Raw genomic sequence first — 49,567 nt, 5'->3', positions numbered from 1 at the left:
CACCTACGCGGAAGTCACCAACAACGCGACCGGTAAGGCGTTGATGATCGAGAAGCGCGGAAAGGTCACCCTCAGTGAGGTCGGTGAACTCAACCACCGGATTCTGCCCGGTACGCGCATCGGCGATCTGAGTATCACGGAGAAGGTTTTCGAGCAGATGGCCCAGGTCGAGACAGGCACGGCTGCGGCGCCCGACTTTCTCGCCCTGGTCGAGGACTTGGTGCGCCACGACCTCGAGAAGATGACGGCCAATGCCGCGGCCCTGCCAGCGGAGCTGACCGCCCGCATGCTCGAAGCCGGGATCATGCGGGTGCCGGTCGAGAACATCACCTTGCCGCCGGCTCTGCATTTCACCCATGGCGACGCCGTGGTCACCACCGCGAAGCGCGTCTTCTGCGGGCACAGGTTCACCGATGCGGAGGTGGCCGCACTCCTTGCTGGTCAGATCATCGAGATCACGGCGATCAGCCCGAAGTCGGGGAAGCCGTTCACCTGCAAGGGCACGCTTGAAGCCGGGGTGACGGAAAAGGGTTACCCGTTCGTCGGTTTCAAGCCTCAGTTCGAGGAACGTCCGCCACGAACGGACCTGGTCAGCGGCGTGTGGAAGGGCAAGAAGGTCGAGTTCAAGGGTCGGGGCTGGGGTGCCAACGAGCACTGGGCCGGCAAGGACTTCACCGAGCATGAGCTGGCAAAGCTGTTGGCCGGGGAGACCATCGAATTCGAGGCCATCGGTAAGAGCGGCAAGAAGTACACCGCCAAGGGTGCGCTGGGGGTGAGCACTCACAACGGGTACAAGAATTTCGGCTTCAAACCTCAGTTCGACGCCCGGCCACCCAAGGGCAGGACTCGAAAGATCAGCAGGTAGCGATACAGCGCCAGTTAAGTCTTGACCTGGCAGTTGGCGTGAGTGCCGGCCCTCGGCGTCTTGTCGGCGTCTTGTCCTATGCTGCAGGCGCGACGAGCGAGAGGTCGCCACATCTGCCTCGGAGGATGAGAACTTCTTCATCCTCCCTGGTCCGAGAGGTTTCTCGGACCGGGCAGTATGCGGCGGCCTTTTCTCTGTGTGCGGTCTCCCGTGATCCTGGCGAGCTGATGTCGGTCATTTGGCGACATCAGGTCCGGTGGAGGGGCCTGCTGCGCTACTGGATTCTTGGTGTGTGAAACCCGCGCGGACTGTCCCGCAGAGTCAGTTGTAGCGCTTAGTGTTACCTAATGTTGTTGAGTGGTTGGCAGCAGGCGTTGACCGTCCTGCTCGCAGTGGTTCCGGGGTTTGTATATCAGGGTGCACGAGCACACTTTCGGGGTCCGACGCCTGATGAGCGGGACATCGGCGTTCGCATTCTGCGGGCACTCGCGCTGTCCGGGATCTTCGCGCTCCTGTACGTAGGGGTGCTCGGTGAGCGTTTGACCGCCAAAATTTCCGACCCGGTCAAGTATCTCGACAACCCGCATCTGTCCGCGCTGTGGGCGTTCCTGATGGTCTTCGCCATTCCGTTTGGTACTGCGGCGGTCGTGCATGTGTGGAATGCGCGGAAGCAGAACCCGGAGCATCGTTGGCGTGACCTTTTTCGTATCTACAACCCCACGCCGACTGCTTGGGACTTTGCGAGCCAGAAGCTCGATTGGGGTTTCGTGCGGGTCCTGACGAAGGATGGGGCATGGGTTGGTGGTTTCGCTGGAGATCAGTCCTTCTTCACGGGCTATCCAGAGGAACGAGAGATTTTCCTCGAAGTTCCATGGACGCTGGATAGCGACGGCGTCTTCGGTGCACCAGTTCCCGCGGCGGTTGGCATGTGGATTCGATGCGATGATGCGCAGTTGGTTCAGTTCATTGGCTATGAGCCTCAGCCTCCCGATCCCTCCTAGGTAGATGCGGAGCTGAGGTTTTCAGTGGATACTCGGATTCAGGCCGGAAGCCGACGGCCTCTAGGAGGAACACGATGAGTGATACGAAGAAGCCTGCAGGCTGGCTGCCGCCACGAACTGGCGGGTACGTGCCGAAGCGCCGAGCTGGTACCGAATCATCGCGCGAGGCCGGGATAAGGGCCACGGCACCGAAGGGCGGCGGCGGCGTGGGAAACCTTCCTAAAAGAGACAGGAAGACGGCATGAACCACAATGTCGGACGCTTTTCTCCGAGTGGGATGGTCGGCAAGCAGCAAATCATGAAGATGGTTGATCGAGGCACCGAGCCCGGCGGCGCCGAGAAAAAGGGCGGGACCATCCCGGGTCGTGGCCGCACGCGTCCTCCGCCTCCACCACCGCCGACTACACCTCCCCCCGGCGGCGGTGGTGTGAGCCAGAAGCCGAAATAGTCAGACCTTTCAAAACACTGAGGTTCTGTCGTGACCGACTCGTCGAGGTCATCAGCTGCCGTACAAGTCAGTGACGCGCAAATCAACGCAGCACGGACCAAACTGATCATCGACGAGAAGCTGAAGAGGACGTCGAAGCCCGAGATCGAGAAGCTCGCAGCGCTCAAAACCACGCGCGAGCGCCACCCGAACGCCAGCTGACCGCCTCATTGCTCTGGCGGCCGTGTTCGGCCGCATCCTGAAAAGAGCCAACGCCGCCCCGGTTCAGGGACGGCGTTGGTGTTGCCTGTGTCTGTCATCGCGGTTCCGGCCGCGTACACGTCTCAGCAGTGCTCGAACTGCGGACACACCTGCCCGGAGAATCGCGATAGCCAAGCGGTTTTCCGTTGCCCGGGATGTGGTTTCGAGCATCATGCGGACACCAATCGCGATCAACATTCGTGATCGCGCCTTCAACATCGATCAACAACCCGCGGGCAGCTTGGGGGATCGGGTGCATCAGTCACGGAAACGTGCCGCACCAACCACCTCGGTAGCCTGAGCTACCTGGGAATCTCCGTCAGTGAGGGCGGAGAGGATGTCAACTCGTCGACAACCGAATACAGAGAGTCACGGCAACCAGTCGCCCCCGCGCCGACGGCTCCCGGCCCTAAGACTGTCTAACCGACATGCGCAGGCGAGGGCGTTTGTCGTTCGGATCTATCCGCCACATCGCTGCAACGATCACGGGTAGCGCTACCCAGATGCCGAGCGCCGCCGAACCAGACACCAGCGTCGATAGAGTCGCGATACCGAGGGTCGCCGCAGCCACGAACACGACAAACGCAGTAATCGGCCGCCCGAGAGCTATCAGCAGCCCCGACACCGAGCCCAAAGCGACTGCCGCGCAGAGGGCGACGACCGGAAGGAGGTTGGTCACGGGTGCTCGCTTTCGGTGGGTCCGGCGTGCGGGGAGGGTTCGACGAATCGCGTGATACTCGCTTCGGTGCCGAGCTCGTCTCGAAGTTCTGGGTGCAACCAATACGTGCGCAACGCGTTCAGGGTCGTGACCGGATCAGTGGGAATGTTGCTCCCGAGCCACCGAGCTTCCATCGGCCGAGGGGGGAGCCGGCCTTCGCGGTAGGCGAAGCGGATGTTGTAGCTGGGAATGAAGGAAATTTTCGGTTCGGGGACCGGCTCGATCGCCGTGATCTGCTCCCATCGAATTCGTTGCAGGCGTTTCTGCTCGATAGTCACGCCTTCGGCGTTCACTCGCACCCTCGCACCACGTTTGTCAGGACTCCTGTACATGCGGACGAGAAAGATCAGCAATAGACCCCCGAAGAAGCCGATAGCCGCGCAACCCATCAGAGCAACGAATGTTGGAGAAACCGGCCGCACCCCGAACGCGAAGTCCATACCGTTACCCACACCCCACACCATCACCCCGCCCATACCCACGAAGGTCAGGGAGGTCGCGGCCAAAGCGACCGACGATGTCACCGAGCTCAGGATCACGGTCTCCCCAGGCCTGGCCCGGATAGGAGCCCGATCGGCGGGTAGCAATTGTGCGAGGTAACGATGGTGAATCATCGCCCATATCGCCCCTGCCATGAGAAGAACGGGTACCGCCAAGATAGTTCCACTGTCTCCCAACATCACCAGAATCAGGCTTGTCGGTACGAAGAGGACAGCACCCGCCCATCGCGCAAACAGTGAGCGGCGCGAGAGAGCCGAGGCCCAGGCCTGTGGGAGAGTCGCCCTCGCCGAGGATCCCGACATTTTCACTTGTTTCCGCCCCACAAAGCTCGTGCGCCGCGGCCCAATAGATGACCCAGCCCACTCCCAGACAGAGCACCTCCGAAACCGCCGACACCAGCGCCGACAACGATGCTGATCGGTCCCCCTCCGAATGCTTGGGCCGCTCGGGCGCCGCCCATGGCACCAAAAATGCCTCCGGCGATACCTCCGGTAACCGCACTGGCTGTCTCGGGGATGGCGCCTCCTCCCTTGATCGTCAGCGCACCATCGATGACGCTCACGGCGACACCGATGGCGGGAAGTCGACTTGCGAGCCGTACGAGCGACCGCGAGGCTGCGATGGCTTCGGCGGCACGGGCCGAGTGCCGTCCCGGACTTCCGATACCGGCAGCGGCCCTCTCGGCGGCCTCTTCAGCGGCCGACAACATTCCTGCAGTTACAGCACCGTCTGTGTCCGGCGAAAAGCCCGGAACGTCGTGGCCCTGGGCGCTCTGCGTGGGACTGATCATCCCGTTGTTGGGATCCGAGTCGAAGAGCCCGAATGGTAGTTCCATTGGAGGATCTGGCTGGGTCGGGGTGTCCATGTCGAGGTTGTCGAGTGGGTTCCACGGAGGCTCGCTCGCTGCAGCTGCGGTTGTATCGGTGCCCGAGTCGGTTGGCGATCCGATATCGAACGGCAGAGGTGTGGTCGGTGCCGGCTGGGTCGGGGTGTCCATGTCGAGATTGCCCAGTGGGTCGATCCCGCCGACGTCGTTGTAGGGGGAGTCTGTCGGGACGTTGACCATGACTGGTCCGCCGGACTGGTTGACGACCTCACCGCCGCCTTGAAGGGGTGTAGCGGTGATGTCTCGTCCGGTGACCGGGTCGCTGCCGCCGTAGGGGCCGTCAGCGGTGACCGGGTAGATGACGCCCGGGGTGGGGACCACGATTTGGTAGAGCTTGCCGTCACGGATCTCGTAGTAGGTGGGAACCGGATCGCCGTTGACGTCGTACGCCCACGCAGCGGCAACGGTGCCCTGCACGTCTCCGTTCGCGTCGTAGACACCGACGGACCCGTCGTCGTTGATGCTCATGTGTCCGCCGGGTGGTAGGTCGACCACCATTTGAGCTTCATGCGAGGAGGTTTCGTCGTGAATGAGGAAGATGGTGCGTTGTCCGCCACCTGGGTCGGGGATGACCACGACGTCCTGACCGCCGACGAAATACGGCATGAACGGTTTCGCGACCGTACCGACTACCTGGGAGAGAACCGACTCCCACGGACGCGCGCTCACACGCGCACTGAACGGTCCCGGCCGCCCCCTCACTCCCATACCCGCAGCGGTGAACGCCGCGGCCCCGACGAGGACCAGTTCGAGATACCGGTCACGGCCGTCGTCTTCGTCGAACCCGGAAGTCGCGACAGCGGGGGCTGATTCCGACTGAGTCGGAGCATTACTCGGCGTCGACGCGGGCACTGGTCCGGGACCACGATCAGTGGTCGATGCGGGTGCGGTCGATCCAGCGGGTTGCGGGGTGGTCGGTGCAGGTCCGCTGGTGGTCGTCGGAACCGGGACTCCCGCAGGGTTCTCGATACCAGATGGTGTCGGCGTATTCGGCTGTCCAGACAGCGCGGCGCCGGGGACGGGGACGATGGGGGTGCCGTTGTAGGTGGGAAAGTTCGTCGGAGCATTCGCGCCGACGTTCGGGCCGCCGCCTGGAGCCTGCACACCGGGGAGCCCGACCGTGGTCGTCGGCGCAGCTGTCGACGTCGTGGACGGCGCACTCAGGCACGGGTTGATGTACTCGGGCGGGATGGGCGCGCCAGGTGGCAGCGACGCAATGAGATTCAGGTAGATCTGATGATCACGTGCCCGCACCGCCGCGCAGTCTTCTTCCGGCGTCGCGTTCGCCGGAGCGGCGGAGAGTGCGATTCCCGCACCGATCACTCCGGCCGCTCCGGTCAACAGCGCCCCGGCGGCAAGCACTCCCGCGAGAGTCCGGCGAAGTCGTCTACCGGACTTCACCGGTGCGCACCACGATTGTCACTCTTCTTCGTTCGGAGTAGCGCGACGAGTTTGTCTGCGCCCCAACAGAACAGGCGTCCGGAGATCGACATCCACAAGAAGAATGCCAGGTAAACCAGGATCGTCCCGTAGTCGTTCGCCCAGCCGGCGAGCTTCCCGATCACCGCGAATGCCGCGATCGACAGACCTGCGCCAAAAACAGTCACGCCAACGACTTTCGTAACCGTTCCTTTCAAGCTCGGATCATCATCAAAGCTCTGTGCCCCGCACCGGTTAGGAGCGCCCCTGGTCGTTGCCAGACCCGCCGTCGCCCCTTCGCCCCTGTAGTAATTGCGAGGGGTCGGTGTGGGTGTGGTGGTCATCAAAAAATCTCCAAACAGCATATAAATGGGGAAGCACTCAGGCCAGGTACCCTGGGACGCCGGCAACCGGACCTGATGTGTAACGTGCCACGCTCCGCGTTACGTTAGAGCCAGGTGGGGTCGGAATACACGAACAACGTGTTGTCGGACGTCGCCGTCGACACCGAGAGTTGTGCGTAGGAGCGGATCGTCGCCGGCCCCATGCACGCATCAACCTTGATGTGCACGTTCTCCGCCGTGATCGACGCCTTCGACGACTCGAGATCCTTCTTCCCCAACGGAATCGTCGTGATCGTGCCCGGCGCAATCGTCGACTGGATGCTCGGATTCACCGACGCGTTCACGCCGATGTTCGCCGACGGGACACCTGAAATACTCACACCGACAGACGGGCCGAGCGAAAAGCCAAGCCCCACGCCAAGTCCGGAGGAAACATCGATCTGGCAGCCGATCTGCAATCCTTGCTCGACATAACCGGTCTTCACTGCCGAATCCCCCGCACCACCGATCGTGCCGGTCACCTTCGCCGACACGAACCCCTCACGGGTGAACGCCGTCGTCGCCAGATTCGGCACCGGGTTCGTCGACAGTTTCGTGGCGGCAAGATCCAACGACCAACCGTCATCGGTGACCGTGCTCGCGAATTTGTCCGCCAACGCCGTCGGCGTTGCCGATGCGCTCCCTGCGAAGACAACACCCGATGACAGAGCGAGTGCGGCACAGACACCTACACCTTTGTTCTGCAGTCGACGAAAAAACGGTCGACCTTGCCCGCCATCCGGACCAACCAACACGAATCCACCTTCCACAACACACCACCGTTACGGTAACTAGGCACTAACCGACAAGTAAGTCACCGGACAGTACCAATGACGGCACTCGTGCAAACAATCCGCCACACCAACACGCATCGAATGCACCGATACAGCACAAATGCTGTCAAATCCACACCAAAAGGTCGATTTTCAGAAAGATTAACATCGGCATAAGCATCAATTGTTGGGTGTTTGCTTTGGTATAGCCTCAAGTAATATTCGGGATACGGCCGGTACCTCGCATTGTGGTATCGGTCTTTTCTGTGAGTCGGTGAAACATGTGGGGCCACACCGCCTTCTACTGAGCGGGATTCCAGGACCTGTTACTGGCGCGATCCGCTCCCCATCGTGCGCCCAGCCCCCCCACAGCTGGGCGCGCTGGACCCACCCGGCGGTACTGACGACCCGCCGGGTGGGTCACCTGGCTTCGTGGACCAGCCAGTTTCGGCTTCTTCGACGCCGAAACCAGTCAGTAACACGGCTCAGAAGATAACAGCGGTGCCAGCGGTTTTCATTGCACTGACAATCGTGGGCGGCGGATTCGTCGGTGACTTTTCCCGGTACGGGCCGCTCCCCGACGCGCGTAGTGCGACGTGAACGCGTAGTGCGACGTGAACGCGTAGTGCGACGTGAAGCGGGCATGCCGCCGCACGGGTCTGGCGGTGTTCAGAGCCCGGTGTCGCGTCCGGTGTCGGACTGTTGTCCGGGGTTGGGGGTGTTGCGGTGTTGGCGTTGGTATTCGCGGGTGGCTGCGGGGTTGGTGTGGTCGATGGGTGCGCAGCGTTGGCGGGGTTTGTTGTTTTTCCGGTCGGTGATGGTGGTTCGGAGTCGTTGTTCTTGGTTGCGTCTGGCGGGGGTGAGTTGTTTGCGGCGGTCGAGTTCTTCTTCTGCTGCTGCGGCGGCGTCGAGTCGTGTGCGGTGTGTGTCGAGGGCTTGTTGGTGTCGGGTTGTTGCTTTGTCTGCGTCGCGGCGGGCGTCGGCGAGGTCGTGGTGTGCTCGTTCGATGTCGGGGGCTGCGACCAGTGAGCGTGGTCCTTGGGGTGCGAGTTCGGTGAGTTGTTGTTCTGCGTCGGTTCGTTGTTCGGCGATGGTGGCGCGTTGGGTCTCGAGGGTGGCGAGTAGGGCGGTGAGTTCTTTGCGTCGGCTCCGGTCCAGGATGCCGAGGTTGGAGATTTCGCTTGCGGCGCCGGCCGCGCGGTAGCGGATGCCGCGGTCTGCCTCGTCGAGTTCGGCGATTTTCGCGAGCAGTGCGCGGGCGGGTTCTTGCTGCTGGTAGCGGGCTTTCATGTCGTCGAGGCGAGTGGCCGCTTCTTCTGCGGCGACGATGGCAGCGGGCGGGGTCGGGGCGGGGGTGCCGGTGTAGCCGGCGGCGCGTTCGAGGTCTCGGCGGGTGGTGAGTCGTGCGGGGTCTTCGCGTAGTTCGGCGGCTGCCGCGTTGTCAGGGGGGAGGTCTGCGGTGAGCGCCCGGTAGGTGTCTGCTTCTGCTTGGGCGGCGCTGCGCAAGGCCGGGGAGAGGCCGTCGGCGGGAGGTAGGGGTTCGAGGGTTGGCCATTGCTCGGGGTTGGCGCGTTCAGGCTTCGCCGGCGTCGGGAGTGCTGCGGTGAGCCATGCTGCGGTGTCACCGGCGGTGGTCAGGTCGTTGTCGGCGAGTGCATTGTTGAGGAGTTCGCCGATGCCGTAGCCGCTGTTGTGCAGCCTTTCGAGTCGTCGGCGCAAGCGTTGCGCGGTGGCCGGGTGAGCTGTGGTCATGGTGGTGTATTCGGCTGCGGGCAGGGTGGCAGCGAGGGTGCGGTCGACCCAGGCATCGACGATCTGGTGGTGCAGCTGCCGGTACCGTGCGGCGGCGGCGTGGGGGTCGAGGCGATCGCGGGTGGAGTCCTCGAGGTTGGCGAGGTGGTCGATCTGGTCTGCGAGACGGTCGTGTGTTCGGCGGCGGTCGCGGTAGGCGGCGTCGGGGCGCTGCCCGAGTGCGGTGGTGATGTCGGTGATGTGGTGACTGCGGCGGTGGAGGTCGATGTCGGCGGCGAGATCGGCCCAGGTCGCGGCGTGTGCGGGTAGTTCGGGGCGTGCGCCGAGGTGGTCGGTCCAGTCGGGGAGTTGGTCGGCGGTGGCGGTGAGGTAGTGCTCGCGCAGCGCCGCTGTGTGCTCACGGAGAGCGTTGTAGTCGTCGGCGAGTGCGCCGGCGTCTTCGGCGTCGAGGTTTCGGGGCGGCGACGGGAGTGCGGCGGGTGCGCCTGGGGTGCGGAGGTCGCCGCGAGTGTGGGCGGCAGCGAGGCTGATCTCTCGCGCGGAGGGCAGCGGCCCTAGTTGAGTGCGCAGGTCCGAGAGCAGTTCGTCGGTTGTGGTGTCGGTTGCGAGGGCTGCGACGGCGAGGCGGCGGGCGGCGTCTCGGTAGGCGGGGTCTGCGTCGACGTCTGGTCCGTAGGTGGCGCGGAGGAGGTCGTATGCGGCGTCGGTGGGTGCTTCGACGCCTGCGGTGAGGGGCGCGTTGGGGTTGTCGAGCGTCGCGAGTAGGTGCTCTCGGCGGGTGAGGTATCTGGTCAGGACGGCGTCGATGTCGTCGCTGTTGGGGTTGTTTCGGTGGCGGCGGCGATTGCGTCGGCGATACGTCGGGCGTAGTCGTCGAGTTCGATGTCGGTGTCGCGGTGGCGTCGGGGGAGCGGCGGCAGTGTGTCGGTGGGGACTTGTGCGTCGGGTCCGTCGTTGTCGACGTCCGCACCCTGCGGGCCGGGTCGCGGCGGCGTGGGTAGCCGCGCGAGGAGTAGTGATGCGAGGTTGTCGATGCCGGTGAAGTCGCCCTCGCCGATGGCGGTGTTCAGGGCTGTTCCGGTGTCGATGCCGGCGGTGTGGAGGGCGGCGAGGTGGGCGCGTAGGCGGGCGTGGGAGTCGGGATCTCCGGTGGAGATTGCGTGGTGGTCGGCGGCGGGCAGTGACGTGTCGAGCAGGTGATCTACCCAGGCGCCGGTGAGGGCCGTGTGCGCGGTTTCGTAGGCTTCGCGCAGTCTGGCGGGGTCGTGGCTCTCGCGTGAGGCGGCTGCTATTTCTGCGTGTGCGGATCGTTGGCGTTGATCGTTTGCGAGGATCTGTAGGAGAAGTGTGCGGGAGTCGGGTTGTTCCAGTCCGCCTAGGTGTGCGCCTTCTGTTTGTTGGGTGACGACGGTGTCGGTGGGGGTGTAGATGTGGTTCGATTCTCGGCCGCGGGTCAGGCCGACGTAGAGGTTCGAGCGTGTCATCGACGAGGACGCGAGGGTTCGGGCGACGTCGACGGTCGCGCCTTGCGCTCGGTGGACGGTGCCGGAGTAGCCGAGTTCGCAGTGTTGGTGGACGTAGTCGGCGGGGAGTGTGAGGGTTCCGTGGTGCTTTTGGTGGCGCACGGTCAGTGAGCCGTCTGGGTTGACGGCGCGCACTGTCCACAGGTCGCCGTTGTCGACGCGGCGGTGTCGGCCGCGAGAGAGCGTGGCGGTGAGTTCGTTGTTGTTGCGGCGGGTGATGATGGTGTCGCCGCGTCCGGCTTCGTGGTCGTCGGAGAGTGTCGCGGTGATGCTGTGGTCGACGGTGCCGGTGGCGCGGTGGTGGCGTTGGATGCGTTCGTTGAGCTGGGCGGTGAGTTCGCGGGTGGGGACCATGATCATGGACGTTTTGCCGGCGGCGCGGTCGTCGAGGTGGTCGGCGACGATTTTGTCGATCAGTCCTCCGGTGGTGCCATCGTGCACCCATCCTCGGTCGTAGTACAGCTCAAGTGCGTCGGGGTCTCCTGCACGGAGTAGGAGTGTGTTCTCGGCTTGGTCGGTGTCGCGGCGCATGCGTTGGACGACGGTCAGTTCGGGTGCGCGGGTGACCTCGGCGATCAGTTCGAGTGCACCGCCGGTTTCGACGGCGTCGATCTGCCGGGGGTCGCCGAGGAGCCGGACGATCGCTCCGCGTTCGTGGGCGATCTCGACGATCGCGGCGAGGTCTTGTGTGGGAGCGAGGGATGCTTCGTCGACGAGCAGCATGGTTCCCGGACCGATGTCGACGCGCGCGTCGATGGTTCCCGCCGGTATTCCGGCCGCGTCGAGCTTTCCGCGCCATGCATAGGTCAGGGACTGCAAGGTTCGTCCTTGGGCCCCGATTTCTTCGCCGAGGACCGCTGCTGCGGCGGCGGAGGGTGCGAGGGCTATGACGTTGCGTCCGGCTTTCGTCCAGTCTGCTGCGACTGCTTTCATCGAGCTGGTCTTGCCTGTGCCGGCGGGGCCGACAGCGGCGGCGAGCACGGTGCCGGTGCCGGTGAAATGTTCTGCGAGGAGGCGCTGTCCGTCGTTGAGTTCGAAGCCTTCCTTTCGCTCTTGGTCGGCGATGGTGGCGTGGAGGTCGGCGCGGTATGTCAGGTACGGGGACGGTTCGAATGCGGCGTCGAGCAAGGTCCGTTCGGCGGCGAGTACCGCATCGGAGGTATAGGAGGCAGTACCGACGCGGCTGAGAACGGAGGTTCCGTCGCTGCGGCGCAATGCTGTCGGGACACCGCCGGTGGGGGAGGACTCGCTGTGGCGTTCTTCGAGTGGGATGCAGGTGTTTCTGACGGTGGCGGTGAGGACACTGACGGCGTTTTCGCGGTCTTGTGGGGTGTCGAAGAGGCAGGTTTGGAGGGTGCCTCGGACGGCGCGTTGCAGTTGTGTGTCGCTCCAGATGGCGCGCTTGTTTTCCAACGCGTCGAGGACGGCGGGAACTTCGTCGTCCACGCCGTTCCAGCGCCGCATGTGGGCTGGTTTTTCTGGTGAGAGATCGGGCGCTGTGGGTTCACTGGCCGGCTCCGGTCCGCCCGCGAGGGTGGTGTCGCGGGTCTGATTGGCGGCCCAGGTGTGTTGGTAATGCTGGTGGATTCGGGCGGCTTCCTCGGGGCCAACGCCTTCTCGGTTCATGATTTCGGCGCGGACGCGGGCCGTCCACTGCGTGTTCTGTTCTGCGAGGGACGGGGCCTGCTCGGCTTTCGCTGCGCGAGTGTCGGTGGTGGCTTGCTGGTAGAGGCGGTACTGCGTTTTCTCGTCGGGTGAGCGGCCGTGTTCGTCGCGGAAGGTGGCGGCGAGTTCGTCGTAGCGGGCTTCGATGTCGGTGCGGCGGGAGGAGAAGAGTGTGCACATCCAGTCCGGGACATCGGCGAGTTCGATGACGGGTTGTTTGCCTTCTCCCATGCCTCGAACTCTGAGGTCGAAGCCGTGTTCGTGGCGCAGGGTGTCCATGATGGTGGCGTTGTAGAGCTCGGCTGCTGTGGCTGCGTGGCGGTGCAGTGTGCTGCTGTCGAGGGAGAGCCACTTGCCACCTTCGGGCTGGGTGGCGTCGGGCATGAACACTTTGTTGGAGACGGTGACGTGGGTGTGCAGGTTCGGGTCTCCTGCGCGGGAATCGTAGTGGTCGAACGTCGCGGCGATCAGTCCTGTCACCTCTCGCGTTTCCTGTCCTTCGCTGCCGGTGCGGGTGTAGGCGGCGTTCTCCTCGAGCCATGTCATGGACGTTCGCACGGCCTGGTGATGTGCGCTTTCAATAGCCTGGCGGGTGTCGTCGTTACCGATACCCCAGGCTGTGGCCACGGATTTCGATGGCGTGAAAACGAGGTCGTATCCGGCGACGGGCTGGCGTTGGCGTTTGCGTTGGCGCCCGATCCAGGCGTCGAGTTCCGCGGTGTCTTCGGCCTTTCTGCCGTGGTCTGCGGTGAAGATGCGCTCGGCATGTTCACGCAGCATGGCGGCGGATTCCTTGGTGGTCGCCGGCCGCTGGTGCTCTTTTTCGAACGCGCTGACTGCGTCGCGGTGGTCGCTGAGCAGCGGAATCTTGTTGACGTATTTCGGGAAGGGGCGGCCCAGTCGTGTCGCTGCGGTGGCGGCGCGGGAGTCCGACAGCGGCGTGTGTTTGACGCGGGACGGTGAGAGGCCGTCCGCCAATCGTGCGCGTTCCTTCGCCTCGCGGGCGCTTACGCCGGTGGCGAGAGCCAGGGGGGAGAGTTCGTCTGCTTCGGGGTGGAGTCCTTCGCCGAAGAGGGCTTTCATGTGGGCTTCTGTGACAGCGTTTCCGTCGGCAACGGCGCTCGGTCCGGCCCCCTCGACAGCGTCTCTGATCTGTTCGAGGGCAGTCAGTCCGCTGCCGAGCCAGCGTCCTGGAGGTGTGCCGTGGGCGGTGTAGTAGTCGGTCAGTGACTGCCCTTGCGCGCGTTCCCGGTCGGCGGTGGCGACCTGTTTCGTGAGGTACTCGTAGCCGTCGCCGGCGTGCAGGACGTGCACCGTCATCATCGGCGACCACCGCCGGAATCGAATGCCAGATCGGCCGGGAAACCGCCCCACCGCCCGCCAAGCATCCGCTTGGCTGTGGGCGATTCGGGACGAGGCACCCGCCAACGATATATCGCCCGGTCATGGCAGAGGCGGCGAGACACCCCCAAAAGTCTGAAACTCTGCCTATGGTGTGGTGGGTTTTGATCTTTTTGGGAGGTGAGGGACGAACTGGAGCTGAGGGAACGAAGTGCGCGTGAGCGAGTGGACGCGGTGGACGCGGTGGACGCGGTGGACGCGGTGGACGCGGTGGACGCGGTGGACGCGGTGGACGCGGTGGACGCGGTGGACGCGGCTGGGGTTCGGAGCGCAGAGTTGCAGCGAGGTGCTGTGGTCGGTGTGGCGGAAGGTGCGATTGAGGGGGCCTGAGGGCTTAGGATGCTGGTATGACGACGACAGCGAACAAGGTCAGCGCGAGGGAACGTGCGCGTTCCGCCACTGCGGCTCGGCTCGCTGAAGAGCAAGCCCGGATCAAGATGAACGAGGATGATCTCGCCGCGTTCTTCAAGGCGGACGAAACTTCCGACAAGGCGCGCAGCGATGCGGATGCTCGGATTTCCCGAATTCGTGAGGAGACAAACAAAAAGCTGCTCGCCTCTGACGCCGCGCGGGCGGCATCGGTGGTTGCCCTCAAGGGCCGCGGGGAATCGGTGGCGTCGATCGCAACGATGACTGGTTTGACGAGTGGCGAAGTCAACAAGCTACTGAAGGCTGCGCAGACGGGAAAGCCGAAGCCGACCGAGCAGGTGTCGGGCGAGAAGGCTCCGGCCGACTCTGCGCCTGCGGAATCCGATCCGTCTCCTACTGTCTCCGCCTCCTAGCCGGGCGTTCCTGCGATGTCGACCGCGATGTGGGTTGTCCCCGGTTGGGTGTCAGCGACCGATTGTGTGTTGCCTGAGATCGAGCGGAGCGGGAACAGAAATCTCGGGCATCCACATGAGGGAATTCGCTGTCCCCGGTTGGGGGCAACCCGCGCCGATTTTTCGGCAGATCTCGGAAGCGTTAGGTGTGCGCGGTGGACCTAACGCTCCCCGGTGTTGATGGTCCACCGGCTCCGAGTCGGCAGCGCGATGTGTTGGCGTTGCCGGCGGCTGGTGATCCGGAACGTGATCGGTTTGATCGGTACATCGTTCGTGGTCCGGGTGAGCGGGATTGCCATTTTTGGACTGGGTCGATTTCAGATGACGGGTACGGCAGGTTCTGGATCAAGCGTGGTGGCCGACAACGGGTCGTGCGCCCGCATCGGTACGCGTTGATGCTCGAACTCGTTCGGCCGCTGTTGGATTCCGAGTTCGCGATTCACGAGGTGTGCGACAACCCGATCTGTGTTCGGGTCTCGGAATCGTCAGGTCGTCCGCATGTGGTGCTCGGGACGCAGTCGCAGAATTTGGCGGGGATGAGCGCGAAGGGACGCGGCGGCGGACGCGGGCAGAGCTGGCAGTGGTATGGGCCGGATCGAGCGGCGCGGGTTGCACGGTCACGTGCATTACGTGAGGCGTTGCGCAACGGTTGGGATGCGGATGCGGTTCAGGCGGTGCTCAGGCATTCGAGTACCGCGACACTTTTTTGACGAGCGAGGGGTAAGTACATCAGCGAGGATTTCGTTCCGCGTCAGCGGTCGGCAGTGGAAGCTGCCCTGTATCAGGCAACGAAGCATGTGAATGTGATTACCGATGCGGATCTCGCGGCCGTTTTCGAGGGATTGACGGGCGAGCCTGTTTCGCGCGCTCGGATCGATTTCGCTTTTCCCGAGCCAGCAGAGTGCCACGGCGAGGGCACCCGATCCGAACCGCACCGCACCCCGTGGATGGGACGCACAGAAATAGATCAGCGCCGCGTAGGTGATCCAGGTGAGCAGCAGCCCCCTGACCGGACGCGATTTGCGTGACTGCTGACACCACGGCCAGAAGCAAGGCCGCAGTCGGAAAATGGGTGCGAAAGGCTGCGGCGACCGCAGCGACCAGTCCGGCGGCCACGCCGACGGGTCCAGTGCTGTTAAGCAGGGCCGCGGTCACGCACACTGCGGCTAAGGCGAGATCGGTGCATGCAGTTCGCCGCGAGGCACTCGGTAGGTGGAGAGGGTCGCGGATCATCTGTTCACTGTTACACCAGGTGGCGCGATCGGTCGATGCTCCACGCGCAAGATCGGTCGCATGGATGATCCGTCCGACCCTCCTGTACGACTCGAGGATGATCCGTACCGCACTTCCGCCGCCCTGGGTATGAGGTACGCATAGCGCGGCAGACCGATCCCAAATCGATTCTGCTGCAATAACATCAATCTCCGACAGTAAAAAATCCCCTAATTCGAGGATCGCCGCCATGCTTGCGCACTTGCCCACGACACTTCTCGCCGCCGCCGAGACCCCCGACACCGACAGAGCTTGGGCGCTCGGTGTCGTCATCGTCATGATCGCTCTCGCCGCCGCGGCCGCGGTCCTCTGGATTGCTGCGGTCGCGAGCATCCTGCGCTCGTCCCTCTACACTTCAGCGGGGAAGGCCTTGTGGATTCTCGTCATCATCGCCGTTCCGATCCTCGGCGCCCTGAGCTGGTTCTTCTGGGGCCGCCACTCACAGCCGACCATGTTAAGCCCTGCCGCCGCCAACCGTGGTGACCAGTGGTGATGGGCACACGTACCGCGATGGCCGCAACCGCCATCTCGGTCGTCGCGGTGACGGCTTCGGCCTGCACGGTCATCGACACCGACACCGCCATCACGACAGTCGCCCCAACCGCGCTGACATGGGGCGACTGCGAATCCGCGTTCGCAACGACACTGCCCGGCGTCGAGGCGATCGATCGGCTCGAATGCTCGACTGTCTCGGTGCCCCTGGACTACAACGCTGACGGTGGCCCGAACATCGACATCGCGATCAGCCGACTGCCCGCCTCGTCGGACCGCAGCCGCGGACCACTGATCGTCAACCCCGGAGGCCCGGGACTGGAAGGCCGGTCAATGCCCGCCATGATCGGCGACATCGACCGACTGAGCGACTGGGACATCGTCGGCGTCGATGTGCGCGGCACCGGAGCCAGTACCCGGCCCTCCTGCACCGACCTCGACCAACTATCCCCACCGGAAGAGGACACAGCCGATCAGCAGACGTCGGAGAAAGCGCTCGCCTCTGATGCCCAGACCTACATCGATATGATCGCCGCCTCCAACCAGGCATGCGCCGACACCGACGGCCCTCTACTCGCCACCCTCACCGCCGCCACCGCAGCAGCCGACCTCGACCAGATCAGGACTGCCCTCGGCGCGCCGACCATCAGCTACTTCGGCGCCTCCTGGGGCACCGAACTCGGGCTGGCCTACCGGACACTGTTCCCGGAACACCTACAGACGATGGTCCTCGACAGCGCCGTCTACCTCGGCATATCGGCCACGGAGCAAAACCATGACCTCTCGGCCGCCCTCGCAGCCGAACGTGCCGCAGATCTTGTCGCAGACGACGGCGCGCGGTCACCCCACGACAGCGACACAGCACCCGCTCCGGCAGCAGACCCGGACCCGTCAAACCTGCCAGACCTGCCGGACCTGGCGGATTTCTTGAACGTCCTCACCTCGGCCACCCGTACCGCCTACATCTGCAACTCGCTCGACGCCGTCCTATCTGCCGACATGCAGTGGTCCGAGCACCTCGCGACCGCGCGCGAGACCGGCTACCCATTCGGCGAAAGAGTGCCCAACCCTGCAAACTCCGAGCTTCCTGGAGCCAGTTTCTGCTCTGGATGGGCAACCCCCGGACAAACGCGGGCGGTGGACGACACCGGTACGCCGCTACTACTGATAGGCCACCGCGACGAGACAGTCACCCCCTATCGATGGACCACGGCCGCCGCCGAGCGTGCCGGTGGCACAGTTATGACCGTCGAGGACGGGAATCACGGCTCCGCGTTGTTCGGCGCATGTTCGGCCGATCTCGTCGCCTTCCTCGCCAACACCCGCACACCGCCCGCAGCCTGTAGCGGGGAGCGGTGATTCCAGAGGGGACTGCACTCTCGGCAAGATGCTCGGTCGTCCCAGGTTCGGTCGGGTGACCGGTTCGCAGTGGCATGAGCGTCCCCGCGGCGACGCCCTCTGCGCAAGAAACAACGAGCACAGGTACACAACTGGGCCTACGCCCAACTTCGGGACTTCCTCACCTACAAGGCGGAAATGGTGGGTGTTCCAGTGCAGGTGATCAACCCGCGTAACACCTCCCGCACATGCTCGCAGTGCGGGTTCTGTGATGCACAGAATCGCCGCAGTCAAGCTCGGTTCGAGTGTTGTGAATGTGGGTGGGCCGCGCATGCGGACCACAATGCTTCCCGCAACATCGCTGCACTCGGACACGAAAAGTATTGGGCCGCTCAATCAACCGTGCCTAAAGCAGCCACCGCTCTAGCATCCAGCTAGGTCGGTGAGCAGCAAACCTGGTCCTTCAGGACCAGGTAGTTGATGTGGTCGCCGACCTTCGCACCTGCACGTCGACGAACGGCTGCTGATGTGGTGCAGACCTGATCCGGCTACCGTCCGCATGATCGAAGGAGCATCACTATGACCAGCCCCATCGAGTCGGCGAACACGCCGGAAGACACTGCCGCGAGAACCCGCCCCCGGATCGGCCGTTCCCCCGGCAGCAAGAACGCGGCACCCCAGGCTCGTGCAGTGCGAACACGGGAAGCGATCATCGCCGTGGCGGCCCGTCACTTCGACACCGACGGGTACGGCCACACCAGTATTAACGCCATCGCTCACGCTGGAAAATTCGCCAAAGGCGCGATGTACTACCACTTTCCATCTAAAGACGCGATCGGTAACCAACTCCTCTCGGACTGGAAGCGCACCGTCGACGAAACCGTCACTGACGCAACGGCCGGTTCGAGCAGTACAGCAGCAGAGCAACTGACAGCGATCTTCACGTCCCTCGCACGACAGATCGCCGAGGACATCAACCTACGTGCTGGCATGAAGCTCACTCTCGAACCCTCCATCGACAACATCGACGGTTTTGCGCACTGGGTGGACACCATCAGCGAGCTCGTCGACAACGCCATCAGCACAGGCGAAATCCCTGACACTCCCACAACACATCGACTCGCCTGGAACTTGTGCGCCGGCACCGTCGGAGCGGCCCACGCCTCCGCCTCCTTGGGCGAAGACATCGACCTCGTCACCCGTATCGGTGACACCGTCGCAGCCCATATCAAGTCCGTGAGCGCATGAGATGATCGACGCCATCAGGACCACCAGCTAGCTCGGCGGCACATTCATCAGGTATACCGGCGGAAACCTGGTGAGTTCTGCAACACTGTGCCCTTGTGAGCGACTTTTTGGGCTACGAACGCCAATCGAGCTGCCGCTCGGGGCATCAATCTCGAAGCGAATATCACTCGCCTCATCGAACAGAAGTTCCCCGCCGCACAGGTACAGCTCAATGGTGCCGTCGATCTCATGATGACGCTGCCGAATAGCAAAAAGATCGGGATCGAGATCAAGGGCCGGAAAGTGACGCGGGATGGCGAGGCGCGCCTGCTGCTAGCGGCCGAACTTCGAAACCTGGAGACGGTGGTGGTGGTGGTGGTGGAAGCGGTGGCCAAACCTCATGCTCCGTGGGTTCGCAAATCTGACCAGAAGATCGTCATCGTTCAGGGTACCGGTGACGATACTGGCGAAACCGCCGCAGACTTCGCCAATTTGATCCTGACCACCATCGAGGATCTGAGCCAGCGATAAGTCCGCTATCTGCGCTGTTCAGACCTACGACTCGGTTTCCTTCGGGTGTGCTGTTTCGCACCGCTCGAGAAAGACTCGCCCGGCCGTCTTCGCCCTTGTACCTTTCGGCGCCGGCTCGACGTAGAACCAAATGCGCGCGCCGTCGGTGACCTTGTATTGATAGCGGGCGTACGTCCGTCCATTGCGAGTTAGGTACGCGAAGTCAGCCTTGAGTTGGTACAGACGCGCTGTTTCCGTCAGCGGGTCACACGTCAGCGTGTTCCACGCTTCGGTCGTGGCATTGCGTGCGGTCGCGAGTAGGTCAGTCCACCCCTTCTGCGCCTCACGTGTATCGAAGAAGATTTCCCATTCGGTTCGCTTGAGTGGCCGCGGAACAGGCGACTCACGCTTGCTCACGCGTCGAGGTCCGGTGCCGGAACCGCCTCGGGCTCATCGAGATACTCGAGATCCGTGCCGTCCGCACTGAGAGACGGATCAGCGTATGCCTCCGCTGTTGCTTCCCAAGCATTGAGGAGTACAGACAGACGGCCGAAACGGTTGACGGCGATGCAGGCGCGGGCTGTGTCGTGGAACTCCGAAATGAACTCCGCGTGCACGTTCTTCGGCAGCAGCCCGATCCACGGCAGAGTCACCGCCATGTTCTTGGCGATACGTTCCAGCGCTACTTCGTCGAGGGAGGCCGCGAAGAGTTGGCCGACAATTCCGAGCGTGGACAGCTCCTGCTGACTGTCCGATTCCTGAGTCAACCGAAGAGATGGCGCCTGCCGACGGGTCAACACAACCTCGCCGGCATCTGCGAGAACACTGAGGACATCCTTCGGAGATCGGAGCAGTTCGGAAAACGTGGCGGTTGCTGCTGTCTTACTCATGAGACCATTAGATCAGAACTAGTTCAGAACTACCATGGTAAAGTGATGGACGGAACTACCGACGGGCAGCACAAGCGACCCGCGTCCCAGCAATTACCAGGACACTTGTTCCTTCGATCTAGGGTGAGCGGTGGCTGCTTTAGGCACGGTTGATTGAGCGGCCCAATACTTTTCGTGTCCGAGTGCAGCGATGTTGCGGGAAGCATTGTGGTCCGCATGCGCGGCCCACCCACATTCACAACACTCGAATCGAGCTTGACTGCGGCGATTCTGTGCATCACAGAACCCGCACTGCGAGCAGGTGCGGGAGGTGTTACGCGGGTTGATCACCTGCACTGGAACACCCACCATTTCCGCCTTGTAGGTGAGGAAGTCCCGAAGTTGGGCGTAGGCCCAGTTGTGTACCTGTGCTCGTTGTTTCTTGGTCAGCCGTACCCGATCGCGGATACTCGACAGATCTTCTATCGCGATACCACGGTCGGTGCGTTGCGCCGCAGCGACAATATGTTTCGACAATTGGTGGTTGATGTCGGTGGCGAACCGTTGTTCCTTCCGTCGCCGTGTCTTCAACTTCCGCTTCGCGGACTTCGTGCCGACTTTCTGCAGCGCCGTCCGCATGACCTGGTTCTTTTTCCTGCGAGCGGTGACAGCTCCATTGGACCACCGGACATCGAGAGCCTTCGGATCGTCGTCGGTGGTGACCGCGAGGTTCACGATCCCCAGATCCACGCCCAGCCAACCGTCGACCGGATCCTTCACCGGCACAACCGGCGAGGGTGCTGGTTGATCGACGGTGGCATACAGGTAGAAGCTGCCGTCGCGGTAGACGAGGTCTGTTTCACCCTGGCGGTCTGCGAGGAGTTTGTGTTGCCACGGTGCGCACACGAATCGCACACTCCTCATTCGGCCCGACACCGTCCAGATCGAGACGGTCGACGAATCGAGTTGCCAGGACAAGCACCGATCGTCGAACGGTTGCGCCGCCAGCGGCCGGAAACGAACTGCTGTATCTGCCACGGCCGCATATTTTTTGGATCCGTGTCGGCCATAGTTCCCGGCTTTCAGGTTCGCTGCCCGGGTGGTGTACGCGTCGGACACTTTCTTGATCACCCGGATCGCGGGCTGCGCCGACAACCCGAGTGCCTTGACCTGGGTGTACACCGTTTTCTGCAACGCGAACGCACGCCGATCAGAAGCGTGTTGGGCCGTGCCGGAGACGAAGTCGGCTGCGGCGTTGCAAGTGAGTAGCGTCTGCTTCAACTTTGACCATCACGATCCGTTTCACTGCCGTCACCGCCTTCCGGAATAGGTTTCACGCCTTCACTTGCCCGGGCATTGCGCTAGGAACAGATCCTTGCAGAGGGGCACGACACGAATTCGAATCCTGCCGGGTCCACGTCCCACCGTCGTATGCGAACCTGCGGTCTACTGCGCAATTCAGAGCGGCTTCCTCCTCCCGGCCCTGAAGGGCCAGGCTTCCGCCGATTGGTCAGGTGAAGCCGTTCCGGTTCGCTGAGTAGAACCGACAGGGGTGAGAGGTTGCGCATCTCGCGGGCAGTCTCGGTGTCGGAAGCTTCGATCTCTCGGACGGCGTCGATGTCGTTGTTACGCACGATGCATTCCCACTGGTCGAGGCATCGGGTCAGTGAGGCGCCGGTGACGTGCTGGCGCAGTCGGTGCAGGCTGTGGTGGACCTGATCGGTGTCGAGGTCGAGGTGTTCGCGTTCGATTTTGTCGAGGACAGCGGTGTGCAGGAGCTTCTTGCGGACGACTTTGCGTGGGACCACGGACATCGTCAGCTCCTTTCACAATGCTGCGGCGATCGCCTACGACCTGGTAAAACCGCGTTCAATGTAGCGGATGCCCGCCACCGTCGACTTCTACACTTGATTGGGGTTCTTCGTAGAATACGATGGTGTGATGTTGATTGGTTACGCACGGTGCGCATCGTCTGGTGACGATGAGCAGGTTGAGCGTGACCAACTCGTGAAACTCGGGGTCAAGCCGGGGCAGATTCACGTCGATCATGGTCTGCGCGGTATCGATCGGCCGCGGCCGGCACTTGCAGCGGCGCTCGGCGCGGTGTCTGCACGGGACACGTTGGTTGTCACCTCACTCGACCGATTGGCGCGGTCGGTGCCGGATCTTTCGGATATCACTTCTGATCTGTCGCGGCGGGACGTGCTGTTGATGTTCGACGGTGTCGTACACGATCCGAAGGACCCGATCGGGGAGACCGTGTTTTCGATGCTGTCGACGACGTTCGCGCAGTTCGAGTCCGGTCTACTGCGGTTGCGGCTGCACGAGAGTGTTGCCCAGCGGAAAGCATCGGGTGCGTTCAAGGGACGTAAGCCGAAAACTCACACCGGAGCAGCAAGCGGAGATGTTCGACCTGTACGAACGGCATGAATCGTCCGTCCCCGAGCTGATGAAACGCTTTTCTCTCTCTCAACCTGCGGTCTACCAGTACCTCACACGCGAGAGAACCCTTCGATCCTCACCTGAGCCACCTCCCGACCACTGACTGACGCAACCCGAATCCCCCTAGAGGGCAAGGCATCACGAAGTGGTGTCGCGGCAGACCGTTTGTGCGCTGTCCGCTTTGTCGTGCGTTCAGAGTTTGCGGTGTGGACCGATGAGACTGTCGAGGTAAGCGACTTGCGCGTCGAAACCGGCTCGGACGTCGTCGATGTCCTGCCGCATGGCATTGGTATGTCCGGCGGCGTAGTCGGATCCGATGATCTGCCCGAAGATCCGGTCCACGTCCGCGGCTCCGGCTGCCAGCTCGGTCACCGACTGCAGATTGTTCAGAGCGCCCCCGATCGGAGTGAGGGCTCGTTCGTAGGCGCGTAGCGCAGCGACCCGCTCCACGAGTGCGTCTTCGACGTGTGCGGCGACGACGTGACGGCGGTCCCACTCGGCCCTCGCTTTGGCGAGTTGGTCGGTGCCGTCGTCTACCGGCAGCGTTGGTGTCGTGGACCGCAGGCGCAGGAGTTCGTGCGCGGCGGCCGCGATCATGTGCAGTTCGATGGCGAAACCGGGGGCATGGAACATACGGCCATCGCTCGTGGCGATCGAGTTCGCGACACCACGGTCGATGCCCACCACCGCTGCCGTGTCCGGCACCGTGCGTGCTGCTGGTGGTGTCGTCAGGCTTACTGTCCACCGGCCGTTCGCCAGCGCGATCCGCGCCGATGTCGCGGCTGAGATGTCGGCCCAGGCGCGGGAGATACGGAACCGCACCCACCCGGCCTTCGGGACCAGAATTTCGCCCCACTTCCGGTTGATGCGCCGCACCACCAGATCACGGACAACGAAACCTTGCCGGGCAGCGAACCGTTTCTTGAACTTCGGATACCCGGCCCGGCGGGCGAAGAAATTGGTGAACGCTCGATCGAGATCCCGCAGCGCGCCCTGTTGTACGACCGTGGAACCGGCTCGGAGCCAGTCGAATTCACACCGCGCTTCGGTCAGGTCTCGCATCTGCGACGCGACCGTGACCTTCTGCCGGAAATGGCGGCGCGAGGGGGTCCACCACGAACGCTGCTCCAACCCGAGGTTGTAGACGAAACGAGCATGATCGCAGTGCATCGTCAGCATCTCGAGCTGCGCTCCCACATTGGGGTACACGCGCTGAACGATGCTCATGCCGACATACTGGCACCCCTCACCGACAACAAACCAACATGCACTCGCTAACCCCGCCCTCACGGACGGGGCTTGCGCTCAACATTTCGGTCAAGTCATCGGTGGTCCGGGCACAGGAGGGTGGGCGTCAAATTCCACCCACTGGCAGTCAGCCACTGTTGAACAGGAACCGGGAGACCTTCTACTGTCGCGGCGTGTGCGAAAGTGTCGGCAAGAATTGGACCGTCACCGCATACGGTGCACGCGACGTCGAAAGCGGGTGGCTCAGGTTCGCAATGGCGACAGTGCGAACGGATGACGACCGCATTCGGATCGTCGACATTCGGATGGAGCCATGCAACGGCCAGGTCGCCGCGTTGATGAGCAGCTTCCGCTCGCGTACTCGGCTCGTAACCACACGTCGGGCAGGTGCGTGGCACTCGCATGGGCACAACAGAATTCACAGGAACGTCCCCGGGATGATGCGCTGTGGAGGTCGAAGCTGACTTGTTCTTGTTGAGATGGCCATACACAGTCGTGCGAGGCACGTTCAACATCGCCGCAATCTGCGCGACCGTATTCTCTCCGGCGTCGTACAGCCTCTGAGCAAGTGCGATTTGATCGTCGGTGAGCTTCGGCGGACGCCCGCCCTTTCTGCCGCACGCCCGCGCAGCGGCCAAGCCGTCCCGAGTGTTCGCCACAATCAGCTCACGCTGAAGTTCCGCGAGTACCGACAGCATCCCGAACATCGCCCGACCTTCGGCGGTGGCGGTATCGATTCCCTGCTCGAGGACTTTCAACCCGATCCCCCGCCCACGCAGATCGGCACCGAGCGTAATCAGATGCAAAACCGACCGACCCAACCTGTCGAGGCGGGTGATCACCAGCGTGTCACCGCCCCGCAGTCGCTGCAGAACAGCATCCAACTGTGGCCGTGACGCCTTCGCGCCGCCAGCGTGATCGACATGAATGTTCTCGACCTCGACGCCCGCCCGCGCCAACGTGTCGACTTGGTGGGCTGGATTCTGATCTGCGCTGGAGACTCGTGCGTAACCGAACAACATCTGTCGACAATACCCAGACTCAGGGTTATTCGACATGATTTTACGACACGAGTTTCAGACAAGTATGAGCTGGGCGTTCGTTAACTTCAGAAAGGTGTCGAAAAACAATCCATTCTCGACAGAAGGACTCGTCTCAGCTCACGTAAATGCCCGATAGCTGTTCGAGATCTCCTGAGTCTGAGCGCTCCAACCGGTTCCCCAGACGGTCCTGCTGCATTGCGTATCTCCTACGTGAACTAGACGAAAACTTTCCGATCACAGCCCGATTTCTTCGAGCGCACGCATTAAGGCCACACGCAATCCCCATTTCAGATGTCATCAAAGTCGAGGGCAGCTTCGTCGGATATCGGATAGGCGCAGCAAGCTAACGTATATCCATCGATCAGATCTTGGTCGTCTAACACGTGCTGGACTTTTATGAGCGAAAAGCTTCCGGACACTATCCGAGTACGACAGGCGCCACATAGTCCGCGTCCGCACGAGTACGGAGTGTCCGGCCTAACCCGTAAAAGTGCATCGAGTACCGTCTTGTCTCTGGGTTCCATTAAGACCGTCGCCGTACGCCCCGTCAATAGCATTGAAATCTTTCTGTTTCCGTCTGCAATTTTAGGTGCTGAGAATTCTGATTGATCCAGCTCAGTAGGGATCTCGAAAAATAGTTGATCTTGAGCGGCACCTAAATCCCTCAAAGATTCGACAATATTTTCAGTTAGATTTTTGGGTGCATAAATATAAAAGAATGTCTCCGCATCCGGGGTTGAATCTAACAATTCTAGAAGCATCGACAAATCGCGGTAAATTATTGTTTCACTAAAATCTACACTTCCCCAAAAGGGAAGATGAAGAACACTACATCGATCAATGTAGGCGTCTTTCAGGTCACAAACCTCGTCTCCCAATAATGTGTCGGAAACATTCCTATCGAAATAGATTAATGAAACATGAGACTTGGGATCCCCCCGGAGGGCTGACCAAGCCATGGAAAGAGAAGGAGCAATTCCAATGTTTGTGGTCAAAAAGAAATGGTGCGCCCCTGGTTTTTCTATCAATCCAAAATCACCGACAGGCGGGGACATTTCCACTGTATCGCCATCCCTGAGTTCTCTCATTGAATATTTCGATGACTCTCCGTTGCCAATGTGCCGAATTATCAATCTAAATTCCGCACTGGATAACGGTGGTGGGCATACATAATAACTGCTCCGGAGCTCTCGATGTGGGGCACGGTCAATTTCTTGACAAGTTTCGGCAGAAATGTTGCGGTGCCGAATAATGACGTGTTGACCAGGGCGGTACGAAAAGATTTCCTTGAGTCGATCCGGGATAGTGAAAGTGATCGACACGGCATCGAAAGTGAGGCGAGCCTGACTATTGATAGCTATTTTATAGAAGTCGGAGGTCATTGCGATTGTTACACTGTTCTTACTTGAGAGAAAGACTCACGGCAGGACATACATTTCAAGATCGTTTGACAGCGTGCGGCGCCAAAAAGTCCTTGTGGGCAGGTATCTTCCGAACCGCAATATGGGCAACAGGTGCCAATTTCCAACTCAACAGGGACAGGGGATCGACGTTTTCTCGGGGGAACAATTTTATGTTGAGAAAGGCACCTCCTGCCTTCCTCAGTGATCCAGTCTGTGGTCCACGGAGGCGAGAGCTGTTGACGTATTGTCCCGTCTGGGTGCCCGCATTCATCTAGAACGTCTAGGAGTGCAGTCTTCATAGCGGTTATAGCTGGACAGCCCAGAAAGGTTGGTGTGATTGTAACCTCAATCGAACCACCTGGCGACTCAGTAACTGACCGAATAACTCCCAAATCCGCTAGAGTGATCATCGGGAGTTCAGGATCCGTCACCGTTGCTAACTTTATGTTTACCTCGTCGACAGTAAGTCTCCGTAGAAAATTCACCAAGCACCTCCTGGGTATTGGCGGTGGACTGACTGTAGTTCGGATATAAGGAGGCCGAATGACTCTGTATGGTTCCCATCTCTTCCTCCCTTAGCCTGCCATGACGCGGTGGGTAGGGTTAAATTGGCATCCGTTATAACTTGGACAATTTCTTGCTCCCACTTTGTGCGTAGCAGAGCAGGGTCGACTCCATGCCGTGCAGTTGCGAGACGGTCTACTAGATTATCGGATGCAAACAACTCGGCGGTATAAGGCCAGATGACATTCAGGCCATTCTGCATACGATCACTGCTGATATCGGTACCACGACCGAGGCGAATCGTCCATTGAATTGCGTGCATTCTGTGATATTGGACGTCATTGACAGCCTTTACGGCAAATGCCGATAAGCTAGGATTGACAGTCTTCGTTAATTCCATGTATACCAGGGAGATGTAGAGGCTATATGCGAGCTGTCTGGCAATTGTTGTTGCAAAGTCACCATTTTCCTGTTCGAAGAGTAATGCATTTCGGAAATCGCATTCATTTCGATTGAACGCAAAATCGTCTTCATCTCGTTCAGTGCCGTCAAATTTTCCACTGAATGTTAGCAAGGTTCTTGCGTGTCCAAGCAAATCTAAAGAAATATTGGAGAACGCTAAGTCTTCTTCGATTGAGTGTGTGTGAGTAATCCAGGCACAGAGCCGTTGACTTAATACTAGTGCATCATCGCCGAGCCTCAACGCATATTCTGCTAAATCTCTTCCGTCGACTTTCATGGGTTGACCTCCTCATTTAGGTCGATATAGAAATTTGAATATCTAAATGGTTTATCGACTGCGCCACTGAATAGAGCCTCCTTTTCACTAGGGTTGGATGCGCGAATGCTGTCGGAGCGCATGACCCATATTGATGCTGCGTCTAGACGTCGAATATAGAGATTTCGAGCGTTGCTCAAGGCCATCTCAGCATCTTCGGCTCGAACTGAACCGATATGTTGATGCGAGAGGCCGCGACGAGGTCTCACAAAGACTTCCCATGACGGATACACAAACAGTTACTTTCTTTCATTGTTGAGCAACGACGACTTCACCACGTATGCATCTACTGCGTCGCGAACCCATTTTCCGTTTTCGTGGGAATCGACGATGCGATTCAACCGCCTCTTGGCGCAGTCCGAATTCTCAGACATTAGTTCGCGAAACTGCTTCCAGCCAATAGGGCTAAAATCGAAACGCGAATGTTGTTCGTTCCATCGTAGATTTGCGTCTGGTATCGTTAAACCCAATCTTTGGGCTTGTGGAACAATATTGTCGACGAACTTTTGACGCAACTCGTCGTTGCTATTCAGTTTGATTCTCCACGCAATTGAACGTTTAGTAATAGAAGAACCAATAGCGGAGACACGATCCGTTCCGGATTCGTCGATTGTGTCAGGTGGGCCTAGCATGAGAGCCAATGCCGGCAACCACCAGCGGTCGACGGCATCTTGCACCATTGCCTTCTGTTCTGGTGTACCTTGGCACATCGTCCACAACATGTCGTAGCCCTGTCGCACATGAAATGCTTCTTCTTGGCATACTCGGCGCATTGCCCTTGCATAAGGTCCATACGACGTACGGCATAGCGGCACCTGATTTATAACTGCCGCACCGTCAACCATCCATGAAATCACCCCAGTGTCAGCCCACGTAAGCGCCGGGTGGTTGAATGTCGTTGAATATCGTTGATGACCGTTACGTAGGGATTCGAGTAGATCATTGCGATCGACGCCGAGAGTCTCTACCGCTGAATATAGATAGAGACCATGCCCGGCCTCGTCCTGCACTTTGGCAAGTAGGACCGCTTTGCGATGCAACGAGGGAGCCCTCGTAAGCCATGCTCCTTCCGGTTGCATCCCGATGATCTCAGAGTGCGCATGCTGCGCAATCTGACGTATCAGCATTCTTCGATACCCTTCAGGCATCCAATCTTCAGGCTCGATAGATTCCTTGGATTTCAGCAAATGCTCGAAAACTGGGATGAGACAGTCTTCGTCTTCCTGAGATTGTGTCATAAACTTCACCTCAACTTGAGATTTCGATTTACCCTGTCCAAATTATGGAGTGGCGAAGCATCCCCTACAATCCATACTTCCACGCTTCGTGAAGTGACATATGTCATGCATCATGCGGGATTGTTTCAAGGATTTCGCCTCTCTTTGTAAGGTATTCGAAAAATTATTCAAACCCAGAAAGTAAGGATGAGTGGATTATGAGCGAAGTCAGAAAAATGATTGTCGAGCTGACCGGAATGCATGAGTTTGAGCACAAAATTAGCGGAGATTTGGTTCTAAGCGATAGCGGCATTGACTCCGGTGACCTTGTCCGCCTTGTCTTGCTTATCGAGGAGCGCACCGACGTGGAGGTTACTGCTGAGGATATACAAAATCTCAGAACTCTGGCCGACTACGAAAGTTTTGTGGCAAACCGAGCGGATGGCAGACGACCGTCCGGAGATATCTGATGTGGCTTACACATATAGTCGAACGAAACAAGCAGTGCTTTGGTGATCGAACAGCACTAGTGGACGCTAACAGGTCGCTTACTTGGGCGGAGTTTCACGACAGGTCCTTGTGTATTGCACATAGTTTGTCCAGGCGAGGAATCGGACAAGGTGACAGGGTGGCGTTTCTTTCAGCAGACCGGATCGACGTCCTTGAAGTATACTTTGCTCTCGCTCGGCTTGGTGCGCTATTTGTACCGATAAACCATAGTCTTACGACCAGCGAAATTGCAGACGTTTGTGAGTCTACTGGCGTGGTTGCGATTTTTGGTGAGTCCAGTTTGCTGAATCGGCACCCTGTTCTACCAGTAGATCTACGAATAGCGTTCGAAAGTGAAGAGTTTTCTGATCTGTTAGCGGAGTTGAGTACCAACCAATTTCGGGATTTGCCGCAGGTTTCGGATGACGCACTTGCTGCCATAATTTCTACTTCGGCGACTACGGGCCGAGCGAAAGGTGTCACAGTCGACTATGCGTCCTTCCGCGCTATATCGCTTGGATGGCTCGCGGCTACTCAGCCTGCTGCTGATACTGTTATTGTCAATTGCTGTCCTCTCTATCACGGCAGCCTAACATTGTCTTTCGCTTATATGGCTGCGGGGGCCACTTTAGTTTTGGTGCCAGGGTTTAAGCCCCAGATGGTTTTAGCGGCAATTGAGAAGAATCGCGCTACCCATATCTGGTTGGTGCCGCAGATGTTGCATTTCTTGTTGAAAACAAGCTCTTTCTCTACGGCGAATCTTTCAAGTCTGCGTGAGATCCTATACGGAGCAGCTCCCATGCCGGCGGAAACTCTGAAGCATGCGGTAAATCAGCTCGACTGCGGATTCCGTCAGGTTTATGGATTGACCGAGGTCGGGGGACCTTTCGCCACACTCGGTCCAGGCGAACATCCGTCGTCCGTTGATCGGACCGAACTAATCGCTGCGGGTCGCGTCATTCCTGGAATGTCGGTTAGAGTGCTAGACCGAGAGGGAATTGAAGTCGAGCCGAATGCGGTTGGCGAGATCTGTGTGCGCGGGCCGGGCATTATGCGAGGTTACTGGCAAGATGCGGCTGCTACCAATGAGATTATCATACGCGATTGGGTTCACACAGGTGACTTAGGATTCATTGATGAGAATGGTCTAATTACCCTAGTGGATCGAATCAAAAATATCATCATCCGCGCTGGACAGAACATTTACCCTAGTGAAGTCGAGCGAATACTAAATTCGCATCCAAAGGTGCAAGATTCCGCCGTTGTAGGTGTGCCTGATGCGGATTACGGCGAGGTACCGTTTGCCTATGTGGTTACCGAAGAAAATATTAGCGAAGTTGATATACTTTATCATGTTTCCAATTATCTTGCACCTTATAAACGGCCTCGAAATATTGAATTCATTGAACAGATTCCGCGGAATGCTGCAGGCAAAATTGTGAAGAGACTACTTCCTGCCTCGAAATTTGGTTCGACTCCGAATGTGCAAATAGACACAGCTCAGCGGCCTTAGAAGGTCGTTCTAAAAATAGCGCTCACGAGACACTCGGATTTTAACGGTTCCCCATAGCTAAAGCCGGGCGCTGCCTGAGCTTGAAATCCCCCGGCTTTAGCTATGAGGAACCGTTAACGGCTACTCCTCGGATTCGATCAACGGCGCCAGGCTCAACGATCGCGGCGATCGCCCGGAGGACTGGGATCATCGCGGCACCTTCCCGGTCGACCGGATCTCAGTCGACGGAACACGATCACCTATGACCATGCAGGAAATCGGATTGCCAGAGGGGGTCGAGCAGTTCGGTTACGGCTCGGATCCCCCGCGACACCTGGAGCACGAGTCGTTCGCGCGCATCGATGCGGCGATTTGCGCGACGTGCAGCATCATCCCGCGTAATAGCTTCAGCTCAGGAAGTCTCGCCTGGGCGCTGCATCGCCGATCCGCCTTCGGTAAGCCAGAGAAGCCCCTGGACCTGAGACCTCCGCGATTCTGGCGGGCGTAACTCCCAGAGTCCTCGCTCAGTTGGTGCGGTTCAGCTGGCCGGGAGCGTTTCTGCGGCCCGTTCTGTGCGTGCCAACTCGATATTGGCGTAAAGTGCCGATCGCTTCAAACCTGTGTTCCGGCATAGTGTTTCGATCTTGAACTGTCCGGTCTCGTACGTTTGCAGCAGGTATGCACGCTCTTCCGGGGTGAGCTTGTGCTGACGGCCTTTCATCTTGCCTGCCGCCGCCGCGGCCGCAACGGCATCTCGGGTCCTGCTTCGGATCAGGTCTGACTCGAACTCGGCCATCAGCCCGAGAACGCCGATGAACATCTTGCCCATCGGATCTGATGGGTCGTAAATCTTCCCGTCGATCGACAAGGCAACACCCTTGTCTGCCAGTCGCCCCACCGTCTCGTGCAGATCCTTCGCGGATCGGGAGAGCCGATCGAGTTTCGTCACGCAGAAGATGTCGCCTTCGCGGGCAGCGTTGATCGCGTTGTCGAGTCCGGGGCGTCGGGTCTGCCGGCCGCTGATTCCGTGATCGACGTAGACACGGTTACGGTCGACTCCTTCCTTGGCGAGAAGCTCGACCTGAATCGACGAATCCTGTGCCGCCGTACTCACACGCGCGTAGCCGATCTTCATTCCGCTCCCGATTTTCGCCGTTCAGCCGTCCCGCAGACAAACTGTCCACTAGAAACTATGCCATACCAGACAAATTCACCGGACATCTAAATCGGACGAAATCGCGAGAATTTCGCCACGTCAACTCCACGCAGAAGCCCGTTTCCGATCGTCCGGTATGACGATGGTCAAAACGCACACCTGAACCCGCAGGAAGACGCTCAGGCGGTTTCCGGAGAACTCGTGGGCAGTTGCGGGCAAGAAGTACGTGGACCAGCGGAAGGCCGACCAAAAAGCTGCAGAGGAAGCAAAGACGCAGCTAGCCTCGGAGATCGCAGTCGTGGAGGGCCAGGCAGAGGTTAACGGTTCCCCACAGCTGAAACCGGGGGATTTCAAGCTCAGATCGCACCCGCTAGCAGCCCGAAGGATGGCTGCGAATGTCTTACATCGTCAACACAAGTGTGGCCCCGTTCTGCCACAACCAGAATCACTCTGGCAGCGTTCCTGTCCCGACTGTCTGTATGCCCACAGGCATTGCACAGGAAAGTTCGTTCACCGAGTCCGAGTCGCTGCTTGGCTCTCGCGAAGCAACTCGAACACGTCATCGTCGTGTACGCGGGCCGCACCATCACCACCGATCGGCCAGCCCGCTCGCCACGCTCGATCAATTCCCGCTTCGCCGACCCGATTGCAGCGTCCGCCGCTTTCCTCGCCATCGTCGACTTCGACAAGAACTCCGGCGAGAACTCCGGCGAGAACTCTTCCACCGCAATCAGATCATGGTTCTCGACAACCGCTTTCGCCCACACCCGGGCATCATGCGAATTCTGGCGGGCCGCTTTCTTCTGCAGCGCCGCCCGCATCACGCGCGGCGCGGGCGTACCCGGCGGACTGCGGACCACGCTTACCGCTGTGACGCCGAGACATCTTCCGCATGCGGACCACAATGCTTCCCGCAACATCGCTGCACTCGGACACGAAAAGTATTGGGCCGCTCAATCAACCGTGCCTAAAGCAGCCACCGCTCTAGCATCCAGCTAGGTCGGTGAGCAGCAAACCTGGTCCTTCAGGACCAGGTAGTTGATCAAAGAATATGTGGAGAACCAACGAAACGTATAGCCACCCTTACCTCCCCACAGCTAAAGCCGGAGGTTTCCCGGGCGGCATCGGATGACGGCTCGCGGCCGGGCTGACCGGTGGAGCACCTCGACGGACGGACCACTAAGGGAAAAGAGCCGAATGCGGAGACCCAACAGACGCAAATGTTGCCGCACGGTACGCATGGCAGAATTGCACGCGGCCTGGTACGGAAGTGCTAGGTTACGTCGAAATGATGGTGAGGCATTCCCTCGACAACGCCCTCGCCGACTGCAACGTATCCAGCACCTTTCCTGGCGGCGGCAGCCGAGAATCGCTCACCAATGCAGCTAAACCAATGGACTCACTAAAAACATTCGTGGCGGGTATTTGCCCGAACAGGTCGATCAACTACCTGAACCTTCAGGGCAGGATAGTTGACCGCAGAGATAGAACAGGTCCGCTCACTGCGAGCAGTCAACGGACCTGTTTTATCTCTCAAGGAATTATGGTGAATGCCTATTTGACGCTGTGAACCGAGGTGGTGATTTGAGCACTATGAATCCTAGTTCCGGCGTTCTGCAGTTTTAGGTGATCGAGTTCTCTTGTTCACAATCATTTGCGGAGTTCAAAGCAGTGGCCAACACGCTTCCGATATAGGAGACTGGTTCAGGATCGGTCATACTGTAGTGGTCGCAATTTACAGTGTACTCTTCGAAATTTCCATCCACATATTCACGCCACACGTCGGATGCCTTTGCGGGAGTGGGATCTAACCCTGCTTCAACTTCAGATATCGCGGAACTGCCAGCGGCGGAGAAGAAGAGAACATTACCTTGGAAACTACTTGGAATAAATTCAGGTGCTATTCGCAGATTATTTCGCACGACCTTGACGATAGCCTCGGCTTCGCTGGAGGATACCGCAGAGTTTCCTGCATTCTCGGCAAGCAGTTCGATCACCATTGGGACGTCTAAAGTATTTTCGCTTTCCGGAATAGCAACTTCAGCAACCCGAAGAAGTAATGATGCAATGTGATTGTCAACTGTACCTTCATCGAAGGCATCCGCTTGCATTACTGGGGCGTCCAGCAATGCGAGTACTTCTATCTGCTCGCCTTCGCTTTGTAATTTCGTCGCCATCGCATACGCCACTGTTCCACCGAAAGACCAGCCCAGCAATCGATAAGGACCGTGTGGCTGAATTGATCGCAGATGTTTCAGGTAACAATCTACCATCTCTCCGGCGCTGGCAGCGAGCGGTTGAATGCCGTCTAATCCGTATGCCTGGATTCCGTAGACGGGTATCGACTCGTCAAGATGAGGAAGAAGTCCGCTGTAACGCCAAGAGATGCCACCGACAGGGTGCACGCAGAACAATGCGCGTCCGGTACCCTTGATGCGCAAAGGGAGCACGGGGGAGAAGGCATCAAAGGAATCACCATCACCTGCAGCTTGACTAAGCATTCCTGCGATGGTGGGAGCATTAAGTATCGCAGCAACTGGTATATCGATAATATTGGCTTCCCGCAGGCGATTGGTGAGCATTAAGGCACGCATTGAATCGCCGCCGATTTCAAAGAAATTGTCGTGCACTCCGATGCCTTCGATGTCAAGAATATTTTCCCAGTGCATCGCCACGATTTTTTCATGTGGAGTGCGAGGGGCAATGTGAACCGTGCCGAGCGGGGGACGAGGTGTACGGACAGGCTCTGTAATATAGGAAGCAAGAGAATGTTCGTTTTCGCTTCGAGATATTTCCGCAGCGGGAGCATCGATCCAGTGACTACGGCGGTCAAAGGTATAGCTAGGAATGCGTATCCGGTTGGCGGCCCGATCCTGATCCGTGTTGATTCCGAGATCTAGATCGACGCCTAACGCCCAGAGTTTTCCAATCGCGTTTGCCAGCACTTGTCCGTCCGCACTAGTGTCTTTTACATGGCGCATCGTGCTGACAGAGATGATAAGTTCCGGTTTTAGACAAGATCCGGCAAGCTTTGAAAGCACGTCACCAGGTCCAACTTCAACGAAAATTGGTTCACTATGCCTGCGTGAAGTGGCGATGCTGTCAGAAAACCGGACGGTATGTCGAGCATGATCCAGCCAATGTTGAGGTGAAGTGGCTTGCTCGTTGGTTAGCCAAGTTCCGGTCACATTAGTGATAATTGGAATTAGGGGCGGATTTAGAGTGACCGCATCAAACGCAGCCGCGAAGGTATCGAGAAATGGGTCTAGAACGTGAGAGTGTGCCGCAACGGGCATTTCCAGTCGGCGGTACATTACGCCATTAGCGATCAGCTGTTTTTCGAAAGAATCTATGACACTCGCATGGCCGGCGACCGCGCAGGACTGCGGTCCATTAACCGCGGCAAGCGATAATTCGTCACCCAAATATGGACCCAGTTCCTCTTCGCTGAGAGCGACAGCGATCGTGGATCCTCCCGCTGAGATTCCTAGCTGTATTCGTTTCGCGACAAGAGGTAGCATGTCCTCGATGGACATCACGCCTGAGATAGTTGCTGCTACATACTCCCCAAGGGAATGCCCAAGTAAGATGCCAGGCTTTATCCCTTGATTCATTAACGCAATCGCGAGTGAATACTCGGCGACAACTAATGCTAGAAATGTTTCCATATTCGCTTGCCTGGTGCACCCGTTTAATGCGGCCCGAATATCGCCGCCAATGACAGGGGATAGAATTTCGGCGCAGAGATCGACTGAATCTCTGTAATGGGAATTCTCGCGATATAGCTGGGCACCCATCCCTGGATACTGAGTACCACCACCAGGGAAGAGGAAGGTGACCGTAGGGGAAGTATTTTGATGGACCTCTGGATACATCGGCAGCTGACTGCGCAGGATCCGGGCTGCGGTTTCTGTTGTGTCAGCAGTTACGCCAACTCGATGCTGCATTGCAGGTCGAAAAGTTTGTAATGTGTGAGCAATATCGTCGAGTTGGATCTTGGGATGCGTTTCGAGGTATTGCGCAAGCTCATTTGACTGTTTCCGTAGCGCTTCGGGAGTGTGAGAAGAAAGCGGAAGAACTTGCCATCTTGGATTATTTTCTTGCGGAGGGCAAATGTTCAGTGGAACCGGAGCCTCTTCCAGCACTACGTGCGCATTGGTTCCTCCTACACCGAAAGCGCTAACCGCGGCACGCCTCGGCCCATTAGGAGAAAGCCAGTCTTCAAGCTTCGTAGCTACTAGAAAAGGCGTGTCAGCGAAGTCGATTAAGGGATTCGCGGCATCAAAGTGTAGGTTTGGCGGTATTTGACGATTTTCAAGAGCGAGGACAGTTTTTATGATCCCGGCTATCCCTGAAGCTGCCCCGAGATGCCCAATGTTTGTCTTGACCGAGCCGATTTTGCAGAATCCCCGTTGATCAGTTGTTTCTCTGAAAGCTTCGGTAAGCGCTGCGATTTCGATAGGATCTCCTAGTCGAGTAGCCGTACCGTGAGCCTCAATATAGGAAATAGAATCCGCGGTTATTCCTGCAGCCGCCTGTGCGGAAAGAATGACTTCGGTTTGGCCGACCTGACTGGGGGCGGTGAAGCCAACTTTACGGCGTCCGTCGTTGTTAATCGCAGATCCTCTGATGAGGGCTCGAATATGGTCGCCATCGGCGAGCGCGTCATCAAGCCGTTTGAGAACGACCGCGCCCACTCCGTCGCCGGAGGAGGTACCTGCCGCTGCCGCATCGAACGTCCTGCACCGGCCATCCGGGGAGAATGGCCCATCAGGTACATACCTGTATCCAAGCATTGCCGAGGGGTTAAGCGATGCGGCACCGGTGAGGGCGAGGTCGCATCTGAAGTCGAGGAGATCTTGACATGCCGTGTGAAGAGCAACAAGCGCAGTCGAGCATGTAGTTTGGAGCGACAGACTCGGGCCCGTAAGCCCAAGCTCGTACGATATACGAGTAGCCAGAGTGCCTAGCGAGTTATTAATAGCAGCATGCACCAAGGACGCTGAAGCGCCGTGCCTGGCAAACCTAGGATGGATATGGGAGGAATAATAGCGACTGTCGCTCGCACCCGCATACACACCTACTAGGCGATCTCCGTAGCCATTCGCATATCCGGCATCCTCCATTGCGTGGTAAGAAGTCTCTAGGAGTAGTCGCTGTTGGGGGTCGATGAGTTCAGATTCCGTGGGACTGTAGCTGAAGAATCGATCGTCGAATCGATCAATGCCGTCGATGACGGACGCCATGCGTACGAGGTGGGGATCGTGTAGGTCCGTCGGGTCACCACCGGCAGCGAGGAATTCTTGATCGGATACCGGACGTACGGACTCCCGACCAGCTGCGATATTTTCCCAGAACTCATCCAGCGTATCGGCGCCAGGAAAGCGGGCTGCCATTCCGATAATAGCGATTGTGAATTCAGTGCTATCGTTCTGTTCCGAGGGTGTCTTCACTGCGGGCATATTCATGATTGTAGGTATCCTTAACTTTTGGTGTGGCGCGCGGCACGTGCGACGCGTTGCCGTTCGGCCTGTTGCCTAGCACGACCCATTCCAGTTGCATTTCCTGCAACCGGTTCGAGGGCTGAAGTGTTCTGCGAGTTGATCGACGAACCATTTGCAGCAATGTGTCGCGCTAAGGACCGGATAGTGGGGTATCGGAAAAGATCGAGCAAGCTCAGGTTATAACCGAGTTCGATGCTGATAGCTGACTGCGCGCGGACAAGTAGAAGTGAATGACCACCAAGATCGAAAAAGTTCTCCTCCAGCGCTACACGCTCGCGGTTAAGAACCTGACGCCAAATCTGTGTCAGTAGCTCCTCCAGCTGTTGCTGGCGCTCCGCAGTAGGCGCGACTTCTACCGTCCGAATATTCGTAGGTACCGCAGGCATTCCCGCAGCACGGATTACCAAGTCATCTGTTGTTTCAACAGCGGCAACGGCGGACCGATAGAATTCTCCAATGTCGGCTCCGTCTGCAAACGCAACTCGTGCTTCAAATCGAAGTGTCGGTCGCGGCGTTGCTAGGACTTGGCTGCGCACGGACGGTACACCACGGTCGATCCCGATGAGTACATGAGGCTCCTCCTGATTGAAAATCAACTCAAATGAATTCAAGGCTGAGTTAGCATCAAGAATTCGGTAGCCACGCGCTTCGATTAAATCCTTGAACTTATGTCCTTCGCTCATTCCCACCTCATCCCACATGCTCCAGGCCATACTGCAACCGTGAAGCCCGGATCGCTGGCGGTGAATTGCCAGTGCGTCGAGAAATGTGTTCGACGCCGAATAAGCACTTCCCATGGATCCGCCGAAGAATCCACTTATCGAAGAGAACGCCGTGAAGGTCACACCAGGCTGACTTGAGGCCAGGCGGTGCAACGCCCAGCCGCCTATTACCTTGGCTGCCAGCGCTTCGCGCCAGGCACCAATATTGTAATCATCTATGGTCCGCAGGTCGAAACGACCTGCAAGATGAATTACTCCACTAAGTGGAGTTTCCCACATTTTGGATACATTCTCGACTACAGTGCGAACTTGCGCCAAATCGGTGATGTCGGCGGATTCGTACCAGACATTGCCAAGCTCGCGTAGACGTTTAAGATTTGCAAGTCGATCAGCTTTTGAGCTGCCCTCCGAGTGAATTCTCTCCCAGCTTTCAGGGGAAGGCAGTTCTGTGCGTCCAATTAGTAACAACCGGATCCCGGGGACAGATAACAGCAGACGTTCAGCAAGCTCGGTGGCGATTGCACCAATGCCGCCGCTGATCAAATAGAATCCGTTGGTATCAAAGGAATATTTGCGGACTGGAGCATGCGGCAGCGAGGAGAGTCTTCGTACCCATCGGTCATCCCCGCGATAAGCGATATCCCTATCGGTAGCTGGCGCTACAATTTCTGAGAATATTGATTCGGCGGTACGGGCTGTTGACGAATTATCCGAATCTAGGTGAATAGTGTGAATCCAGGAATGTTCCTCTCTAAGGCTCGCAAGTAGGCCGTCGATGGCGCCGAAGGCATACGTGGGTAAGTCATCGGAAAGTACTGCACGAGTATCCGACGATACGATACATAGGACGAGATCGCGGTCTGTTCTCGGCCGAGCAATTAATGCGCGCGATAAGCAGAGTAAACTCTCCCCACCGATTTTTTGAGCATCGAGCAGATCCTCAAGGTTGTCAGGATCGATGCAGCGAGTACCGAATGTTGTCATATGAACCACCGCGTCGAGTGGACGTCGGTCCGACTCCAGATTATCCAACAGTCGAATGTAATCTTCCGGCGAATCGAGGCGAATGCAGTAGTTGCCAGCATCTTTTCGCACGTACTTCTTCGCGGCCGAAACAACTGTGCACAAAGTACCCATACTGCGTAACTGACTTGCGAGTGTGTTGGCTACGTCGGCCGAGGCTGATTCGTATCCGGCTAGGACCAGTGTGTGCCGCGGAAGTGCGCCAGTGCGATGTCCAAGATTGGCGCGTTGCCAGACCGGGCGCAAAAACCAGTTCGGTATGGCTGTGGTATTGCCAAGAAGTATCTGTGTTTGTTGGACTGTCGCGTCAAACTCGCCCGCCTCAAATCGCTTGCGCAACTGTGTCCGCTGGATTTTGCCAATTTCAGTCTTGGGTATGGCCGCTGTATCTAAGGGCACGACATAGGACGGGCTGATCCCGAGTTCCTGTGTGACCTTGCCCCGTAAGGTACGTAGCGCTTGTGTCAACTCCTGATCGGAGTCGCTAGCCGCAGCTAAGCTGAAGAAAATGGCTAGTTCATCAGTGTCGGACGACAGGTCGGCTCGTACCGCAACAGCGGCGGTGAAGGACCTCTCTACGAACGGAAGTTCCTCGACGCAGGCTTCTATCTCATGGCTGTAGTGGTTAGTTCCATTGATGATGACGACATCTTTTGCGCGGCCAGTGATATAGAGTTCGCCATCGCGCAGAAAGGCGAGGTCGCCGGTTTCGAACCACCCGTCGGATGTGAAAGATTCGGCGTTTGCTTCATTATTTTCGTGGTAGCCAGTGGTTACTGTAGTGCCACGTACCTGAAGTCGACCGACTTCGCCTTCGTTAGCGAGAATTCCCTGATCGTCAACGATCCGCATGCTGAAACCAGGATAGGGCAGGCCACAACTAACAAACGGTTGCTCTTCAGCGACTGGTTCAGGTAACAGCGTGGTGTCGGTAACTACTGAAGATGTCTCAGACATACCCCAGCAAGGATGAACTACTTCCTGAGAAAGACCGAATGGATGAAGAGTTTTCAGGAAACGGCGCACAGTCGTTGCGACGACAACTTCTCCTGCGTTCATGATCAACCGAATAGAGGATAAGTCCCAGGCGCGGTGCCTCGCCCGCCGAGCATGTTCACTGACAAGGCCGAAGGCGAAGTTTGGGGCCCACGTGACACTAACGCGGTATCTGTCAGCCAATTCCATCCAGCGCAGCGGGTCTGCGAGGACCCAGGAAGTAGGGGCATGGATCTGGCTGCAGCCAAGATAGACGTCACGCAAATGGAACATCACCACCCCGGTGACGTGATCCAGCGGGATCCAGTTGAGTGAAACGTCGTGTTCAGTGAGGTTGTTCATCGCGGAGGCTGCGGCTGATCTCGTGAGTACATTGTGGTGGCTGAGCCGTACGGCTTTGGGCAACCCGGTACTGCCAGAAGTTAAAAGCATCAGGAGGGGGTCATCGGGTTCTGCTGTATGCCAGCTGAAGTCCGGTGGTTGTTGGCGAAGGACGTTTATCGCCACAATTTGACACCCTTCCCAACCGCGGCAGTCGGCAACCTGGCGCAATGCAGGTTCGATTGAATCGGAGACCACGATCCACGGATGGTTTAACATCCGCCAAACACCCTCGAGTTTGGTGATCGCCGCAGAGCCGGACTCGTATGAGGTGGGAACTGTAAGTGGCACGGCGACGAAGCCACCCAAGATGCAGCCCCACAGTGCACCAAGAAACTCCTTGGTGTCCGCACATTGAAGAATCACAGGATCACCAGGACGAAGTCCCAGTGCGCGTAGTCCGTTGAGAACGCAGGACGCCTCGTCACTTAGTGAAGCGTAGTCACATCGAGTCTCTGTTCCATCAGCATCTATATGGATGATTCTCGTCGGAGAGTCGTTCGTAGCAGCAAGGCGCAATGCTTCTGTCCATGTGCTTACGGACATCAGCGGGAGAGGAGGCCCTTCACTCACGGCTGGGGCCGTATCTACAGGGGTACTGGCGAGCTGGATTCGAGATGAATCTCGGCTACTACCGGCGCCAACATGTATATAACCGATTTCTTCTGGGGTTTCCTCTAAACGGACTGTGGTTGATTCGATCCCAGGCAAGTTAGATAGGAATAGTTCTAGCTCTTCTGCTGAATCAGCATCAATTAGAGGCAAATTGCGAAGTGCGGGGATGTCTAGATTTCCATTTGCGGATCGAGGCAGGTTGGAAACTGGAACTATCCGCGTCTTTATATCATCCGGGAAAACAGTTTTTTCGATCAGCTGTGCAACTTGCTCGGTAGCATTCGGCCGACTAGGAACAATATAAACAATTTGGCCATTTGAGGCAGTCGTTGATGAGAGGATTTTACAATCAAGGACGCTGCTCAGTCTGAGGACAGCGCGCTCAAGGTCGGCTGCGTCAAATTTGGCCTTACTTTCGGCACCGCCAGTAGGTGAGAAATGCGTAGGAAGTTCAGAGAGATGCAATCTGGCATTCTCAGACACGGCAACGAGAATTTCGCGCAGAGTCTCTACTAGTTCTGCTAGGATTTCGCTCCCGAAGAGAACTGAATTTCCTTCGAAGTGACACTTGAGGCCATTCGCAGAACCATCAGCACCGTATAGTTCGATAAATTCTACAAATAGGTCGAACTTGACATTTCCAGTAGGGGTTGGCGTTAGCGTTGTGCAGGTATCTCCGATATGCAACACAGCTTCACTGTTATTTTGCATAGCTAGCATAACTTGAAATAGCGGGTGTCTTCCAGGTATTCTTGGGGGGTTGATTTCCTCTACTACGCGGTCGAATGGGATATCTTGATGATCAAGAGCTGCCAACGTGAATTTTCGGACGCGACCGAGGAGTTCTATGAAGTCGGGGTCTCCGCCAGCATCGGTGCGCAACACAATTGTGTTGGTTACGAGCCCGATAATATCGTTGAGTACCTCGCGTGTGCGGCCGGCAACGGGTGTGCCGACGATAATATCGGTGGTGCTAGTCCAACAACTTAACAGTGCAACGAGAGCTGCGTGCAATACCATAAACAGACTAGTGCCGCAGGTGTCAGCGATCCGCTGCAACGAGAGACTCTGGCTCTCATCAAGATCGAATGTTAGTACGTAACCATCTTGATTAGGCTTCTGTGGGCGTGTTCCATCGACAGGAAATTCGAGCTCGTCAGGAAGGCCATGAAGTGCTGAACGCCAAAAATCAAGCTGGCGCGAGATGCGACCATCATTTGAACACTCTTCAGCTAGCATTTCGCTTTGCTGCAAGGCATAATCAGCGTACTGCATAGGCAGCGGTGCCCATCGTGGAGACTTACCTTCAACTCGAGCACCGTAGGCGACGGAGAGATCTTCGGCGAAAGGCCGCAGAGACCAACCGTCTGCGGCGATATGGTGAATGACGATAACGAGAACGCGAGCTTGTGAATGATCGTATAGTTCGGCCCAAATTGGTATATCCGTAGTCAAATTAAACGGGTGACGCACCGCGCTGGTTATGTATGCAGTAGCCTCATCCGCGGGACAGTTCACGACTTGCAAACGAAATCCAATGGCATCCGGTTCCAGAATTTCTTGGTAAGGCTCTCCATTTATGTGTGGAAGTAGTGTGCGCAAACTTTCGTGCCTATCTAAAACATCTTTTATTGCTAGTTCTAGCGCGGCCTCATCAGCACTCTCGGAGAGGCGAATTACGAACGGGATATTGTAAGTGGCGGTACTCGGATCCATCTGGTTAAGGAACCACATTCTGAGTTGCCCTGAGCTGAGCGGTATCCGTGAAGGTCGTGCGGATCGTTTTTGTGCCGCTCTTGGTTTTTCTGCAATCCGAGCGGGAAGATATGTTGCGATCTCGGAAGGACTTGGCGTGGAGAAAATTACAGCCATAGGAATCTCGACACCAGTCACCTCCTTTAGCTGACTGATTAAACGAGTAGCGATGAGAGAATGCCCGCCAAGCTCGAAGAAGTTCGCTTCTGCGCTTACTGTATCGACCGGTAAACCTAGAACCTTTTCATAGAGGTGGCAGACAAGTACTTCAGCTGCTGTTTCTGGTAATCGTCCAGCTGCGCTGGCGGAGAAATCGGGTGCAGGCAATGCATTCGTATCTAATTTGCCATTGGGTGTCAATGGCAGCGATTCAAGCGTGATACACGTATGAGGGACCATATGATCAGGAAGAATCGTGGCGAGAAATGTCCTGAGAGCAGCAGAGTTCAAGGTCGAACCCTGTTGTGGAACAACGTAGCCCACAAGGATTCGGTTGCCGTCGGGATCATGGTCCACGTGTGTATCGACGACTGCTGCGTGCGCGATATCAGGATGGCTAACAAGAGCAGCCTCTATCTCGCCAAGCTCGATCCGAAAGCCGCGTATCTTGACTTGACGGTCAGCCCGGCCGAGAAACTCCAAGACTCCTGTAGTCGTCCGCTTTGCCAAATCCCCCGAGCGGTACATTCGCTCCCCAGGTAAACCAAAGGGGTTGGCGACGAATCTCTCGGCGGATAGTCCTGGCCGGTTGAGGTAACCAGACGCCAGCCCAGGACCGGCGACATATATCTCTCCTGTGCACCCCGGTGGTACAGGCTGCGCGCAGTGGTCTAGAAGGTAGACCGCAATTCCGGTTAGACCAGTTCCTATGTAGTTGCGGACATGTCGGTTCTTGAAAGCATCACGGGTAACACGGTGGAATGTGGTGTGGACCGTGGTTTCAGTAATTCCATACATGTTCGCAAGAGCAGGATTTTCGTCCCCGAACTTCGAGAACCAGGGGGACAGGTGAGCGGGCTCGAGCGCTTCGCCTGCGAAGACGATCCAACGTAGAGCTAGTGGTTGAATATCGGACGACACCTGGTCTGCATAGATGAGTTGTTTGAATGCCGATGGGGTCTGACTAAGGATCGTTACCCGTTCACTACGGAGTAATGCAAGGAAGTTAGTGGGCGATCGGATAGTATCGGATGGCACTATCACCAATGTGCCGCCATAAAGTAGCGCTCCCCACATTTCCCACACGGAAACATCGAACGCATACGAGTGGGAGAAGCTCCATACATCCTCACTATTGAACCTGTAGTGCATATCAGCACTCTCGAAGAGGCGCACAACATTCGAGTGTGAAATCATCACCCCCTTAGGCTTCCCAGTGGAGCCAGAAGTGTAGATGATATACGCGATATTGTTTTCATTAACAGGCCCGCGACGCTCGAAATCGCTTACGTTACCACTCAACTGGCTTGGGACATCCGAATTACTGGTAACGTTTTCAAGGAAGACGAATTCAGCATTTAAGGGTGGGAGCATTGATGCCGTGGTGAGATCGGTTACGAGAAGCAGTGGCTCTGCATCCGCTGTAACTGCAGAAATACGTTCCTGAGGATAATCCGGATCTATTGGCAAGTAGCCAGCGCCAGATTTGAGAACCGCGAGTACCGCTACTACTAGATCAGGTGAACGAGGAATGACCAAGGCGACGATTTTCCCAGGACCAGCGCCTCGATCGATAAGCAATCGAGCCAATAAATTAGCGCGGGAGTTGAGCTCAGCATAGCTCATCGAAGATTGATTATGTTTAATGGCTATCGAATTAGGTGTATGGGAAGACTGGGTTTCGAACAGGCTGACTAGTGTGGAAAACGACCTCAGGATAGGCGATCGATCCCCGCAATTTAGACTCTCGCCTACAAGCAACAAACTGGTCTGAGATACCAGCCGATCTTCTGGTGCATCGACAATTTGATCGAAAATATGCATGAATCGTTGTTGATGCTTTTCGACTTGATTGTAGTCATAGAGCTTCGGGTTGGCAAGGAATGATATAGATAAACCTGTTCCGTTAACTCCAGGACGTACAGTTATGCTGAAATCCTCGATAGGTCCGCTACTGAGATGGTGAAATGTCGAGGCGCTTGTGCCGTACAAGTGTTCATTGATGAATGGGACCAGATTCATTACCGGACCATACAGTCGACGGTCACCACGAACCATCTTCAGATCTCGCCGGAGATCTTCAACTCGATAGCGTTGATGTTCTTGAAGTGCACGGAGTTCCCTGGTAACTGAACTTACAAGCCCACCCACAGTCATATTCGGATCTATACTTATCCGAAAGGGAAGGACGTTGGACGCCACGCCGGGGCACCTCAAGGCCGAAGAGCCCAATCTATTAAGTGCAGGGAGACCAAGCACAATATCCTTGGAACCAGTATGGCGAAATATGTATGCGGCAAGCGTTGATACAAATAGGGAAGAACGTCCTACACCTAACCGAATGGCAGCCCTATCGATTAACGCCAGACGAGCATCGTCAATCGAGATGTTGAGGTGAATCGGGTTACCTACAGGAGTAGCAATAGCTTCTGTAAAGCTGGGGGCCGAGGAAACATCAGCCAAGCGTTGTATCCAATAGTCGCGATCGGCTTTATGATGACTAGAGAAAAGATATGATTCTTCTTCGTCGTACAGACAGGTCAACCGCGAAAATGACGTCTCATCTGGTGATTCTTTTCTAGTTAGGGCCGAGTAAACTTCGGCCAGCCGTTTGGTGATAAGACTGTAACCATAGCCATCGAGCAAAATATGATGAGCCCGTTGATACCAAATCCAGTGGTCATCCGCAAGCTTAAACAGTGCCTCTGTAAACAACGGTCCGGAACAGAGATCTACAGGAGTAGCTAAATCGACGCGCATCCACGCGTCGGCTGCCGCTTTGGGATCTTTCTCCGCGCTGACATCTAATAAGTGGAAGGGCCAGACGCGATTTTCCTCAACGAACGCCAATGGTCCATCTGGGCTATCAGCAAAGCAGAGAGCGAACGACTCGGCTTCCGCGATCGTTTGCCGAAGTGCAGTCTCAAACATTTCAGCATCGACCGGTCCGGCGATCTGAATATACTCACCGGTGTTATATGCAGCATTCTCAGGATCCAGGCTTTGTGCAAACCAGATCCCTTTCTGCGCACCGGAAAGTGGTCTACCGACGCAGTTGGAGTCAAACATCACACCATCCCTATATGCAGTTTACGAAAAATCCTAAATCAAAAGTCGCTGGAAATTCGGAATTCTTAGCATTTTTGATAAATTCGTCCATTTGACCATATCGAGGTGGTTTGGTTCCATGACGCTGCGGATTCGACGTCAGGAAAGAATCCACGTCCGTTGTAGTTGGCACTGGTGTTGCATAGCAACGGTATTCCAGAAAGTTTCTCATAGGAAGTTAGAAGTTGATGAACAAATAATGATTGCGATTCATTAACGGTCTGCAATCGAGCTGTTTCATCTAGATGGACGATGGCTGGTACTCTCTCGATCCAATCTGCGCGAGTACGGTGATCAAATAGCATATATGGATCCGGAGTCCCCGGGCTGAACAAATCCGGGGCGCGGTGTTCAAGACAGACAGGAGCTACAGGACGATAATTTTCTCTTCCCTTAATGCGATTGATTTCGTCTTTCATCCGAGGATCGGTAGCGGGGGCGAAGATGCTCCGATGACCAAGAGATCGAGGTCCCAGTTCTGCTCGCCCTGTTAATACCACAATGGGTTTTCCTTCATTGTGTAAAATCTCTGCAAGGCCTGCCACATCGCATAATCGGGAAATCCAACCTTGAGGATCTTTTTGATCTGCCGGAATTCCGGGTCCGCTGTATACATCCCAATTGATAAACGGACGGCCACTGTAGTGAGTCCATTCTAGAGCCGCAGCGCCTAAGGCTGCACCCGAATCATTCGGAAACGGTGGTACCCACATGTCTTCAAAGAGCTCGGAGGAACGAATCAGGCTGTTCCATTTGATATTTAGTGCACACCCGCCTGCTATGCAGATTCGAGGTGGAAGATTACCGTCCCGCATCTTTTTTTCGAGGGCAGAGTACAGTCTGCGCCCCAGATACCCTTGAAATGTCGATACAAGATCGGCATCGCTAAGCTGCGGGAAGGACTTCCGCATTGTGCGGGCGAGGTGATCACCCATTGTGTAAGACAATTTCCGTGACGAAAGTATGTTACTGATCGTAGAGTCTAGATCGCTGTGGTCTTCACCAAGGGCTGCATAGGCCATAGCCTTTCCTGCTACATCCAGATTCCTAGGGGATGCGTGAGAAATTATCGTCGATCTTTTTTCAATCGACTTGAACACTGGCAGCGCACCACAAAAGTCTCCGAAAATGCTTCCATAAAGTGGAAATAATTCGCACAGACGCGTTACGGTGAAAGGAACTGATTGGACTGAGTATAATGTTGGTGTCATACCTCCGTCCCATACTAGAACTAACGAATCCTTGTGTTTCGATGCAAATGGACTAGTAGCATAGGCTCCGATAAGGTGTTGCGCGCTGTGATGGTAGCTCGTATAGGAGCGCAACCTATCGCCTAATGGAAGTCCTTCGTATGTTCGTCTGGCAAGGACTGGATCGCTGTCTTGCTCACAGTATGGAGAGACTGCCAGTCGAACTTGCGTATCTTGGCGGACTACACTCAGAATCGGCTGTCTCGAATCTTGATTTAAGCCAGGGAACCATCCATCGATGGCAAATTGATCTATGGAGTCAAGATTGAACCCTTCGGAAGCGATGACTTCTTCCACTAATTCTAACCGATCTAAGGGTTGAAAACGCATATTGTTATCAAGCTTCTCAATCTCAACTGAAGCGACAAGGGTTCCGTCTTCGATCAGTGCAATTCCACCGTCGTGAGTGAGTTTAAGTCCACAAATAAGCATCTGGTTACTCCTTATCGAGAGGCATAGCGCATTAACAACTGTCACGAAACTGCTCTATCGCTACCGACCTAATTGGTGTCAAAACTAATTAGAGTCCGAACTAATTAAGAGTCGCAAGATGCTCCAAACATTCCACTTCATCAAGTGACAACAATCACTGCATACAGGAGGATTGTCGCGATCAAGAGTCCGAAGTCCTGTTTAGTAGCGATAACCCCCGAATTAAATGCAGATCAATTGTGAATGTCGCCATACCTATTGATTTCAAGAATCGATTGCTGTATACATGTTTATGCACCGGAAATACACTTAAGGCGTGAGAGGAAATCATATTTTCGTCAATTACTGACCCGAAAATAGCTATTCTCCAAATATGGAAATAGGAATTTTCAATCCCGTTGCTGTTGCAGAAATTTTCTGATTTACAGTCCATCCACGAGACGGTCGGGAAATTTTGTTTCTAATCTGAGTATAATTGCAATACTGCCATGAAGTTAATGTAGCGCAGGTGGAGATACGGGGAAAATGGCCAAAGGGAATCTATCTCTCAGTTGCTATTGCTGTTATCGTCTCAGATTGGCCTACCGATGAAATCATCGACTCATCTCTCACCTGTTCCCGTAGACGCGCCTCCTTTCGCAATCGATATCGTCCTGTCCAAGGCGACTTCCGGAGATTGTGAGGCTATGACAGCCCTCATTAATCATATTTTGCCGCTCGTTGAGCAGCTTTGCCGGCGTATCGCTCGAGAAAATAGTGCAGACGCCACTCAGGACGCGATTATTGCAATATTTCGCGGAGTTCGGGGACTGCAAGAACCTGCGGCGTTCTACGGTTGGGTGCGTACAGTTGCGGCTAGAGAAGCAATCCGCACCGCAAAGCGGCTAAAATATAATGAAGTGTCTTTAGATTTTTTTGATTTTTGCCAGCATGTGAATAAATTAGAAATGGTCCACGTTTCTGATATTCTAGCGAGGCTACCTCCGGAACATTCGGAAATTATTTTTCTTCGCACGATGGCCGGCATGAGCGAGAAAGAAGTGGCGCTGGAACTTTCAGTTCCCTTAGGGACCGTCAGATCTCGTCTTTATAGGGCGCGTCAAAACTTTCGAAAAGCGTGGTTTTCGGGTAACTGAACAGTCTTCGCAAAGTATTGATTTCAACTGAGCTATCGGTTGAGCTATCGGTGGAATCTTGCCGTTCGGGGGCCGGGAGGACGCTTCTCGACGGCCGGGTCTGTGTGGTCACTTTCGGGCCGGCAGACCTGAGCCCTCGGCCCAGAGTTACCACAATGTGAAAGGCAGCCCTGCCTGTTCGGCTTCGGCAATTCTGTCCTCGATGGTGTCGAGGTCTTCAAGCTGGTCGATGCCGGTTCGGATGGCGTCGGCGATGGCGCGAGTGCGGCCGGCGGGTCCGCGGACGTCGGCGAGTGGACTGGAAATGTTGCGGCGCCGGAGGTCGTATTCGCTTCGGTTGGTGCGATTGGTTCCCAGCAGCATGTGGGCAGGGTTGGTGCAGCCGGCGAAGTCGCATTGGTGACAGAGAACCTCGTCGTCGGTGCCTGACCATCCCAATCGCGGAATGACGCCGTATTCGAGTTGGTAGGCGAACAGATGCGCCGGGACGGTGCCGCGACGGGACGGCCCGGGCAGGCTCGCCGCCCGGAAGGAACCATGTCCGGTCGAGGACACCCCGGCAATCCAGGGCCAGCACTGATTGTGTTGTCGTCGGTAGCGTTTGGATTCG

44 protein-coding genes and 1 pseudogene are annotated in these 49,567 nt (G+C 57.3%); 21 read left to right on the top strand and 24 right to left on the bottom strand.

Annotated elements, in window-relative coordinates; translation table 11 throughout:
• The 5 genes and pseudogenes from RhoBH5_RS30170 to RhoBH5_RS30150 form a co-directional block, all read left to right on the top strand.
• Window positions 1-865 (top strand): annotated as a pseudogene (locus RhoBH5_RS30170) (DNA topoisomerase III); the annotation flags it as partial.
• A 347-nt stretch (window positions 866-1,212) separates the two neighbouring features.
• A complete protein-coding gene (locus tag RhoBH5_RS30165; protein WP_270009244.1) occupies window positions 1,213-1,866 on the top strand; it encodes a DUF6338 family protein in 654 nt (217 codons plus the stop codon).
• 241 nt (window positions 1,867-2,107) lie between these two features.
• The gene (locus tag RhoBH5_RS30160; RefSeq protein WP_270009243.1) at window positions 2,108-2,314 is read left to right on the top strand and encodes a hypothetical protein; all 207 of its coding nucleotides are present in this window, start codon (window positions 2,108-2,110) and stop codon (window positions 2,312-2,314) included.
• A gap of 30 nt (window positions 2,315-2,344) precedes the next feature.
• Window positions 2,345-2,515, top strand: coding sequence for a hypothetical protein (locus tag RhoBH5_RS30155; RefSeq protein WP_270009242.1), 171 nt, complete (start codon window positions 2,345-2,347; stop codon window positions 2,513-2,515).
• A gap of 78 nt (window positions 2,516-2,593) precedes the next feature.
• Window positions 2,594-2,758 carry a zinc ribbon domain-containing protein gene (locus tag RhoBH5_RS30150; protein ID WP_333482275.1) on the top strand — a complete coding sequence of 55 codons (165 nt, stop codon included), beginning with the start codon at window positions 2,594-2,596 and terminating at the stop codon, window positions 2,756-2,758.
• A gap of 205 nt (window positions 2,759-2,963) precedes the next feature.
• On the opposite strand, the gene RhoBH5_RS30145 is transcribed toward RhoBH5_RS30150, so the two are convergent.
• The 6 genes from RhoBH5_RS30145 to RhoBH5_RS30120 all read right to left on the bottom strand — a co-directional run bounded on the left by RhoBH5_RS30145 (window position 2,964) and on the right by RhoBH5_RS30120 (window position 8,986).
• Entirely contained in the window at window positions 2,964-3,233 is a 270-nt protein-coding gene (locus RhoBH5_RS30145) for a hypothetical protein (protein ID WP_270009240.1), read from the bottom strand.
• The gene (locus tag RhoBH5_RS30140; RefSeq protein ID WP_270009239.1) at window positions 3,230-4,075 is read right to left on the bottom strand and encodes a hypothetical protein; all 846 of its coding nucleotides are present in this window, start codon (window positions 4,073-4,075) and stop codon (window positions 3,230-3,232) included. The genes RhoBH5_RS30145 and RhoBH5_RS30140 overlap by 4 nt, the downstream gene beginning before the upstream one ends.
• Window positions 4,076-4,077: 2 nt before the next feature.
• A complete protein-coding gene (locus RhoBH5_RS30135) occupies window positions 4,078-6,060 on the bottom strand; it encodes a hypothetical protein (RefSeq protein WP_270009238.1) in 1,983 nt (660 codons plus the stop codon).
• Complete coding sequence (locus RhoBH5_RS30130; RefSeq protein ID WP_270009237.1) at window positions 6,057-6,266, bottom strand: hypothetical protein; 210 nt, start codon at window positions 6,264-6,266, stop codon at window positions 6,057-6,059. The genes RhoBH5_RS30135 and RhoBH5_RS30130 overlap by 4 nt, the downstream gene beginning before the upstream one ends.
• A gap of 260 nt (window positions 6,267-6,526) precedes the next feature.
• A complete protein-coding gene (locus tag RhoBH5_RS30125) occupies window positions 6,527-7,168 on the bottom strand; it encodes an MspA family porin (RefSeq protein WP_270009247.1) in 642 nt (213 codons plus the stop codon).
• Between the two features lie 735 nt (window positions 7,169-7,903).
• Window positions 7,904-8,986 (bottom strand): hypothetical protein, encoded by a 1,083-nt coding sequence (locus tag RhoBH5_RS30120; RefSeq protein ID WP_270009236.1) that lies wholly within the window; start codon window positions 8,984-8,986, stop codon window positions 7,904-7,906.
• Between RhoBH5_RS30120 and RhoBH5_RS30115 the strand changes: the two genes are divergently transcribed.
• Genes RhoBH5_RS30115 through RhoBH5_RS30105 form a run of 3 tightly spaced genes read left to right on the top strand, consistent with a single transcriptional unit; the run spans window position 8,972 to window position 9,751 of the window.
• On the top strand, window positions 8,972-9,295 hold the full coding sequence (locus tag RhoBH5_RS30115; protein WP_270009235.1) for a hypothetical protein: 324 nt from the start codon (window positions 8,972-8,974) through the stop codon (window positions 9,293-9,295). The genes RhoBH5_RS30120 and RhoBH5_RS30115 overlap by 15 nt on opposite strands.
• Window positions 9,296-9,313: 18 nt before the next feature.
• Window positions 9,314-9,544, top strand: coding sequence for a hypothetical protein (locus RhoBH5_RS30110; protein WP_270009234.1), 231 nt, complete (start codon window positions 9,314-9,316; stop codon window positions 9,542-9,544).
• Complete coding sequence (locus RhoBH5_RS30105; RefSeq protein WP_270009233.1) at window positions 9,545-9,751, top strand: hypothetical protein; 207 nt, start codon at window positions 9,545-9,547, stop codon at window positions 9,749-9,751.
• A gap of 26 nt (window positions 9,752-9,777) precedes the next feature.
• Here the strand turns inward: RhoBH5_RS30105 and mobF are convergent, their stop codons facing one another.
• Window positions 9,778-13,497 (bottom strand): MobF family relaxase, encoded by a 3,720-nt coding sequence (mobF, locus tag RhoBH5_RS30100; RefSeq protein ID WP_270009232.1) that lies wholly within the window; start codon window positions 13,495-13,497, stop codon window positions 9,778-9,780.
• Window positions 13,498-13,695: 198 nt separating this feature from the next.
• Between mobF and RhoBH5_RS30095 the strand changes: the two genes are divergently transcribed.
• The 8 genes from RhoBH5_RS30095 to RhoBH5_RS30060 all read left to right on the top strand — a co-directional run bounded on the left by RhoBH5_RS30095 (window position 13,696) and on the right by RhoBH5_RS30060 (window position 19,256).
• A complete protein-coding gene (locus RhoBH5_RS30095) occupies window positions 13,696-13,905 on the top strand; it encodes a hypothetical protein (protein ID WP_270009231.1) in 210 nt (69 codons plus the stop codon).
• 17 nt (window positions 13,906-13,922) lie between these two features.
• Entirely contained in the window at window positions 13,923-14,357 is a 435-nt protein-coding gene (locus RhoBH5_RS30090; RefSeq protein ID WP_270009230.1) for a hypothetical protein, read from the top strand.
• A gap of 410 nt (window positions 14,358-14,767) precedes the next feature.
• Window positions 14,768-15,106, top strand: coding sequence for a hypothetical protein (locus RhoBH5_RS30085; RefSeq protein WP_270009229.1), 339 nt, complete (start codon window positions 14,768-14,770; stop codon window positions 15,104-15,106).
• A gap of 752 nt (window positions 15,107-15,858) precedes the next feature.
• Window positions 15,859-16,161, top strand: a complete 303-nt coding sequence (locus tag RhoBH5_RS30080) for a PLD nuclease N-terminal domain-containing protein (protein ID WP_270009228.1) — start codon at window positions 15,859-15,861, stop codon at window positions 16,159-16,161.
• Window positions 16,161-17,519, top strand: a complete 1,359-nt coding sequence (locus RhoBH5_RS30075; RefSeq protein ID WP_270009227.1) for an alpha/beta fold hydrolase — start codon at window positions 16,161-16,163, stop codon at window positions 17,517-17,519. Before RhoBH5_RS30080 ends, RhoBH5_RS30075 begins: the two co-directional genes overlap by 1 nt.
• A gap of 99 nt (window positions 17,520-17,618) precedes the next feature.
• On the top strand, window positions 17,619-17,936 hold the full coding sequence (locus RhoBH5_RS30070; protein WP_270009246.1) for a transposase: 318 nt from the start codon (window positions 17,619-17,621) through the stop codon (window positions 17,934-17,936).
• A 141-nt stretch (window positions 17,937-18,077) separates the two neighbouring features.
• Complete coding sequence (locus RhoBH5_RS30065; protein ID WP_270009226.1) at window positions 18,078-18,746, top strand: TetR/AcrR family transcriptional regulator; 669 nt, start codon at window positions 18,078-18,080, stop codon at window positions 18,744-18,746.
• A 228-nt stretch (window positions 18,747-18,974) separates the two neighbouring features.
• Complete coding sequence (locus RhoBH5_RS30060; protein WP_270009225.1) at window positions 18,975-19,256, top strand: hypothetical protein; 282 nt, start codon at window positions 18,975-18,977, stop codon at window positions 19,254-19,256.
• A gap of 24 nt (window positions 19,257-19,280) precedes the next feature.
• Here RhoBH5_RS30060 and RhoBH5_RS30055 read toward each other — a convergent pair whose 3' ends face one another.
• The 4 genes from RhoBH5_RS30055 to RhoBH5_RS30040 form a co-directional block, all read right to left on the bottom strand.
• Window positions 19,281-19,652, bottom strand: a complete 372-nt coding sequence (locus RhoBH5_RS30055; protein ID WP_270009224.1) for a hypothetical protein — start codon at window positions 19,650-19,652, stop codon at window positions 19,281-19,283.
• Window positions 19,649-20,125: a hypothetical protein gene (locus RhoBH5_RS30050; protein ID WP_270009223.1), complete on the bottom strand. Its 477-nt coding sequence runs from the start codon at window positions 20,123-20,125 to the stop codon at window positions 19,649-19,651. Before RhoBH5_RS30050 ends, RhoBH5_RS30055 begins: the two co-directional genes overlap by 4 nt.
• Before the next feature lie 93 nt (window positions 20,126-20,218).
• Window positions 20,219-21,385, bottom strand: a complete 1,167-nt coding sequence (locus tag RhoBH5_RS30045; RefSeq protein ID WP_270009222.1) for an RNA-guided endonuclease InsQ/TnpB family protein — start codon at window positions 21,383-21,385, stop codon at window positions 20,219-20,221.
• A gap of 80 nt (window positions 21,386-21,465) precedes the next feature.
• Window positions 21,466-21,918 carry a hypothetical protein gene (locus tag RhoBH5_RS30040; RefSeq protein ID WP_270009221.1) on the bottom strand — a complete coding sequence of 151 codons (453 nt, stop codon included), beginning with the start codon at window positions 21,916-21,918 and terminating at the stop codon, window positions 21,466-21,468.
• A 127-nt stretch (window positions 21,919-22,045) separates the two neighbouring features.
• Here RhoBH5_RS30040 and RhoBH5_RS30035 point away from each other — a divergent pair, with 127 nt between their 5' ends.
• The gene (locus tag RhoBH5_RS30035; protein WP_270009220.1) at window positions 22,046-22,534 is read left to right on the top strand and encodes a recombinase family protein; all 489 of its coding nucleotides are present in this window, start codon (window positions 22,046-22,048) and stop codon (window positions 22,532-22,534) included.
• Window positions 22,535-22,738: 204 nt separating this feature from the next.
• On the opposite strand, the gene RhoBH5_RS30025 is transcribed toward RhoBH5_RS30035, so the two are convergent.
• The 7 genes from RhoBH5_RS30025 to paaA all read right to left on the bottom strand — a co-directional run bounded on the left by RhoBH5_RS30025 (window position 22,739) and on the right by paaA (window position 28,760).
• Entirely contained in the window at window positions 22,739-23,773 is a 1,035-nt protein-coding gene (locus RhoBH5_RS30025) for an RNA-guided endonuclease InsQ/TnpB family protein (protein ID WP_270009218.1), read from the bottom strand.
• Window positions 23,774-23,868: 95 nt separating this feature from the next.
• Complete coding sequence (locus tag RhoBH5_RS30020; RefSeq protein ID WP_270009217.1) at window positions 23,869-24,816, bottom strand: recombinase family protein; 948 nt, start codon at window positions 24,814-24,816, stop codon at window positions 23,869-23,871.
• 308 nt (window positions 24,817-25,124) lie between these two features.
• Window positions 25,125-26,219: a flavin reductase family protein gene (locus RhoBH5_RS30015; protein WP_270009216.1), complete on the bottom strand. Its 1,095-nt coding sequence runs from the start codon at window positions 26,217-26,219 to the stop codon at window positions 25,125-25,127.
• Between the two features lie 8 nt (window positions 26,220-26,227).
• Window positions 26,228-26,671: a 1,2-phenylacetyl-CoA epoxidase subunit PaaD gene (gene paaD, locus RhoBH5_RS32810; protein ID WP_442972489.1), complete on the bottom strand. Its 444-nt coding sequence runs from the start codon at window positions 26,669-26,671 to the stop codon at window positions 26,228-26,230.
• A gap of 50 nt (window positions 26,672-26,721) precedes the next feature.
• Window positions 26,722-27,483 (bottom strand): 1,2-phenylacetyl-CoA epoxidase subunit PaaC, encoded by a 762-nt coding sequence (gene paaC / locus RhoBH5_RS30010; RefSeq protein WP_270009215.1) that lies wholly within the window; start codon window positions 27,481-27,483, stop codon window positions 26,722-26,724.
• On the bottom strand, window positions 27,480-27,755 hold the full coding sequence (gene paaB / locus RhoBH5_RS30005; RefSeq protein WP_270009214.1) for a 1,2-phenylacetyl-CoA epoxidase subunit PaaB: 276 nt from the start codon (window positions 27,753-27,755) through the stop codon (window positions 27,480-27,482). Before paaB ends, paaC begins: the two co-directional genes overlap by 4 nt.
• A gap of 6 nt (window positions 27,756-27,761) precedes the next feature.
• Window positions 27,762-28,760, bottom strand: a complete 999-nt coding sequence (gene paaA, locus RhoBH5_RS30000; protein ID WP_270009213.1) for a 1,2-phenylacetyl-CoA epoxidase subunit PaaA — start codon at window positions 28,758-28,760, stop codon at window positions 27,762-27,764.
• A 197-nt stretch (window positions 28,761-28,957) separates the two neighbouring features.
• On the opposite strand from paaA, the gene RhoBH5_RS29995 reads away from it, so the two are divergent.
• Together RhoBH5_RS29995 and RhoBH5_RS29990 are read left to right on the top strand one after the other, a co-directional pair.
• The gene (locus RhoBH5_RS29995) at window positions 28,958-29,209 is read left to right on the top strand and encodes an acyl carrier protein (protein WP_270009212.1); all 252 of its coding nucleotides are present in this window, start codon (window positions 28,958-28,960) and stop codon (window positions 29,207-29,209) included.
• A complete protein-coding gene (locus RhoBH5_RS29990; protein WP_270009211.1) occupies window positions 29,209-30,741 on the top strand; it encodes a class I adenylate-forming enzyme family protein in 1,533 nt (510 codons plus the stop codon). The genes RhoBH5_RS29995 and RhoBH5_RS29990 overlap by 1 nt, the downstream gene beginning before the upstream one ends.
• Window positions 30,742-31,258: 517 nt before the next feature.
• Here RhoBH5_RS29990 and RhoBH5_RS29985 read toward each other — a convergent pair.
• Together RhoBH5_RS29985 and RhoBH5_RS29980 are read right to left on the bottom strand one after the other, a co-directional pair.
• Entirely contained in the window at window positions 31,259-31,855 is a 597-nt protein-coding gene (locus RhoBH5_RS29985; protein ID WP_270009210.1) for a recombinase family protein, read from the bottom strand.
• A 377-nt stretch (window positions 31,856-32,232) separates the two neighbouring features.
• Window positions 32,233-32,463 (bottom strand): zinc ribbon domain-containing protein, encoded by a 231-nt coding sequence (locus RhoBH5_RS29980; RefSeq protein WP_270009245.1) that lies wholly within the window; start codon window positions 32,461-32,463, stop codon window positions 32,233-32,235.
• Between RhoBH5_RS29980 and RhoBH5_RS29975 the strand changes: the two genes are divergently transcribed.
• Window positions 32,408-32,875, top strand: coding sequence for a hypothetical protein (locus tag RhoBH5_RS29975; RefSeq protein ID WP_270009248.1), 468 nt, complete (start codon window positions 32,408-32,410; stop codon window positions 32,873-32,875). The two genes, RhoBH5_RS29980 and RhoBH5_RS29975, sit on opposite strands and share 56 nt — an antisense overlap.
• Before the next feature lie 623 nt (window positions 32,876-33,498).
• Here RhoBH5_RS29975 and RhoBH5_RS29970 read toward each other — a convergent pair.
• From RhoBH5_RS29970 to RhoBH5_RS29960, 3 genes are all read right to left on the bottom strand, one after another.
• On the bottom strand, window positions 33,499-37,344 hold the full coding sequence (locus RhoBH5_RS29970) for a type I polyketide synthase (protein WP_270009209.1): 3,846 nt from the start codon (window positions 37,342-37,344) through the stop codon (window positions 33,499-33,501).
• Window positions 37,345-37,358: 14 nt separating this feature from the next.
• Window positions 37,359-46,100 (bottom strand): non-ribosomal peptide synthetase, encoded by an 8,742-nt coding sequence (locus tag RhoBH5_RS29965; protein ID WP_270009208.1) that lies wholly within the window; start codon window positions 46,098-46,100, stop codon window positions 37,359-37,361.
• A gap of 65 nt (window positions 46,101-46,165) precedes the next feature.
• The gene (locus tag RhoBH5_RS29960; protein ID WP_270009207.1) at window positions 46,166-47,821 is read right to left on the bottom strand and encodes a carbamoyltransferase N-terminal domain-containing protein; all 1,656 of its coding nucleotides are present in this window, start codon (window positions 47,819-47,821) and stop codon (window positions 46,166-46,168) included.
• Window positions 47,822-48,507: 686 nt separating this feature from the next.
• On the opposite strand from RhoBH5_RS29960, the gene RhoBH5_RS29955 reads away from it, so the two are divergent.
• Window positions 48,508-48,957 (top strand): RNA polymerase sigma factor, encoded by a 450-nt coding sequence (locus tag RhoBH5_RS29955; RefSeq protein WP_270009206.1) that lies wholly within the window; start codon window positions 48,508-48,510, stop codon window positions 48,955-48,957.
• A 147-nt stretch (window positions 48,958-49,104) separates the two neighbouring features.
• Here RhoBH5_RS29955 and RhoBH5_RS29950 read toward each other — a convergent pair.
• Window positions 49,105-49,567, bottom strand: a 463-nt coding sequence (locus RhoBH5_RS29950; RefSeq protein WP_270009205.1) for a hypothetical protein, incomplete at its 5' end; no start/stop codon positions are given.

The sequence above is a fragment of the Rhodococcus sp. BH5 genome (assembly GCF_027583855.1).
Lineage (GTDB): Bacteria > Actinomycetota > Actinomycetes > Mycobacteriales > Mycobacteriaceae > Rhodococcus_F > Rhodococcus_F qingshengii.
Note: the sequence above shows the minus strand (reverse complement) of the source record. Positions and strands in the feature narration are given on the sequence as shown.

Excerpts from the sequence above, each read along its gene's own strand:
- RhoBH5_RS30165 (WP_270009244.1), top strand. The coding sequence starts at position 1,213 with ATGTTGTTGAGTGGTTGGCAGCAGGCGTTGACCGTCCTGCTCGCAGTG.
- RhoBH5_RS30160 (WP_270009243.1), top strand. The coding sequence starts at position 2,108 with ATGAACCACAATGTCGGACGCTTTTCTCCGAGTGGGATGGTCGGCAAG.
- RhoBH5_RS30140 (WP_270009239.1), bottom strand. The coding sequence starts at position 4,075 with ATGTCGGGATCCTCGGCGAGGGCGACTCTCCCACAGGCCTGGGCCTCG.
- RhoBH5_RS30120 (WP_270009236.1), bottom strand. The coding sequence starts at position 8,986 with ATGACCACAGCTCACCCGGCCACCGCGCAACGCTTGCGCCGACGACTC.
- mobF (WP_270009232.1), bottom strand. The coding sequence starts at position 13,497 with ATGATGACGGTGCACGTCCTGCACGCCGGCGACGGCTACGAGTACCTC.
- RhoBH5_RS30090 (WP_270009230.1), top strand. The coding sequence starts at position 13,923 with ATGACGACGACAGCGAACAAGGTCAGCGCGAGGGAACGTGCGCGTTCC.
- RhoBH5_RS30080 (WP_270009228.1), top strand. The coding sequence starts at position 15,859 with ATGCTTGCGCACTTGCCCACGACACTTCTCGCCGCCGCCGAGACCCCC.
- RhoBH5_RS30075 (WP_270009227.1), top strand. The coding sequence starts at position 16,161 with ATGGGCACACGTACCGCGATGGCCGCAACCGCCATCTCGGTCGTCGCG.
- RhoBH5_RS30065 (WP_270009226.1), top strand. The coding sequence starts at position 18,078 with ATGACCAGCCCCATCGAGTCGGCGAACACGCCGGAAGACACTGCCGCG.
- RhoBH5_RS30060 (WP_270009225.1), top strand. The coding sequence starts at position 18,975 with ATGATGACGCTGCCGAATAGCAAAAAGATCGGGATCGAGATCAAGGGC.
- RhoBH5_RS30050 (WP_270009223.1), bottom strand. The coding sequence starts at position 20,125 with ATGAGTAAGACAGCAGCAACCGCCACGTTTTCCGAACTGCTCCGATCT.
- RhoBH5_RS30040 (WP_270009221.1), bottom strand. The coding sequence starts at position 21,918 with ATGTCCGTGGTCCCACGCAAAGTCGTCCGCAAGAAGCTCCTGCACACC.
- RhoBH5_RS30035 (WP_270009220.1), top strand. The coding sequence starts at position 22,046 with ATGTTGATTGGTTACGCACGGTGCGCATCGTCTGGTGACGATGAGCAG.
- RhoBH5_RS30025 (WP_270009218.1), bottom strand. The coding sequence starts at position 23,773 with ATGAGCATCGTTCAGCGCGTGTACCCCAATGTGGGAGCGCAGCTCGAG.
- RhoBH5_RS30020 (WP_270009217.1), bottom strand. The coding sequence starts at position 24,816 with ATGTTGTTCGGTTACGCACGAGTCTCCAGCGCAGATCAGAATCCAGCC.
- RhoBH5_RS30015 (WP_270009216.1), bottom strand. The coding sequence starts at position 26,219 with ATGACCTCCGACTTCTATAAAATAGCTATCAATAGTCAGGCTCGCCTC.
- paaC (WP_270009215.1), bottom strand. The coding sequence starts at position 27,483 with ATGAAAGTCGACGGAAGAGATTTAGCAGAATATGCGTTGAGGCTCGGC.
- paaA (WP_270009213.1), bottom strand. The coding sequence starts at position 28,760 with ATGACACAATCTCAGGAAGACGAAGACTGTCTCATCCCAGTTTTCGAG.
- RhoBH5_RS29995 (WP_270009212.1), top strand. The coding sequence starts at position 28,958 with ATGAGCGAAGTCAGAAAAATGATTGTCGAGCTGACCGGAATGCATGAG.
- RhoBH5_RS29990 (WP_270009211.1), top strand. The coding sequence starts at position 29,209 with ATGTGGCTTACACATATAGTCGAACGAAACAAGCAGTGCTTTGGTGAT.
- RhoBH5_RS29985 (WP_270009210.1), bottom strand. The coding sequence starts at position 31,855 with ATGAAGATCGGCTACGCGCGTGTGAGTACGGCGGCACAGGATTCGTCG.
- RhoBH5_RS29980 (WP_270009245.1), bottom strand. The coding sequence starts at position 32,463 with ATGGTGCGGCCCGCGTACACGACGATGACGTGTTCGAGTTGCTTCGCG.
- RhoBH5_RS29970 (WP_270009209.1), bottom strand. The coding sequence starts at position 37,344 with ATGAATATGCCCGCAGTGAAGACACCCTCGGAACAGAACGATAGCACT.
- RhoBH5_RS29965 (WP_270009208.1), bottom strand. The coding sequence starts at position 46,100 with ATGTTTGACTCCAACTGCGTCGGTAGACCACTTTCCGGTGCGCAGAAA.
- RhoBH5_RS29960 (WP_270009207.1), bottom strand. The coding sequence starts at position 47,821 with ATGCTTATTTGTGGACTTAAACTCACTCACGACGGTGGAATTGCACTG.
- RhoBH5_RS29955 (WP_270009206.1), top strand. The coding sequence starts at position 48,508 with ATGACAGCCCTCATTAATCATATTTTGCCGCTCGTTGAGCAGCTTTGC.